This window comes from Solimonas flava DSM 18980 (assembly GCF_000426685.1).
Taxonomy (GTDB): domain Bacteria; phylum Pseudomonadota; class Gammaproteobacteria; order Nevskiales; family Nevskiaceae; genus Solimonas; species Solimonas flava.
This window is the reverse complement of the sequence record NZ_AUFV01000001.1, coordinates 568,816-611,956: the sequence shown is the minus strand read 5'-3', so window position 1 is coordinate 611,956 and position 43,141 is coordinate 568,816. Positions and strand designations below refer to the sequence as shown.

The window sequence follows — 43,141 nt, the reverse complement described above, 5'->3', positions numbered from 1 at the left end:
GCCCGGCTGTGGGCGATGCTGAAGACAGCTCGCTGACGGAACGACGGCAAGGGCCGGCAGGTCCGGCCGCGACAGGAAACACGCGACAGAAAACAAAGGGCCGCCGCAGGGCGGCCTTTTTGCGTCCGCAGGCCCGATGGCTCCGGCGCGAACGGCGACACTCGCAGGCAAGCCAGCGCCGGCGCGATGCGGCGCTCGTTGATCGTGCCGCGTCCGGCCGGCTTGTACGGGCCGGAAAATGCAACGCCGAAAACGAAAGCCCCCGCAGAGCGGGGGCTTTCTTTCAGCAGCTTTGCAGCAGACCGCGGCGTCGCGCTTAGGCGAGAGCCTTGATCTTGGCGGCGAGGCGCGACTTGTGGCGCGCGGCCTTGTTCTTGTGGATCTGGCCCTTCGTCGCGTAACGGTCGACGACCGGAACCATTTCCGCGTACGCGGTTTCGGCGGCCTTCTTGTCCTTGGCTTCGACAGCCTTGACGACTTTCTTGATGAAGGTGCGGATCATCGAGCGCTGCGCGACGTTGTGCGCACGACGCTTCTCGGACTGGCGGGCGCGCTTCTTCGCGCTGGCAATGTTGGCCAAGGTGAAACTCCTGAAAACTCGAAACCGAAAAACTCGGGGTCTATTCGAAAGGTCGCGGAGTATGGGCAGCGAACCTTTCTTTGTCAACCGGATCGGGCTGGCGAAACGGCTGAAATAATGAGGAAAAACCGGCCCCTGTCGCGAGTGGCCGGACACCCGGCCGCAACTGCCGCCGGCGACCGTGCCGGACGTCGCCGCGGGGCGGGGTGGCCGACGGAAGAATTGCCGTGCGGCGCCGGCTCGAACAGCCGCAAAACGGCCGCTTGCCGCTACACTGCGCGCCCTATGTCGAAATCCCTGTTCCGCGCCTCCGGTGTCGTCGGACTGATGACGCTGCTGTCGCGTCTGCTCGGCTTCGTCCGCGAGATCATGCTCGCCGCCAAGTTCGGCGCCGGCGGCGGCATGGACGCCTTCCTCGTCGCGTTGATGATTCCGAACTTCGGCCGCCGCATGTTCGCCGAAGGCGCATTCTCGCAGGCTTTCGTGCCGGTGTTCACCGAAACCAAGACGACGCGGTCGCACGAAGAGGCGCGCGATCTGGTCGCGGTGACGATGGGCACGCTCGGCGGCGTGCTGTCGGTCATCACGATCATCGGCTGCGCGGCGGCGCCGCTGCTGGTGTGGGCGTTCGCGTCCGGCTTTCACGACGATCCGGCGAAGGCCGAGCTGTCGGCCGGTCTGCTGCGCTGGACCTTCCCGTACCTGATGTTCATCTCGCTGACCTCGATGGCCGGCGGTGTGCTCAATGCATACGGCAACTTCGCGATCCCGGCCTTTACGCCGGTGATCCTGAACCTGTGCCTGATCGCCTCGGCGTTCATCGACTCCGGCTCGGTGCAGGCGCTGGCCTGGGCGGTGTTCGCGGCCGGCATCCTGCAGTTCCTGTTTCAGCTGCCGGCGCTGTGGAAGCTGCGGCTGCTGCCGCGGCCGCGCTGGGGCTGGCGCGATCTGCGCGTGCGCCGCATCGTCGGCCTGATGATTCCGGTGATGATCGGCTCCTCGGTCGCGCAGATCAGTCTGCTGCTGAACTCGAATCTGTCGACGCATCTCGGCGACGGTCCGGTGAGCTGGCTGTACTACGCCAACCGCCTGATGGAGTTTCCGCTCGGCATCTTCAGCATCGCGATCGGCACCGCGATCCTGCCGACGCTGTCGGCGCAGCACGCGACCCGCTCCGCCGGGCAGTTCGCGGCGACGCTGGACTGGAGCCTGCGGCTGATGCTGGTGATCGGCCTGCCGGCCGCGGTCGGCATGGTGCTGCTGGCCGGTCCGCTGGTCGCGACCGTTTACGGCCACGGCCGCTTCGCGGCCGACGACGTGGCGATGACGACCTACGCGCTGTGGGCCTACGGGCTCGGCTTCATCGGCTTTTCGCTGATCAAGGTGCTGACGCCCGGCTTCTACGCCCGCCAGGAGACGCGCCTGCCGGTGCGCTTCGCGATCATCGGCCTGTGCGTCGGCATGGCGGTGAGCCTGCTGCTGTTCGCGCTGGCCCGCCATTACCACTTCGCGGCCGCGCATGTCGGCCTCGCGGCCTCGACCTCGATCACCGCCTGGGTCAACGCCCTGCTGCTGTTCCACCGTTTGCGCCGCGACGGCATCTACACGGCCGGCGCCGGCTGGGGCCTGTTCGCGCTGCGTCTGCTGCTGGCCTGTGCGGCGCTCGCCGCGGTCGTGTTGTGGATGGCCGGTCCGCTCGACTGGTGGACGGCGGCGCGCGCGCGCGACAAGGCCTTGCAGACGGCGCTCATCGTCGCGGCAGCGATCGTGGTCTATTTCGGCGTGCTCGCGGCGAGCGGGCTGCGCCTGCGCCATTTCCGGCGGAGCCTGGCCTGATGCGCCTCGTTCACGGCCTGCACAACCTGCCGCGCGACTGGCGCGGTTGCGCGCTGACGATCGGCAACTTCGACGGCTTTCATCTCGGCCATCGCGCGCTGGTCGCGCGCACCGCGGAGCGGGCAAGGGCGCTCGGCCTGCCGCTGACGGTGCTGACCTTCGAGCCGACGCCGCGCGAATACTTCACGCCGGAGCGCGCGCCCGGCCGTATCAGCAATCTGCGCAGCAAGCTCTGCGATCTGCAGGAAGCCGGCGTCGACGTCGTCGTCGTGCAGCGCTTCGGCCGTCCGTTCTGCGGGCTCAGCGGCCTGGAATTCGTCGAGCGGGTGATCCGCGAGCAGCTGCGCGCGCGCGCCGTGGTCGTCGGCGACGACTTCAATTTCGGCGCTTCGCGCTCCGGCGACATGGCGCTGCTGCGTGCGCAGGGCGATCTGCACGGTTTCAGCGCCGAGAGCGTCGGCAGCGTTTGCGTCGACGGTCTGCGCTGCAGCTCGACGGCGGTGCGCGAGGCGCTCGCCGAACCGGACCTGGGCCGGGCCGCGGCGCTGCTCGGCCGGCCGTACCGGCTGATCGGCCATGTGCGCCACGGCCTCAAGCTCGGCCGCGAGCTGGGCATGCCGACCGCGAACATCTACCTGTTCCGGCCGCCGGCGCTGCGTCTGGGCATTTATGCGGTGAGCGCCCGTATCGGCGGCGGCGCACGCGCGTGGCACGGCGTCGCCGCGCTCGGCGTGCGGCCGACGCTGGGCCTCACGCACTGCCTGCTCGAAACGCATTTGTTCGAGCCGCCGGGCGATATCTACGGGCAGCGGCTCGAGGTCGAGTTCCGCCACTTCCTGCGTCCCGAACTGCGCTTCGATTCGCTCGACGCGCTGAAGCTGCAGATGCACCAGGACAAGCTCGATGCGATGGCCTTTTTGGGGTTCGCATCCGATAATTGAACGCTGATCGAATACCGATTCTCCGATTCTTCCCACGCGCCCGGTGCTTTCGCGCCGGCGCCGCCGCCGCGCTCCGCGCCACCGACCGTGACTGATTCGCACGACTACAAAGCCACCATCAATCTGCCGGAAACCGCGTTTCCGATGCAGGCCAATCTCGCCAAGCGCGAGCCGGAGATGCTCGAGCGCTGGGTGTCGCAGGACATTTACGGGCAGATCCAGAAGGCGACCGCCGGCCGTCCGAAGTTCTGGTTCGTCGACGGCCCGCCGTATGCCAATGGCGATATCCATCTCGGCCATGCCGTCAACAAGACGCTCAAGGACATGATCGTCAAGGCCGCGCGCCTCGACGGTTACGATGCCGCGTTCGTGCCGGGCTGGGATTGCCACGGCCTGCCGATCGAACTGCAGGTCGAGAAGAAGTTCGGCAAGGTCGGCCCGAAAGACGAAGGCAAGATTGATGCGAAGACCTTCCGCGAGAAGTGCCGCGAGTACGCGAACGAGCAGGTCGCGCGGCAGCGCGAAGGCTTCAAGCGCCTTGGCGTGCTCGCCGATTGGGAGCGCCCGTATCTGACGATGCGGCCGTCCTACGAGGCCGAGCAGCTGCGCGTGCTGGCCCGGATCATCGACAACGGCCACGTCGTGCGCGGCTTCAAGCCGGTGCACTGGTGTCTCGATTGCGGCTCGTCGCTGGCCGAGGCCGAGGTCGAGTACCAGGACAAGACGTCGAGCGCGATCGACGTGAAGTTCGCCGCCGCCGATGCCGCCGATCTCGCCGCGCGCTTCGGCGTCGCCGATGCGACGGGCGCCGCCTTCGTGATCTGGACGACGACGCCGTGGACGCTGCCGGCGAACCAGGCGATCGCCGCCAATGCCGAGCTCGACTACGCGCTGGTCGATTTCGCGAACGCCGGCCGCGTTGTCATCGCCGCCGAGCTGGTCGAGGCGACCGCCAAGCGCTGGGGCGACACCGGCCAGGTGCTGGCGACCGTGAAGGGCGCCGCCCTCGAAGGTGCCAGGGCGCAGCATCCGTTCGCCGGGCGCGTCGTGCCGCTGGTGCTCGGCGAGCACGTCACGCTCGAGGCCGGCACCGGCCTCGTGCACACGGCGCCGGCGCACGGCGTCGAGGACTACGCGGTCGGCCGCCACTACCACCTGCCGGTCGACAATCCGGTCGGCGGCAACGGCGTGTTCATTGCCGGCACGCCGCTGGTCGCGGGCCTGCACGTGCGCAAGGCGGAGGCGCCGATCATCGAGGCGCTGCGCGAGCGCGGCGCGCTCGTGCATCTGGCGACGATCAAGCACAGCTATCCGCATTGCTGGCGCCACAAGACGCCGCTGATCTTCCGCGCCACGCCGCAGTGGTTCATCTCGATGGACAAGGAAGGTCTGCGCCAGGGCGCGCTCGATGCGATCGCCAAGACCGACTGGATCCCGGACTGGGGCGAAAGCCGCATTCACGACATGATCGCCAGCCGTCCCGACTGGTGCATCTCGCGCCAGCGCTACTGGGGCGTGCCGCTGGCGATCTTCATCGACCGCGACACGCAGGAGCTGCATCCGCAGGCGGCGGAACTGCTGCGCAAGATCGCCGACAAGGTCGAGACCGAAGGCCTCGAAGCCTGGTTCGGTTCCACGCCGGCCGACTGGGGCGTCGACGCAGCGAAGTACGAGAAGGGCACCGACACGCTCGACGTCTGGTTCGACTCCGGCGTCGCGCACCAGTGCGTGTTCAAGTCGATGCTTCCGGAAGCGCTCGACGCCGACGGACTGGCGCCGCAGGCCGATATCTATCTCGAAGGCTCGGACCAGCATCGCGGCTGGTTCCATTCGTCGCTGCTGACCTCGGTGGCGATGCGCGGCCGCTCGCCGTACAAGCAGGTGCTGACGCACGGCTTCACCGTCGACGAGCAGGGCCGCAAGATGTCGAAGTCGCTCGGCAACGGCATCGAGCCGCAGGAGATCATGAAGACGCTGGGCGCCGACGTGCTGCGCCTGTGGGTGGCGTCGAGCGATTACTCCGGCGAGATCGTGCTGTCGAAGACGCTGCTGCAGCGCATCGCCGAGGCCTACCGGCGCATTCGCAACACCGCGCGCTACCTGCTCGGCAGCTTCAAGGACTTCGATCCGGCGACCGATCTGGTCGCGCCGGAGGAGCTCGTCGCCGTCGACGCCTGGGCGGTCGCGCAGGCCGCGGCGCTGCAGGCCGAGCTGAAGGACGCCTACGGCCGTCGCGAGTTCCATCTCGTCTATCACAAGCTGCACAACTACTGCGTCAACGATCTCGGCGGTCTGTACCTCGACATCCTCAAGGACCGGCTCTACACGCTGCCGAAGCGCTCGGCGGCGCGGCGCTCGGCGCAGACCGCGCTGCTGCACATCGCCGAGGGCATGGTGCGCTGGATCGCGCCGATCCTGTCGTATACCGCCGACGAGATCTGGCGGATGCTGCCGGGCGATCGCACGGTCACCGTGTTCGCGCAGCCCTGGTACGTGTTCCCCGACGTGCCGGCCGCGACGGTCGACTGGGCGGTGCTGAAGGCCGTGCGCGAACCGGTGAAGAAGGTGCTCGAAGAGCTGCGCGTCGGCGGCAAGATCGGCTCCGGCCTCAATGCCGAAGTCAGTCTGTACGCCGAAGGCGCGCCGGCCGCGGCGCTCGGCGCGGTCGGTGGCGAGCTGCGCTTCTGGTTCATCACTTCCGGCGCGCGCATTGCGCCTGTCTGCGACAAGCCGGACGACGCGGTCGCCGCCGAGCTCGGCGAAGGCCAGACCGTCTACATCGCCGCGCAGGCCTCGCCGCATCCGAAGTGCGAGCGCTGCTGGCACCAGCGTGCCGACGTCGGCATCGACCCCGCGCATCCGACACTGTGTGCGCGCTGCGTCGACAATGTGTTCGGCAGCGGCGAGTCGCGGAGCTTCATCTGATGTTGCGTCGTCTGTCGCTGGCCTACGCGGCCGGTCTGGCCGCGGCGCTGGCCGCCAGCGTTGCGCTGTGGGCGGCCGGGCATTTCGGTCTGCTGGCGAAGCTGCATGTGGCGATCGCGCCGGCGCTCGGCCTGTACTGGCTGTATCCGCGCCTGATCGTCGGCGGGCTCTGGGGCCTTCAACTGCTGCTGCCGGTCACGCAGCAGCCGTTCCTGCGCGGCGTCGTCATCAGCCTGGCACCGACCCTGCTCACGCTGCTGTGGATCTTTCCGTTCCAGACCGGGCAGGGCTGGCTCGGCATCGAGCTGGGCCTGCTGACGCCGCTGGTGATCTGGGCGACGAATCTCGTCTGGGGCTGGACTGCGGTAATCTGGTCGCGCACGACGGGGCTTTGAGCGCTCCGCGCCCTCCACGCATGAACCGAAGCTGACGATGTCCTTTCAGTACAAGAACGTTTACTGGCTGTGGGCGACCGCGCTCGTGATCCTCATCGACCAGATCACCAAGCAGCTGGTCGTGCGGCATCTGAACTGGTTCGACGTGATTCCGGTCGTGCCGCATCTGAATCTGGTGCACATGAAGAACACCGGCGCCGCATTCTCGATGATGTCGGACGCCTCGCCGGTGGTCTTCGTGCTGCTCGGCGTCGCCGTCAGCATCGGCATCCTGATCTGGCTGCGCCGGCATCCGCGCGACCAGCAGCTGGTCGCCGTGGCCCTGTCGCTGATCATGGGCGGCGCGCTCGGCAACGTGATCGATCGCGTCACGCGCGGCCATGTCGTCGACTTCGTCGATTTCTACGTCGGCAGCTGGCACTTCGCGGCGTTCAACGTCGCCGACATGGCGATCAGCTGCGGCGCCGGCCTGCTGATCCTCGACATGCTGCTCGACAGCTTCCGCCGCAAGCCGGCGAAGGCGCCGGGCTGAGGGAGGAACGATGGAGATCCTGCTCGCCAATCCGCGCGGTTTCTGTGCCGGCGTCGATCGCGCGATCGAGATCGTCGAGCGCGCGCTCGAGGTGCTGGGCGCGCCGATCTACGTGCGCCACGAAGTCGTGCATAACCGCTTCGTGGTCGAGAACCTGCGCGCCAAGGGCGCCGTCTTCGTCGAGGAAGTCGACGAGGTGCCGATCGGGGCGACCTGCATCTTCTCCGCGCACGGCGTCTCGCAGGCGGTGCGTGATGCCGCGGCACGACGCGGCCTGACGATCTTCGACGCGACCTGTCCGCTGGTGACCAAGGTCCACATCGAGGTCAAGCGCTACTCGCGCGAGGGCCGCGAGGTCGTTCTGATCGGCCACGCCGGCCATCCGGAAGTCGAGGGCACGATGGGGCAGTTCGACGCCAGCCAGGGCGGCGCGATCCATCTGGTCGAGACGCCCGAGGACGTCGCCGAGCTGCCGATCCGCGAGCCCGAGCGCATCGCCTTCGTGACGCAGACGACGCTGTCGATGGACGATACCGCCAAGGTCATCGACGCGCTGCGCGCGCGCTTTCCGCAGGTGCACGGTCCGCGCAAGGACGACATCTGTTACGCGACGCAGAACCGCCAGGACGCGGTCAAGGATCTGGCGGCGCGCTGCGATGTGCTGCTGGTGGTCGGTTCGCGCAACAGCTCCAACTCCAACCGGCTGCGCGAGCTCGCCGAGAGCCGCGGCACGCCGGCCTATCTGATCGACGGTGCGCAGGACATTCGCGCCGAGTGGCTCGCCGGCAAGGCGCGCGTCGGCGTGACCGCCGGCGCTTCGGCGCCCGAGGTCCTGGTGCGCGAGGTGATCGAGCGCCTCAAAGGTCTCGGCGGCACGCAGGCCCAGGAACTGGCGGGCCGCGAGGAGCACGTCGTGTTCTCGCTGCCGCAGGCGCTGCGCCGCGCTACGCAGGGCACCGCCGCGCCGCCGCGCTGAGCGCGGCGCGCGCCCGAGTTTTACGGTCCCCCGCGAACCCTGATGAACCTGCCCGAGCGGGTCGACGTCGCCATCGCCGGCGGCGGCGTGATCGGCCTGGCCTGCGCCGAAGCGCTGTCGCGGCGCGGTTTCACGGTCGCCGTGTTCGAGCGCGCCGAGTTCGGCCGCGCCGCGTCATGGGCCGGCGGCGGCATGCTGTGTCCGCTGCCGCCCGACCACTGTCCGCCGGCGCTGCGCCCGCTGCTCGACGAGAGCCTCGCCCTGTATCCGGCCTGGTGCGAGCGCCTGCAGCGCGAGTCCGGCATCGATCCCGAGTACTGGGCATGCGGCGCCGACTATTTCCCCGGCGACGGACGCCATCTCGAATATCCGGCGATGGCGCAGGTGCGCAACCCGCGGCTGCTGCGCGCGCTGGCCGAAACGCTGCGACGCCGCGGCGTCGTGCTCGCGGCGCAGACCGAGGTACAGGGCTGGATCGAGTCGGACGGCGTACTGCGCGGTGTGCGCACCGCACGCGGCGACGTCGCCTGCCGCGCGGCGGTGCTGGCGGCCGGCGCCTGGTCGGCGCCGCTCGGCGCGCCGGGCGTCGGCCCGGCCAAGGGCCAGATGCTGCTCGCGGCCGGTGCACCCGGCCAGCTGCTGCGCCTGCGCATCGGCGCCGATGTCTACCTGATCCCGCGTCGCGACGGTCACATCCTGATCGGCAGCACGGTCGAGGATGCCGGCTTCGACACGACGCCGACGCCTGAGGCGCGCGAGCGGCTGCTGATGCGCGCCACGAAACTGTGGCCGCCGCTCGCCGGGCTGCCGATCGTCGGCCACTGGGCCGGCCTGCGGCCGCGCTTCGACGCCGACCTGCCGCTGCTCGGCCCGGCACCGGATCGTCCGGGCCTGTACCTCGCGACCGGTCACTTCCGCATCGGTCTCACGCTCGCACCAGCCAGCGCGGAGCGGGTGGCGGCCCGCATTCTTTGCGATCTGGGCGCCACGGTCGTGTGGCCGAACTGAGAACTGCTCGGCATCCGGCAGCGCCGCTTTCCTCCTAGCATCGGCCGAAACAGGCTTCAGGCGCGTCTGGTCGATCAAGTGGAGATCGTGCTTCGCCACGATCGCGACGAGTGGGGTGCCGATGGAAGATCCGCACCGCGATCACGGTGTTCCCAGTCGCCGTCGGCCGGGACCGGCATGTCGACGGGTGTGCCAGCTCGGTCTGACGATCGCCGAACTGCTGACCGTGGTCGCGGTTTCAGCGGTCCTGCTGGGCCTCGGCGTTCCGGCCTTCAGCCATGCGCTGGTGGTGACCCGGCTCGCTTCGACGACGAATCAACTGCTGCTGGCGGCAGTGACGGCGCGCCAGACCGCGGCGAGCTTGAACGTGCCGGTGACCTTTTGCGCGGGCAATGCCGCGGAAGGCTGTCATGGTCAATGGCCGGCGCTCGAATGGATCGTGTTCATCGATCGTGATCACGACGGTCGCGTCGATCCGGAGGACAGCATACGGCTGAGCGAACGCCTGCCGGACTCGGACGACGTGCTGCTGTCGGGCAACGGCCCTTTCAAGAAAGCCGTCGTTTTTCATCCGAGCGGCGCGGCGCAGACCGTGAACGGGGCGTTCGCGGCGGGGCGTCTGCGGATCTGCACGACCCGGCTCGGTACCGGCAACGCCACCGATCTGGTGCTGATCGGCAGCGGGCGCTTCGAACCCGAGGCGCACGATTTCGCCGGGGAATGTCCGCCGGCGGGTTGATTCCGCCTACCAGCACTCGGCGACGCCCGCCGAACCGCTCGCGCCGCGCGTGCCGGTATGGTCGAGCGTCAGGGTGCCGCAGCGCGTATCGCGGTCCGCCTGGGCGTCGATCGGGACTGCTTTGAGCGTGTAGGCCGCAGCCGCGACCGAGTCGAAGGCGTAGCTGTAGTCCTTGCCGGTGTTCTGATCGGATGCGCAATCGAGCCCGAGTGCCTGCAGCGCGGCACTGTTCATGGCGTTTCCGGCGAGATCCTGGTCGTAGCGCAGGTTGGTCGTGTAGAAGCGCTCCATGAACGTGGCGTAGCTCGACAAGCACACCTCGGCGGCCCGGCGCTTGGTCTTGGTGATCGAATTGATGTACGACGGGTAGGCGATCGCGGCGAGAATGCCGACGATCGCCACCGCGACGACCAGCTCGATCAGTGTGAAGCCGGTCTGGCGGCTGGAGCCGGTCGGTTGGCGATGGCGTTCTGACATGGCCTTCAGGTCCTCGTTCATTGTCGGATCAACTCGCGCCAGGACAGGCGCTGCAGCCCGCCCGGTGTGCCGGCAGTGTTGACCTTGCCGGTCGATGCGTCGTCGAAGCTGATCAGCATGGTATTGCCGACGAAGATCGGATTATTGGGAATCGAGCTGAAGCCGACGCCGGCGACGATGTAAGTCGTGCCTCCTGACGTGATCTTGTCGCTGTCGTTGAACTGGTTGTCGCCATTGATATCGAAGAAGGTCGAGCCCGGCGGCGCGCCGCTGAACGGATTGATCGCCATGATCCAGCCGCGACCGGTCGGATTGCACGGATCCGAGGATTCCGGGATACGCGTCGTGCCGAGCAGCAGATTGCCCTGGAACTGGTTGGGCGTGACCATGCGTTCGCCGTTCGCCGTGCCGGATGGCGGGACCAGATCGATGTACCAGCCGGACTTGCCGGCCATGTCGCCGTCCGATGGGTTGGAGATCGCGCGCGCGGCCAGTGACGACGAAGTCGCTGCCTGCTCGGCGACGATCTCGCGCTGGGTGAGGTAGGTGCGTCCCTGGCTCAGGTGAGGGACGAGTGTGCTCGACTGACCCGCTCCCGCCTGGGCAATGATGCCGTACCAGGTCTGCACGCTGTCGTCGGCGAGATCGGTCTGCGTCAGGTAGCGGCCGGTGCCGAAGAACAGCCACAGATTGCCGGTCGACGGATCCTTGCCGGCGAGCATGCCGCCGGTGATGGATTGCGCGCCGCTGTTGGCGTCCTGGGCCTGGAAGATCGCCGAGCTGGTGTTGGCAGCCAGATCGAAGGCCCAGACATTGCCCAGCAGGTCGCCGGCGTAGGCAGTAGTGCTGATGCCGTTCGTCGCATTTGCCATCCAGACCGCGGGTGCCGCCAGGCCATTGCCGGTCGTCGAGTTCGTCGCATGGACCGTCAACGCGCCGTTGGCGACGGAGAACTGCAGCAGCGCCGCGGTGCCGGTGCTGCTGTTGTAGCCGTTGCCGAGCAGGACCGACCACGCGCCGTCGGCGGTCTGGGCGACGACCGGCTTGCCGATGCTTTGACCAATGTACTGGCTGTTGGCCTGACCGTCGCCCGCCGAGCGCTCCCACAGTAGGGTCGGTGTGGCGGGATCCGTCACGTCGAAGGCATAGACTGCCTTGGCCGTTCCGCGGCCAGTGGTGCCGACGAGGACCGTGTGCCAGGCCGACGAGTAGTAGACGTCGGCAACGGTCAGTTCTCCGTCGTTGAAGAACTGATGCGGAACGCCGTTGCTGCCGTAGCTCGGATTGCTCAGATCCTTGACCCCGTTGAGGATCACGGCGTTGGGCAGGTAGGCGAAGATTTCCGCGCCGTTGGTGGCGTTGAAGGAGTGCAGCAGGCCGTCGTTGGCCGCGACCCACAGGCGGGGGCTGCGGTTCACCTTGCTCGCGGCGAACGTCGAATAGCTGGACGATCCGGTGAAGGTCTTGCCGAAGAACAGATTGGCGTCCGGAGCGCCGACATAGACCGGCTGCGAGCTGATGATGTCGCCGAGTGCCGTGTCACGATTGCGGTAGGTCCCGCCGTTCTTCTGCTCGCGGCTGGCGTCGCCGCGCAGGTAGCCGACGACGGCGTTCTGCACTGCAGAGGTCGATCCGAGCGCGGTTTTCTGCGCGCTCGAGAGATTCGGCGGTGCAGTCGTGTCCGACGACCCGGCCGTGAAGTCGACGAACTGCGAGCCGCTCGTGGCGCTCGGGTTGTAGGTCTTGATCGTACGGCTGGCTGCGGCTGGCAGCTGGTTGGACGCAACCCAGAACGGGGTCGAGGCGATGGCGCCGGTGCTCGGGTTGACGGTGAAGGCCTTGAGGTCACCTTTCCATTTGCCCGTCGAGTAGACGGCCTGGTAGGTGACGGTGCCGGTCTCCAGCTTGGTGCTGTTCGCCGCGAGACTGGCGCCGGAACCGTTGCGCTCGGAGACGCGCTTGAGCGCATCGCTGAGCGCGTTGGAGAAATCTTCCGGGCTGGTTGCCGAATAGAAGCCGCCGTGGCCGTTGACCGCGGCGTGCGCCATGTCGGCGATGTTGTTGATGTTGTCGCCGCTCGGTTGCGGCCAGCTGAAGCCGCTGATCGGGCTGCCGCCGTTCGCCCAGTTGAAGATCTGGCTGACGGTGGTGCCGGCCGGGGCGATGTTCGTCGGCGTGAAGCCAAGGCCGAGCGTGAACGTCGTCATATGCTGCCAGAATGCTTCGTCTTCGGTGCTCGTCGGCACTTCGTTGCTGGTATCCGGGCGCAGATCCGACAACCAGTAATACATGGCGACGTCGGCGAGCGTGTTCGAGTAGGTGTCGGCGTAGGGTTTCAGCGGCAGGCCGGCACTGTTTGTCGCCGTCGCGTCATAGGTGTAGGACTGGCCGTTCGGACCGGTGTTCGTGACGGTCGCTTGCGTCGTCGTGGTGGTCGTGGTGACGGAGCAGGTCGAGCCGCTCAGCGTTCCGCCGTTCGGGCAGCTCCATGTGCCGTTGTTGTAATAGCTGTTGGTGCCGTCCTTCTTGCACTGGCCCTTGCGATTGCCGCTGGTGATCGGCGTGTAGCCGACCGGACAGCTGAGCGTGGCGTTGTAGGTGGACGTCGTCGTGGTGGTGGTCGAGCTGCCCGGCGCGCCGTCGACGTTGGTGGTGTACGGCGAGGACGGCAGTCCGGTGCTGCTTTCGTTCCAGAAACCGTCCGTCGTCAGAATCGTGTAGGACTGCCGGCAGGCGAGTTCGACGGTCGAGCCGTCGGCAGTGGACTGCCACGGCTGCGCGGTCTGGTAGTAGCGGCCGACGGCATTCAGAGCCTGCCGCAGCGGTGTGCCGCCGCTGGCAGTGGCAGCGGCCAGCCAGGTCCAGAACTGGCTCTTCTGCGACGAGCTGCTGGAGCCGCTGCCGAAGGGCTGGACCTGGGCGATGTAGTTGCTGCCGCCGTTGTAGTTGTCCGTGTAGGTGTAACGCGACGTCGGCAGATTCGTGTAGTTGTTGTTGCCGGAATCGCCGCCATCGATCGAGCCGAAGCCATAGCGGATCGTCGGATCGAGGTTGGCGAAGGCGTTCATCAGGCCGCTCTTCGCCATCAGGATGCGCGTGTGGTAGTACGAATACCAGTTCGCGACGTTCTGGCGCGTGGCCTCGCTGTCGTCGCAGACGGAACTCGAAATCTGCGATGAGACCGCGGTACAGGAACCGCTGGTGCCGACGTAGTAGCGCGTATAGGTGCTGCCGCTCTTGACGGTGTAGGTAAACAAGCTCGTTGTCGTGGTCGTCGTCCCCGAGCAGGTCGAGCCGCTGCGGGTTCCTCCGTCCGGGCAACTCCATGTGCCGTTGTATGTCCCGTAATACGAGCCTGTGCATTTACCGGTGGAGAGGTTGGGCGTGCCCCCGTACGGACAGCTGAGCGTCGCCGTATAGCTGAACGGGGTCGAGATAGAGACCGAGGTGGTGTAGTCGACATCGCTCGAACTGCGTCCGGATCGGCTCGTGTCGCTGGAGCCGTCATAAGAGCTCAGGTTCACGGTTCCCTGTGACTGCCTGAACCCGTTCTTCCAGGCGGCCGTGAAGCTCGCGTCCGGATAGCGCGTCGTGCCGTCAGAGGTATAGGGCGGCGTGTAGGTGACGCTGGGGTTGTAGTACAGCCCGTTGACGCTCGAACTGACCAGCGCATCGGCGCTTGTGCTGCTCAGATAGCCGTAGTCGGGCATGACGTCCCAGGCCATCGAGCCCGAATCGTCGAGCATCAGCACGATATTCGGCGGCAGCGACTGCCTGACTGTGAGCGGCGACTGATCGATCGTCACGGCCTCGGCGGCGGGCAGCGCGAATGCCATCACGAGGCCGATGAGCCAAGTGGCTCCGCGACCCGCGTTGCGCCGTATGTACGCTCCTGCGTTCATGCTCCGCTCCCTCATTGCTTGTACATCGCCTGCAGGGTCACAACCGCGCGATCACCGATCTGCGACGGATTGCCGCTGCGCGCGGTGATGCGATAGAAGATCGCCGTCGTTGTCACGCCCTGTGCGCCGTACTGGGCTCCGTTGGCGCTCTGGCCGAAGCCGGTGCTCGAATTCGGGTCCGCATAGGTGCCCATGTTCTCGATTACGAACTGCGGCTGGCCGGTGGTGTTGTTGCCGGCGGTGTAGGAGCTGACGGTCTGGATGCTGCTGGCCGCGAGGTTCGGATCCTCGAACGGATTGGCGCGGCAGGCGTCGCCGCCCTGCCCACAGTTGCGGATGTTGGTGGTGCCGGCAGCCAGCGCCTGCGCCGCCGCGGCGAGGCCGGCTTCCGCGTTCTGGAAGGCGAGCTCCCGATCGTAGAAGTTGGCGGTCATCTTCTGCTGGGTCGTCACCCCGCGGACCGCCGCAAGGCCGATCAGCGTGACCAGGATCAGCAGGATCAGCGCGACTGCCAAGGCGACGCCTCGCTGGCGCGCATGCGCCGAAGCTGCGGGCGCTGCGACTCGCTGCCGGACAGCCTGAATGTCTCGCGGGATCGACGTGACGCGCATGCTCAGTTCGTCCGGTTGCGCAGCGTGACCGACGCGGTCATCTGACGGGTGATCGGCGCGCCGTCTGTTCCTGCGTAGCGATCCGAGCTGCGGAAGCTGAGGGTGACCCGCACGGCGTCGACACTCTGCCAGGCGGCGGCGGCGAGCGCGCCGGCGTCCTGGAACGATGCGGACCCCGGCACGTGATACTGGATCTGCATGTCGGTGACGTTGCGGACCATCTCCTGCGCCGTCGGCGTCGGAATACCCGCGCTGTTGACGAGTGTCATCCGGTAGAGCGAACGGCTGCCTTGCGGGTTGTTGCCGATGAACCAGTCGGCTGCCATCAGTTTGGAGAGCTGTGAATTCACGGCGAACTGGTAGTCGTTGGCGCCCGAGCAGGTCGACGGAAAACCGAGGCCCACAGAACAGTTGCCCGGGGTGCCCGTATCCTCAGCAAGGGTCAGGACCGTCCCGGCGAGGCCTGTAATCTGCGCGATGGCGGCATGATCGGGATCGCAGACCACGACCAGGTCGCCGGCCTCGAGACCGGCATTGGGCTCATGGATCGTCAATTGCGAAGTGCTCAGACTGTGCGCGGCGAGGCTTGCGCCGGATTCGCCGACGCCGATCAGCATCAGCGAGTCGGTGCCGGCGATTCGCTGTGCCGAACCCGTACCGGTTGCGACGGCGACATCGGTGGCGTTGCCGTCGAAGCCGCGAATCGCGTTGACGGCGAAATCAGCGTACCAAGCCGGTGTGGCCGATGTCGGCCCGTTACTGAGGATGTTGGCGACACGGCCGAGGTTTCCGCATCCCGTCAGACCGGCTTGACGGATGTCGCGCGACATCATCTCGAACGCGATGCGCGAGTTTTCCTGGATCTGCCCGAGCGCGAGATTCGAGCGGTATGACTGCTTGTTCGACAGGAACACGGCGGTGGCGCCGCCGATCACGACCAGGCCGAGCACCAGCGCGATCATGAGCTCGATCAGGCTGAAGCCGGATTGCGCGGGCAGGGGCTGCGGGACCGGCGGTAGCGGGGAGCGGGAGGTCATAGCATCGCCTTGGTGACGACGGTCTGTTCGCTGTCGCCGGACGCTCCGACGCGGCTGTCGTCGAACTGGATGGTCACCGTGCAGGTGCCGCCTGCGTCGCAATCGATGGTGCCGGTCGTGGTGGCGGCGCCGCCGAGCGAAGCGCTCAGCTCGCTGCACCAGTTGCTGATCTGCGTCTCGGCCAGGGTTCCGGACGCCGGGCAATTGTCGGCGACGACCGTCGTGTCGTAGGCGCCGGATAGTGCGTTCGCGCGATCGGCACGCATCGCTTCCAGGATCGAATAGCTCGCGACGATCGCCATCGAACGTCCCATTGAACTGTTGTTCTGGGACAGCGCGCGTGTCTGTACCAGGGCGATGCCGAGGAACCCGATCGACAGGATCAGTACGGCAACGAGTACCTCGATCAGGCCGGCGCCGCGCGCGCCGACGCGCCGACCGCACCGGCGCGCGGCGCTACTGGCAGGATGCGGGTTCATCGGCGGGACATCCTTCGCTGGCGCTGGTGTAGGTGCAGCTGCTGACCAGGCTGCCGGTGGTGAGATAGACGCAGCGATGATTGCTGTCGCTCAGCTCGCTGGTATAGATGTCGGCGACCAGGCCGGTGTACGGGCCGCTACCGCCGACCGCTTGCGCAAGACCCTGGCCGGTGAAGCGCAGCGCCGTGACGCCGGCGCCGCTGGCGCTCAAGCTCAGATCGGCGGGAACGTTCGGAGCGGTGTAGATCTTGGTGCGGGTGCCGTCGCTGTTGAGTACGTAGACCGCACCGGCGGAGGTGCCGCAGCTCGCGCCGAGGTCGTCGGCGCCATTGGTGTCGGCCACATTGCTGCAGAACTGGGTCGGCGCATTGCGGCGCACGGCCTCTGCCTGGGCCTGCCGGATGCCCACGACGAAATCGTTGGCCGTCGACGCCAAGCGATTCGTCACGAGGATGAATTTGTAGCTCGGGATGGCAATGCCGAGCAGAACGGCAGCGACCGTGAGCGTCACGAGCAGCTCGATCAAGGTCAGTCCCGATGAATGGCGCCTGGCGTTCACGCCTTCTCTCCCCCAGAGTGCATCGTCAGCCGGCCGCCGCCGATGGCCATGAATGAACACGGATCGGTCGCAGCAGCCTATCCGGCAGGCGTGCGAATGGTGATCCCGGGCCGACAAAAGGCAGGCCCGAGGCGGTCGTCCGAATGCCCACCCCGTCTCCCAATTTCTTTCGTATAAACAACAGGACCAAAGCGATCCATCCCCTTGTTTCGAGGTTAGCACAGCTCGCTTGCGAACCGAGAACGGGGCGCCGCCGATTGGCGCGACGGCCTGCCTGGGAATGAGGCTGGAAATACCGCTCTGCCTGGGGCGGTGGGCGCGAGCGAGCGGGGTCCACATGGCCGACACGCCCGCCGAGCGGCACCGGCCTGCGGACGGGCGGCGGCATGCGCGAGCTGCGCCACCCCGGTTTAATGCACTACGTCAAACGCCCCATACACGGCCGGGCGGTGCTTTCTTAGCCTGTTCCCGGTACTGCACGCATGCGCGGCATGACAAGCCTGGAGAAGCTCAGGGTATGAAACGCGAGTTCACGTTCCGCTCGCTGGCCCTGGCCCTGGCCGCGCCGTTGCTGCTGGCCACCGCTGGTGTGGTGCAGGCCGGCGACACGATCGATGCCGACCCGGTGATCCGCCGGCAGGCCGTCGAGGAAATCCTGCGCACGCTCGACGACGCGGCGGTGGCGGCGCTGCGCGCGCAGCTGTCGCAGGAGACCGATGCCGGCGTGCGCGGCATGGGCAAGACCACGCTGCTGCGCGCGCTGCTGGGTCTGGTGCCGGCGGCCAGCGGCGCGATCGTCTATGACGGCCATGAGCTGCGCGGGCTGCCGGCCGAGGTGCGCGCGCGGCTGCGCATCGGCTATGTGCCGCAGGGGCGCGAGATCTTTTCGCAGCTGAGCGTCGAGGAGAACCTGCGCATCGGCCTTGGTGCGCGCGCCACGCCGGGCCGTGCCGCCGACGTCTTCGAGCGCGTCTACGCGATCTTCCCGGCGCTCAGGCAGATGGGCCGGCGCCGTGGCGGCGAGCTGTCCGGCGGCCAGCAGCAGCTGGCGATCGGCCGCGCGCTGGTGCTCGATCCGCAGCTGCTGATCCTCGACGAGCCCTGCGAGGGCATCCAGCCGAACATCGTCGCCGAGATCGGCGAACTGCTGCTGCGCCTCAACCGCGAACTCGGCCTGACGCTGCTGCTCGTCGAACAGAAGCTGCCGTTCGCGCGCCGGGTCGCCAGTGAGTTCCGCAGTCTCGACAAGGGCCGGCTGGTTGCCGGCGGACCGATCGCCGAACTCGGCGACGATATCGTCCATCGTCACCTGACCGTCTGAGACCGCCGATGCGCGCGCTCCATCCGGGCGTGATCCTGCGCAGGGACTATCTGATCCCGCTCGGCATGAGCGCCAATGCGCTGGCGACCGCGCTGGGCGTGCCGGCGCCGCGCATCAACGACATCGTCCGCGAGCGTTGCGGCATCAGCGCCGAGACGGCGCTGCGCCTTGCGCGTTACTTCGGGACCGCGCCCGAGTACTGGATGAATATTCAGGCGCAGTAGCTGCTGAGCCTGGCCGAGCGCGATGCCGGTCCCCGCATCCGGCGTGACAGCCTGCCGCGGCAGGGCGAACCGGCAGCGTAGGCCGCCCCGTCATTCGTGATTCGCGCCGGCCGGCACGGGCGAGGGCGGGCGCCCGGCAAACTGTGCGCTTCGTTCATGTTCTGTTCGGACGGAGGGGCTACTCTGGCTGCGAGTCACTCCCAAGGGCTCTCTCAACCGCTACCCGCGGCTCGGACACGAGACGCGGGTTTTTCTTTGCCCGGCCAAACAAAAAGACCCCTTCGCCGATGCGCGAAGGGGTCAGGGATTGGTGGAGCTGGCGGGAATTGAACCCGCGTCCGCCAGATCGTAGCCCTCAGATCTACATGCTTAGCCCGGTCTTTGGTTTTCGTCGCAGGCTGCCGGACGGGCACGGAACGCCTGCGCTTATCCCCTTAGGGTTTTAGCAGTTCGGCCAAGGGCGGACGTCACTGCGATCCGATAAGAGTCGACGGCCGCACCAACCGGTATCGGAACCAGAAGGGCAACCGCTCACCGGGATTTAGGCGGCGAGGGCGTAGTTGGAGTCGTTCGCAACTAGCTTGGTTGTCACAGGTTTTACGAGGACATGACACCTCGGCATGCACTTCGGATTCCGTTACCAGCGTCGAAACCGGTCAGCCCCGTGTGCGATCACAGTGTAACAGTGATAGGTCCGCTCTGCGTGAATTCAAGTCCTGTGACACGAACTCGCCCGGGCGCCCGGGCCGAACGGCACTTGATGCAGTCCTTGCCGGCGCTGCCAGCATCGACGCGAGCCGCCACGCCGCGAAGCAGCGCCGGCGAGTCGGCGAAAGGGACTGGCGGGATGGGTTCGCTCGGGCGTCTCAGGCCGAATGGCGCATGATGCGTTCTTTCTGGCGCTGCCAGTATCGACGCGAGCCGCTGCGCCGCGAAGCAGCGCCGGCGAGTCGGCGAAAGGGACTGGCGGGATGGGTTCGCTCGGGCGTCTCAGGCCGAATGGCGCATGATGCGTTCTTTCTGGCGCTGCCAGTCCCGCTCCTTGATATCGGCGCGCTTGTCGTGCTGCTTCTTGCCCTTGGCGAGGCCGACTTCGAGCTTGGCGCGGCCTTTTTCCCAATGCAGGTCCAGCGGAACCAACGTGAAGCCGGCGCGCTCGACCTTGCCGATCAGCGTCGCCAGCTCGCGGGCATGCAGCAAGAGTTTGCGGGTGCGGGTCGCGTCGGCGATCTCGTGCGTCGAGGTTTGCTTGAGCGGGGTGAAATGGGCGCCGATCAGCCAGGCTTCTCCGTTCTTCAGCGTTACATAGGCTTCGGCGATCTGCGCGCGGCCGGCGCGCAGGCTCTTGACCTCCCAGCCCTTGAGGACGAGACCGGCCTCGTAGCGCTCCTCGATGAAGTACTCGTGCCGCGCCCGGCGGTTGACGGCGATCGTACGCTCCGTCGCTGCCTCTTCGTTTTTGCTCATTTGTCAATTATATAGACGCCCCGTCCGGCGGCTAGACTACGCGAATGCACATTCGAGAGAGCAGCTACGGCTACTGGAGTTCGCACCGCGCCTTCCTCTGGGTCGCGGTCGGCGCGATGCTCGGCGTCGGCAACGCGGTGCGCCTGCCGGCGTTGATGGCCGAGTACGGCGGCGTGCTGTTCCTGCTGGTTTATCTTGCCGGCCTGCTGCTGGTCGGCATGCCGCTGCTGATCGCCGAATGGATGCTCGGGCGCTGGATGCGCGACGATCTGGTGGCCGGTTTTGCGCGTCTTGCCGAGACGGCCAAGGCAAGCCGCATCTGGATCGTCGCCGGCGGGCTGGCGCTGCTGACGGCGGGACTGATCCTGTCGTACTACAGCGTCATCGCCGGCTGGAGCCTCGCTTACGCGTTTCGCGCCGCGAGCGGGGCGTTCGGCCAGCTGACGGCCGACGGCGCGAGCCAGGTCTTCCTCAATCTCGCGCAGGACCCCGAGCGCAGCCTGTCGTGGCACACGCTGTTCATCCTGGCCGCCTGCATCGTCGTCTCGCACGGCTTCCGCGAAGGCGTCGAGCGCGCGTCGCGCGGGCTGGTGCCATTCGCGCTGCTGATCGTCGTCGCGATGTGCTGGTACGCGATCGAGCGTGGCGATGCCGCGGCCGCGGTCGAGACGATCTTCGCGCCGCATCCCGAGCGCCTCGGCTGGCGCGGCGTGATGGAGGCGCTGCACCACGCGTTCTTCACGCTGGGGCTCGGCATGGGCGTGATGATGGGCGTCGGCAGCTACCTGCCGGTCGATGCGCCGCTGCGTCGCACGGCGCTGGCGGTGATCGGCATCGACACCCTGTTCAGCCTGCTCGTCGGCTTCGCGGTGATGGCGGTGGTGCTCGGCGCCGGGCTGCAGCCGACGTCCGGGATCACGCTCATGTTCCAGACACTGCCGCGCGCGATCAGCGCCGATCTCGGCGGCTCGCTGTTCGCAGCCGGCCTGTTCCTGATGAGTTTCATCGTGACGATGACGTCGGCGACGGCGATGCTCGAGCCGCTGAGCCGCTACTTCATGGATCGTCAGCGCTGGACGCGCGTGTTCGCGGCCACCTGCGCGGCGTTGCTGGTCTGGACGATCGGGCTCGGCACACTGCTGTCGTTCAGCGTGCTGCAGGACCTGCGCCTGTTCGGCCGCAACTTCTTCGAGTGGGTGCAGTGGCTGACGGCCAGCTGGTTCGCTCCGGTCGACGGACTGTTGATTTGCGTGTTCGTGGTCAGCATGATGCCGCGCGACCTAGTCCGCGGCCTGTGGGGCGAGTCGCGGCCATGGCTGTTCCCGGTCTGGTTCGCGCTGCTGCGTTATCCGGCGCGCATCGGCCTGATTGCGGTCCTGATCTACTCGACCGGCCTGCTCGACTGGCTGGTCTCGCTCTGGAGAGTCTGAAGTTGCGTGTGCTGGAACGCTCGAGCCTGCTCAAGTACGCAGCGCAGGACATGTATGTATTGGTCGGTGACGTCGAGGCTTATCCGCAGTTCCTGCCCGGCTGCGTGTCGGCCAGGGTCGAGCATGCCGAAGGGCAGCAGGTACGGGCCCGGCTCGGGTTTCGTGTGAAGGGCCTCAGTGACAGCTTCGCGACCGAGAACCTGCTCGACGGCGGCCGGCTGATCCATATGCGCCTGCTTGACGGGCCGTTTCGCATGCTGCAGGGCCAATGGAGCTTCCAGCCGCTCAGCGAGGCGGCCTGCAAGGTTTCGCTGCAGCTGCAGCTCGAGTTCGGCAATCGCCTGATGGATGCGACGCTCGGCCCGTGGATCGACCGCGCGGTCGGTTCCGTGATGGACGCGTTCCGCCTGCGCGCCGAAGCGCTGTACGGCAAGGTTTGAACCGCGTGCGCGTCGAGATCGCATACGCGCTGCCGGATCAGCAGGTGCTGCTGGCGCTGGATCTGGCGCCCGGCACGACGGCCGCCGAGGCGCTGAGGCTGTCCGGACTGCCGCAGCGTTTCGCCGACATCGACGATGCCGCGGCGCTTGGCATTTTCGGGCGTCGCGTCGAGGCGACGCAGATACTGCAGGCCGGCGATCGGCTCGAGGTGTACCGGCCGCTACGGGCCGATCCCAAGGAAGCGCGCCGCGAGCGCGTCCGGCGGACGCGCGCACAGCGCGACCGCCGCTGAGGCGCGCGGCTCGCGCTTTTTAGGGCTGCGAGCCCGGCGGCGTGATGACGACCCCGCTCGGCCGGTCGCTGGCCGCGCGCGAAGCGTCGCGGGCATCCTTCTTCTCTTCCTTGAGGATGGTCTGCACGTCCGGATTGTCGATCGCCTTCGACGAGCCGCTCGCTTCGATGCCTTCCATGCGGGCCAGCACGTCGCCGTCGAAGTAAAGGCTGACGACGCGTTCGGTGACCTCGCCGCGCGGGGACTTGTAATAGCCGACGTAGTCCCAGCGGTTCGGGCGGAACGCGCTGGCGGCGACCGGGGTGCCCATCAGGTAGTGGACCTGATCGTGCGTCATGCCGATCTTCAACTGGTCCAGCTGCTTCTGCTCGATGACGTTGCCCTGACGGGTCGGCAGCTTGTAAATGATCGAACAGGCCGACAGCGCGAGGGCTGCCACGGCAAGAAGAAGAAAACGCATCGGGTCGCCGGGTTGCTGCGGGAAGAAGAGCAGGGATAATAGCGGAAACCCCGCCGACCAGCGCCAGAGTCCGCATGGAATCCTCCGACCTCCGCAACGCCGGCCTCAAGGTGACGCTGCCTCGCCTGAAGATTCTCGAGATGCTCGAGAACAGCGACGCTCGCCACCTGTCCGCCGAAGACATCTACCGACGCCTGATCGACCTCAACGAGGATGTCGGCCTGGCCACCGTGTACCGCGTCCTGACGCAGTTCGAGGCTGCCGGCCTCGTGCGGCGGCACAATTTCGAAGGCGGGCATGCGGTGTTCGAGCTTGAGCGCGGTCCGCATCACGACCACATGGTGCGTATCGATACCGGCGAAGTGATCGAGTTCTTCAGCGAAGACATCGAAAAGCTCCAGCAGCAGATCGCCGAGAAGCACGGCTTCGTCGTCGAGGAGCACAGTCTCGTGCTCTACGTGCGGCCGAAGCGCCAGGAGCGCAAGGAATGAGCAGGGCCCGCGCGACAGGCAGGCCCGCCTTGCCTACGGCGCCCTTGCTGTCCGCCCTGGCGTTGGCCGCCGCCGTCGCGTTGCCGGCCCACGCGCGGCAGGAGGACGAGGCCGCCTCCGGCTCGCTCGGCGCGGAACTGAAGGAGGCGGCGCGCGACGTCGGTCATGCCACGCGCGACGCTGCCAAGAGCGTCGGCCACGCCGCCCGCGACGCCGGCAAGGCGGTCGGCCACGCGACGCGCGATACCACCAGGGCCGTCGGCCATGCCTCGCGCGACGCGGCGAAGAGCGCCGGTCACGCCAGCCGCGACGCGGCGCGCGAGGCCGGACACGCGGTGCACGACGGCGTCGAGGACGCCGGTGCGGCGATCAAGGACGCGCACCCGGCCGACTCGCGCTGAGGGGCCGCACCGGGCCGAACGCCTCCGACGTCGCGTTGCGCGACGGCGCGTCCGCGGCGGGCCTCAGCCCGTGCGCGCCGCGCGCTGCAGCAGGTCGCGCGCATGCTCGAGCGCGGCCTGTGAAATCTCGACCCCGCCCTGCATGCGCGCCAGCTCCTGGATCCGGGCGTCGGCCGACAGCGGCGAGACCCGCGTGTAGGTCTGCTGTTTCTGCACTTCCTTGCGGATCGCGAAATGCGCGTGGCCCTGGGCAGCGACCTGGGCCAGATGCGTGACGCTCATGACCTGACGCTGCGCGCCGAGCACCCGCAACTGCTGGCCGACGATCTCGGCGACGCCGCCGCTGATGCCGGCATCCACTTCGTCGAAGATCATCGTTGCCGCGCCGTGCCGGGCGAGCGCCGCGACCTGGATCGCCAGCGACACGCGTGACAGCTCGCCGCCGGACGCGACTTTGGCGAGCGGTCGCGGCGGCTGGCCCGGGTTGGCCGAGAAATCGAAACGCACGCTGTCGGCGCCGCTGGCGCGCGGCGCGGCCTGCGCGTCGGTCTCGACGCCGACCAGGAACTGCGCGTTCGGCATGCCCAGCGTGCGCACGATCGCGGTCACCGCTTCGCCGAAGCGTTTGGCGGCGCGGCGCCGCTCGGCGCCGAGCCTGGCGGCGGCCTCGTCGTAGCGGCGCCGCGCGCCGTTGCGCTCGCGCTCCAGCGCTTCGACGCGGCCGGCGGCGTTGGCGGCTTCGTCGTGCTGGGCGCGCAGCGCCTGCAGATGGGCCGGCAGTTCGGCCGGCTTGAGGCGATGCTTGCGCGCCAGATCGTGGATCGCGCCGAGACGGCTCTCGACTTCGGCCAGGCGCTCGGGATCGAGGTCGAGCTTGTCGAGCACGCGGCGCGCGCTGTCGGCCGCGTCGCGGACCAGCGCGAGCGCCGACTCGGTCGCCTCGCGCGCGGCGCGAAAGCCTTCGTGCAGCGGTTCCAGCCCGGTGAGCAGGACCTGGGCGCTGCCGAGCTGGTCGTAGATGCTGTTCTCGCCGCCGTACAGCAGCTCCTGCACCTGCGCGCCTTCCCCGAGCAGGCGGCCGGCGTGGGCGAGCTGGCGGTGCTCGGCCTCCAGCGTTTCGAGCTCGTCGTCGCCGAGCGCCAGCGCGTCGAGTTCGGTGATCTGGAATTTCAGGAAATCCAGCTGAGCCGGGTCGCGGCTGCCGGCGCTGCGCAGGCGTTCGAGTGCGCGCTCGGCGTCGGCATGGGCGGCGGCGGCGGTGGCGACCGCCTGCAGCGTCGCCGCGCTGCTGCCGTAGTCGTCGAGCGCCTGGCGCTGCACGTCGGCGCGCAGCAAGGTCTGGCTTTCGGACTGGCCGAAGACTTCGATCAGCATCTCGCCGAGCTCGCGCAGCGGGCCGGCGTTGACCGGGTTGCCGTTGACGAAGGCGCGCGTGCGGCCTTTGGCGTAGACGATGCGGCGGATCACCAGCAGCGCCGGGTCGTCGGCATCGGTGAGTTCGTGGTTGGCGAGCCAGCGCCGCGCCGGGCTGTCGGATTCCAGCTCGAAAGTGGCGCTGATCTCCGCTTTTTCCTGGCCGGCGCGGACCAGCGCGGCGTCGGCGCGCAGGCCGATCGCGAGGCCGATCGCGTCGATCAGGATCGACTTGCCGGCGCCGGTCTCGCCGGTCAGCACGGTGAAGCCACCGCCGACATCGAGGTCTACCGCATCAATGATCGCGAGATTGCGGATTGATAAATTTTTCAGCATCTTGACGTGCTTATTTAATGTTGTTTCGCAGTTCGCCGCCGGCGGCTGGGCCGCGTCCCCAATGCAGCTTGTTGCGCAGGATGTTGAAGTACGAATAGTTCTTCGGATGCACGAGCGTGAGGCGGAAATCCGCTTCGCGCACCTCGAACGATTCGCCGGCGCGCAGCGTCTCGGCGGTCTGGCCGTCGCAGGTGTACATCGCCACGGTGTCCGGATCGCCGCGCAGGGTGATCCGGACCGTCTGCCGGCTGCTGACGACGATCGGACGGTCCGACAGCGTGTGCGGGCAGATCGGCACCAGCGTCAGCGCGTCGAGGCCGGGGTGCACGACTGGTCCGCCGCCGGACAGCGCGTACGCGGTCGAGCCGGTCGGGCTGGCGACGATGAAGCCGTCGGCGCGGTGCTGGGAGATGAACTCGCCGTCGAGCCAGGTCTCGAACTCCAGCATGCGGATCGCCGCCTGATTGCGGATGACGACGTCGTTGACGGCCAGCCGCGCCGCGCCGCGCCCCTGATCACGGATCAGCCGCGTCTGCAGCAGCAGCCGCTGTTCGCGCAGGTAGTCGCCGGCGAAGATCGCCGCGAGCGCCTCCTGCATCTCGCCGGGCTGCACGTCGACCATGAAGCCGACGCGCCCCTGATTGATGCCGAGCAGCGGCACGCCGGCCGGGGCGAGGTCGCGCGCCGCCGACAGCAGGGTGCCGTCGCCGCCGACGACGATGACCAGATCGCAGCGCACCAGCTCGTGGCGCGGCAGGCGCTCGACGTCTGCAGGCAGCTCGAGGCCCGGCAGCGTCAGCTCGTCGAGGCGGATACGACGGCCGTGCGCGCGCAGGACCTCGATCAGCTGGCGCAGCGTCGGAATGACCTGCGGGTCGCGCCGCTTGCCGATGACGCCGACGATCTCGAAGGGGTGCATGGAGAAGAACCGGAAATTTGCCGCGGACGTTAGCATGAATGACCCCCGCCGCCATCGGAAATCGTCCTTCAGGCTATTGAAAATGCGCCGGAAAAACCCCATTTTTATGACATGTCAAAAGCCCTAGACGATCGCGCCGCCGAGCTCCTCAAGTTGCTCGTCGAGCGCTACATCCGCGATGGGCAGCCGGTCGGCTCGCGCACCCTGTCGCGAATGGCGGGCCTGGGCCTGTCGTCGGCGACGATTCGCAACGTGATGGCCGACCTCGACGAGCTGGGCTTCGTCGCCTCGCCGCACACCTCGGCCGGGCGCATCCCGACCACACGCGGCTATCGCTATTTCGTCGATGCGCTGCTGTCGCCGGAATCGCTCAGCAGCGGCGAGAAGGAGCTGATCGCCAGCGAGCTGCTGCCGCGCGATCGCTCGCCGGCCGATCTGGTGCAGGCGGCTTCGAACCTGCTGTCCGAGATGTCGCGGATGGCCGGCGTCGTCACCGTGCCGCGGCGCAATCTGGCGGTGCTGCGGCGCATCGAGTTCCTGCCGCTGTCCGGCAATCGCGTGCTGACGATCCTGGTCGTCAACCAGCACGAAGTGCAGAACCGCATCATCTACACGGAGCGTCCGTACGGCGCCGACGAGCTGGAGCGCTACGCCAACCTGCTCAACGAACATTTCGCTGGCCGCGACCTCGTCAGCCTGCGTCAGGCCCTGGTCGAGGAAGCCGCCGACGCGCAGGCGCATGTCAATCTGCTCCTGCGCGAGGCGGCGACCATGGCCGAACAGGCGCTGCGTCCGCAGAGCGGCGGCGATTACATCGTCGCCGGGCGGCCGAACCTGATGGGTTTTCAGGAGCTGGCCGACGTGCAGCGCCTGCGCGGACTGTTCGAGGCCTTCGACACCAAGCGCGATCTGCTCAACCTGTTCGATCAGTGCCTCAACGCCGACCGCGTGCAATTGTTCATCGGCGACGAGTCCGGCTATCGCGTGCTCGACGAATGCAGCGTGGTGACCGCGCCGTACTACGTCGACGGCAAGATCGCCGGTACGCTCGGCGTGATCGGGCCGACGCGCATGGCTTACCACCGCATCATTCCGATCGTGCGCGAGACGGCGCGACTGCTGTCCGCCGGCTTGAAAGGCGAGGGCTGAGGCCGCAGATAACGGCCGGGGCGTTCGGCTTTGCTAGATGCTGGCCGTTCGGCTGGCTATCATGCGCCCCTCTTTCCGCGGCCGGCGCCCTGCGCGCCCGCCTTACTTCCTGACGACCAGACAGACCGAACAGCGATATGACGGATACTCCCGAGCAGGCGGCCGCCGGCGCCGGCGGCCAGAACGAGCTGGAGGCGCTGCGTGCCCGCCTCGATGAGGCCGAGGCCCGTGCCGCCGCCGCCAAGGACGCGCAGCTGCGTGCTGCCGCGGACCTCGAAAACACCCGCCGCCGCCTCGAGCGCGATGCCTCCAACAATCTCAAGTACGCCGCCGAGAAGCTGCTCGGCGAGCTGCTCGCCGTCGCCGACAGTCTTGAACTGGGACTGAGGGCCGCCGAGGTTGCCGAAGGTCCGGCACGGGCGATGGGCGAGGGCATGCAGCTGACCTACCGGCAGCTGATGAGCGTGCTCGAGAAGAACGGCGTCAAGCAGATCGACCCGCAGGGCCAGCCTTTCAACCCGGATTTCCATCAGGCGATGTCGATGGTGCCGAGCGCCGAGGTGCCGGCCAACCACGTGCTGAACGTGATGCAGAAGGGTTACCGCCTGCACGAGCGCCTGCTGCGTCCGGCGATGGTGGTCGTGGCGCGCGCACCTGACTGAAGAAAACGCGAAAAAGCGGAAAAATCGCGCGAAAACCCCTTGAAACCCTGCATCCAGCCTTCAGTTAGGCGGCAGGAACGAAACCAATTTCGGAGTCACCCATGGCAAAAATCATCGGCATCGACCTCGGTACGACCAACAGCTGCGTCGCGATCCTCGAGGGCGGCAACGTCAAGGTCATCGAGAACAGCGAGGGCGAACGCACCACGCCGTCGATCGTCGCCTACACCGACGACGGCCAGACGCTGGTCGGCCGCTCGGCCAAGCGCCAGGCGGTGACCAATCCGTACAACACCCTGTATGCGGTCAAGCGCCTGATCGGCCGTCGCTTCGAGGACGCCGAGGTGCAGAAGGCGATCAAGCATTCGCCGTTCAAGATCGTCAAGGCCGACAACGGCGACGCCTGGGTCGAGGCCAAGGGCAAGAAGCTCGCGCCGCAGCAGGTGTCGGCCGAAGTGCTGCTGAAGATGAAGAAGACCGCCGAGGATTACCTGGGCGAGAAGGTCACCGAAGCGGTCATCACCGTGCCGGCCTACTTCAATGATTCGCAGCGCCAGGCAACCAAGGATGCCGGCCGCATCGCCGGTCTCGAGGTCAAGCGCATCATCAACGAGCCGACCGCGGCGGCTCTGGCCTTCGGCCTCGACAAGGGCGGCAAGAAGGACCAGAAGATCGCCGTGTACGATCTCGGCGGCGGCACCTTCGACATCTCGGTCATCGAGATCGCCGACGTCGAAGGCGAGAAGCAGTTCGAGGTGCTGGCGACCAATGGCGACACCTTCCTCGGCGGTGAGGACTTCGACCAGCGCGTGATCGAGTACATCGCGGCCGAATTCCAGAAGGAGCAGGGCATCGACCTGCACAAGGACCCGCTCGCGCTGCAGCGCCTCAAGGAAGCGGCCGAGAAGGCCAAGATCGAGCTGTCGAGCTCGACGCAGACCGACATCAACCTGCCGTACATCACGGCCGATGCGAGCGGTCCGAAGCATCTCACCATGAAGCTGACGCGCGCCAAGCTGGAGGCGCTGGTCGACGACCTCATCACCAAGTCGATGGAGCCGTGCAAGACCGCGCTGAAGGACGCCGGCCTGAAGCCGTCGGACATCGATGAGGTCATCCTCGTCGGCGGCCAGACGCGCATGCCGAAGGTGCAGGAAGCGGTCAAGGCTTTCTTCGGCAAGGAGCCGCGCAAGGACGTCAACCCGGACGAGGCGGTCGCCGTCGGCGCCGCGGTGCAGGGCGCGGTGCTGACCGGCGAGCGCAAGGACGTGCTGCTGCTCGACGTCACGCCGCTGTCGTTGGGCATCGAAACCCTCGGCGGCAAGATGACGAAGCTGATCGAGAAGAACACCACGATTCCGACCAAGAAGTCGGAGACCTTCACCACCGCCGACGACAATCAGACCGCGGTGACGATCCAGGTCTACCAGGGCGAGCGCGAGATCGCTTCGGCGAACAAGTCGCTCGGCCGCTTCGATCTGACCGGCATCGCGCCGGCGCCGCGCGGCATGCCGCAGGTCGAGGTGATCTTCGACATCGACGCCAACGGCATCCTGCACGTCACTGCCAAGGACAAGGCGACCGGCAAGGAGCAGAGCATCCGCATCACCGCCAATTCGGGTCTGACGGAAGACGAGATCCAGAAGATGGTGAAGGACGCCGAGGCGCATGCCGAGGACGACAAGAAGTTCAACGAGCTGATCTCGGCGCGCAACCAGGCCGACCAGATGATCCATGCGGTCGAGAAGTCGCTGAAGGATCTCGGCGACAAGGTCGAGGCCGACGAGAAGAAGTCGATCGAGGATGCGCTGTCGGCGGCCCGCGAAGCGGTGAAGGGCGACGACAAGGACGCCATCACGGCCAAGACCGAGGCGCTGGCGCAGGCGTCGGCCAAGCTGATGGAGCGCGTCTACGCCGAGCAGGGCGCGGCGGCCGGCGGCGAAGGTGCCGGTGCGGCACCGGGCGGCGCCGGTGGCGCGCAGGCCGAGGGCGATGTCGTCGATGCCGAGTTCACCGAGGTCAAGGACAAGAAGTAAGCGGCACGCAGTACCGCGAGCGCCCGGCGTCGAGCCGGGCGCTCTTCTTTAAGGGGCCTGCTGGGAACCGCGATGGGCAAGGGAAGGCTCGAAGCATTCAGCGACGGCGTGATCGCGATCATCATCACGATCATGGTGCTGGAGCTCAAGGTGCCGCACGCGCCGACGCTGGAGGCACTGCGCGAGCTGTGGCCGACGTTCATCAGCTACGTGCTCAGCTTCGTCTACGTCGGCATCTACTGGAACAATCATCATCACCTGCTGCACGCCTGTCGTTCGATCAATGGCGGCGTGATGTGGGCGAACCTGCATCTGCTGTTCTGGCTGTCGTTGTTCCCGTTCGTGACCGCGTGGATGGGCGAGAATCACTTCGAAAGCCTGCCGACCGCGCTTTACGGCGCCGTGCTGCTGATGGCGGCGCTGGCCTGGTCGGTGCTGCAGTACACCATCGTCCGCCACGACGGCCAGCACTCGGTGCTCAAGGCGGCGATCGGGCGTGACTTCAAGGGCAAGATCGCACTGCTGCTGTATCTGGCCGCGATCGTGCTGTCGTTCTACCAGCGCGTGATCGCCGATCTGATCTACGTGGCCGTGGCATTGATGTGGCTCGTTCCGGACCGCCGGATCGAGTCGAGACTGGAAGCATGAGCAAGCGCGACTACTACGAAGTGCTCATGGTCGAAAAGACCGTGAGCGAGGATGGGCTCAAGAAGGCCTATCGCAAGTTGGCGATGAAGTACCATCCGGACCGCAATCCGGGCGACAAGTCGGCCGAAGAGCAGTTCAAGGAGATCAGCGAGGCTTACGAAATCCTCTCGGACGAGAAGAAGCGCGCGATCTACGATCAGTACGGTCATGAAGGCCTGAGCCGCGGCGGTGGTGGCGGCGGCGCCGGCGGCTTCGCCGATATCTTCGGCGATGTATTCGCCGACATCTTCGGTGGCGGCGGCGGCGGGCGCGGCGGTCCGCGTCGCGGCGCGGACCTGCGCTACATGATGGAGCTGACGCTCGAACAGGCGGTGTTCGGCTCGACCGAGAATATCCGCATTCCGAGCTGGGACGAATGCGAGGCCTGCCACGGCCACGGTACCGCCGACGGCAAGAAGCCGCCGACCTGCACGACCTGCCGGGGCTCCGGTCAGGTGCGCGTGCAGCAGGGCTTCTTCGTGCTGCAGCAGACCTGCCCGAACTGCCGCGGTCGCGGCACCACGGTCACCGATCCGTGCAAGAGCTGCCGTGGCGCCGGCAAGCTGCGCCGCGAGAAAACGCTGGAGGTCAAGATTCCCCCGGGCGTCGATACCGGCGACCGCATCAGGCTGTCCGGCGAGGGCGAGCCCGGCGAAGCCGGCGCGCCGAGTGGCGATCTCTATGTGCAGATCAACGTCAAGCCGCACGAGATCTTCGAGCGCGACGGCAACGATCTGCATTGCTCGATGCCGATCTCGGTCGTCACCGCCGCGCTCGGCGGCACGCTCGAAGTACCGACGCTGGAAGGCAAGATCGAGATCGACGTGCCGGAGGGCTCGCAGAGCGGCAAGCAGTTCCGGCTGCGTGGCCGCGGCGTGCGTTCGGTGCGCACCGCTGGCCCGGGCGATCTTTACTGCACGGTTTTCGTCGAGACGCCGGTGCGTCTCAACAAGCAGCAGAAGGAACTGCTCCGCCAGTTCGGCGAGACGCTCGATAAGGAAGGCGCCAAGCACCATCCGGAAACGTCGAGCTGGCTGGGCAAGGCCAAGAAGTTCTTCGACGACCTGACGACCTGAGCGCCGCCGCCGGCCTGTGCCGGCACGACCCCGCGGCCGCATTCCCCCGGCGCCCGCTGCGTTCGCCGCGTTGCCCGCGCGTGCCGGCGGCGCGGTGCTGCCGCAGGCGATTCAGGCCAGCCGGTTCAGGCCGTTGTGCGCGGCGACGCGGTAGGCCTCGGCCATCGTCGGGTAGTTGAACGTGGTTTCGATGAAATAGCGCAGGTTGTTGAGATCGCGGCTCGCCATCACGGTCTGGCCGATGTGGACGATCTCCGAGGCGCGGTCGCCGAAGCAGTGCACGCCGAGCACCTGCAGCGTCTCGGTGTGGAACAGCAGCTTGAGCATGCCGCTGGTCTCGTGCGTCATCTGCGCGCGGGCCAGGCTTTTGAACTGCGCGTAACCGACCTCGTACGGAATCTTCGCCTCGCGCAGCTGGCGCTCGGTCTGGCCGACCGACGAAATCTCCGGCAGCGTGTAGATGCCGCTCGGGATCAGGTCGAGGCGCTGCGGACCGTCGAGTCCGCCGATCAGGTGCTGCACCGCGAACTGGCCCTGCACGTAGCCGGCGCTGGCCAGCGCCGGCGGGCCGATCACGTCGCCGACCGCGTAGATGTTCGGCACTGACGTCTGGTAATGGGCGTCGACCGCGATCTGGCCGCGCGAGTTGATCTGGATCCCGAGCGCCTCGATGCCGAGACCGTCGGTATTGCCGGTGCGGCCGTTCGCCCACAGCAGCACGTCGGACTTGATCTTGCGGCCGGATTTCAGGTGCAGCAGCACGTCGTGCTCGCGCGCCTCGACGTGGTCGTACTGCTCGTTGTGGCGGATCATGCAGCCCTGCTCGCGCAGGTGGTACGAGAGCGCCTCGGCGATTTCGTCGTCGAGGAAGGACAGCAGGCGGTCCTGGGTATTGACCAGCGTGACCTTGGCGCCGAGGTTGACGAAGATCGACGCGTACTCGCAGCCGATCACGCCGGCGCCGTAGATCGTGATCGAGAACGGGTGGTCCGGATAGCTGAGGATGCTGTCGCTGTCGCGGATGCGCGGATGCGTGAAATCCAGCTCCGGTGGATGGTAGGGCCGCGAGCCGGTGGCGATCACGAAGTGATCGGCGCGCAGCGTCACGGCGGCGCCCTCGCGGTCGACCGATAGGGTATTGGCGTCGACGAAGCGCGCGTCGCCGCGGAACACCGGCACCTTGTTGCGCTCGTAGAAGCGTTCCCGGCTGGCAACCTGGGCGTCGACCACCTGGTCCTTGGCGCGCAGCAGCTGCGGATAGCTGACGCGCAGGTCGGCGGCGACCTCGCGCAGCAGCGGGTCGCGGCGGATCGCGGTCAATCGGGTGACGGCCTGGCGCAAGGCCTTGCTCGGGATCGTGCCCCAGTGCGTGCAGCCGCCGCCGACCTCGCGGTGGCGCTCGACCAGGGCGACGCGCCGATGGTTCTTCGCGGCCATCATCGCCGCGCCTTCGCCGGCAGGGCCGGAACCGATCACCACCACATCGTAAGCGTGCATCTCGCGTCCTGTTCTGGTCGCGGATGCCGGTCCACCCCGAACGTCAGCCGCGATGCAGCGAATTGTAAAGCGCGACGTACTCCTGCGTAACGCGGTGGCCGCGGTCGAGGTAGATCATCGGCTTGTGCTGCTCGTGCGATTCCTTGACGCGTATCGAGGACGACAGCGTCTGTTCGAGCACCGGCTTGCCTTCGGCGCGCAGCTCGTCGATCAGCCGCGTCGGCAGCTTCGAGCGTGCCGAGAACTGGTTGGCGACGATACCCTCGACGCGCAGTTCCTCGTTGTGGTCGGCGCGGATTTCATCGATGTTGTCGAGCAGGGTGTAGAGCGCCTGGCGCGCGAACTCGTCGCAGTCGAACGGGATCAGCACGCTGTCGGCGGCGATCAGCGCCGAGCGCGCGTAGAAGTTCAGCGCCGGCGGCGTGTCGATGAAGACGGCGTCATAGCCTTTGAGCTTGCGTAGCGCGTCGCGCAGCTTGTAGATCTTCTGCTTGGCTTCGAGCTTGAGGGCGAGCTCGTCGAGGCGCGGATCGGCGGCGACGATGTCGAGGTTCTCGAACGGCGTGTTGGTGACGTAGGTCACGAACGGCGCCGGCGCCAGCGAGAACGACAGTGTCGATTCGAAGAAATCGGCGATCGTGCGGTCGACCGTCGCGGCGCGCGCGCCGAGCAGGTATTGCGTGGCGTTGCCCTGGGTATCGAGATCGATGACCAGCGTGCGCAGACCGTGGGCCGCAGCGATCGCGGCGAGATTGCAGACGATCGTGGTCTTGCCGACGCCGCCTTTCTGATTGAAAACCACGCGTTTCATGAAAGCTCCGTTCCCCGCGGACATCCCCGTGCCGGATCTCGCATCGATCGTGCCGGGCGCGACAGTGGCAGAATGCTAGCCCAAGCCCGGGCGTCGCGGACTGGCCGAATCGCCAGCCGCTGCCGCAGCGCCTCCGCCCGGCCATAGCCCCCGCCACGTCCATCACCATGAAATCCGAATTGAACGTCTTCGTGACCGGCGCCTCGTCCGGTTTCGGCGCGGCCATCGCGCGCCGCTTCATCGACGAGGGCCACCGCGTGATCGCCACCGGCCGCCGCACCGAGCGCCTCGCCGAACTGGCCGCCGCGTGCGGCGAACGCCTGCTGCCGCTGACGCTGGACGTGCGCGACCACGCCGCGGTCGAGGCGGCGGTTGCCGGCCTGCCGGCGCCGTTCGCCGCCGTCGACGTGCTGGTCAACAACGCCGGCCTCGCGCTCGGCCTGAAACCGGCCGACCAGGCCGATATGGCCGACTGGGAGCAGATGGTCGACACCAACATCAAGGGCCTGCTCTATGTGACGCGGGCGCTGACGCCGGGCATGGTCGAGCGTGGCCGCGGCCACGTCATCAACCTCGGTTCGGTGGCCGGCGAGTGGCCGTATCCGGGCGGCAACGTCTACGGCGGCACCAAGGCCTTCGTCCGCCAGTTCTCGCTGAACCTGCGCGCCGACCTCGTCGGTCGCGGCGTGCGCGTCAGCAACATCGAGCCGGGCATGGCGGAGACGGAGTTCTCGCTGGTGCGCTATCACGGCGATGCCGAAAAGGCCAAGGCGGTCTATGCCGGCACCCAGCCGCTGACGGCCGAGGACATTGCCGACACCGTCTACTGGATCGCGACACGGCCGGCGCACGTCAATATCAACACGATCTCGCTGATGCCGGAATGCCAGGCGTTCTCGTCGTTCGCGGTGAAGCGGCAATCCTGAGCCCCGCAGCGGCCGACCGGCCTACAGCGGGCCGGGCGAATGCCTGACGGGTAGCGGCGCAGCGCTGCTTATCCTCCTCGCACAAGGCGCCTGGAGGAGAGAACATGCGCTCGATCGCAGCCAAGTGCGGATGCGCCGGCGTGCTGCTGGCGCTGGGCGCCGGCGTCGCCGGTGCGGCGGTGACGCCGGACGAGAACGTCGTCGTGTTCCGCCGCACGATCATCGACCAGGGCGTCAGCCGCAGCATCGTCTACCTGCGCCCGCGCCAGCCCCCGGCGACGGCGCCGCCGGCCTTGTTCCTGCTGCCGTATCGCAACGGCAGCGCCGACGACATGGCCGACCTCACGCGCGCCGGCCGGCTGGCGCGCGACTACGGCGCCTGGGTCATCGTGCCGGAGGCCTTCACCGGCCTGTGGAACTACAAGATGCTGTTCGGGCCGCTGACGACGCCGAACGACCTGCTGTTCCTCGATCGCATCATCGACGCGGCCGTCGCCGACTACGGTCTCGATGCGCACCGCCTCTACATGGGCGGCTATTCCGGCGGGGCGATGATGACGCTGCGCTATGTCTGCGAGCGCCCCGGCCGGATTGCCGCGGCGGCGCTGGTCGGCGGCCAGATGATCCGCACGCTGGCCGACAAGTGCGCGACCGCGCCGGCGCCGGCGCTGGCTTTCGTCAACGGCCGCGAGGACCCGGTCGGCCCCTACGACGGCGACCTGACGCTGATGTCCTCGCCCGAGAGTGCGGCGTTCTGGGCGGGCGCCAACGGCTGTGCGCCGGTGCCGCTGCGCGAGACGCTGCCCGATCTCGTCGACGACGGCACCACGGTCGTCGTCGACCGCTACCGCGGCTGCACGCACGGCGAGGCGGTGCGGCTCTACACCGTCGAGGGCGGCGGCCACACTTGGCCGGGTGCGGTCGACTTCACGCCGTCGCTGGGCGAGACCACGCAGGACTTCGACGCGACGACGACTTTCATGCAGTTCCTGCTGCCGTTCTCGACCGCGGAGGGTACGCCATGACCCGGACCTTGTTCGTGTTCGCCGCGGCGTTCGGCGCGGCGATGGCGCAGGCCGCGGCGCCGCAGGGCGCCGAGTTCCGCGTCAACGGCGCGACGGCCTTCGACCAGCAGCGACCGGCGCTGGCGCGCGCCGGCGACGGCCGCTTCGTCATCGCCTGGGACGGCAGCGAGGCGGGCGGGGTGGCGGGCGACGTCTACGCACGCCGCTACGCCGCCGACGGCGCCGCGCTCGGTGCCGGTTTCGTCGTCAACGACACCACGCGCAACCGCCAGTACGCGCCGCGCGTCGCCGCCGATGCCGACGGCGGCTTCGTCGTTGCCTGGCTCAGCAACGCGCAGCACGGCGTCGGCCTGTCGCTGTACGCGCGCCGCTACGGCGCGGACGGCGTGCCGCTCGGGCCGGAGTTCCGCGTCGACGGGACCGGCCGTGCGACCTCGGCGCAGTTCGACGTGGCGATGGCGCCGAACGGCGCGTTCGTCGTTGTCTGGGTCGACCGCGATGCGATCGTCGGCGCCAGCCTGCAGTCGCGCTACGTCAACGCCCAGCGCTATACGCGCGACGGTCTTGCCGACGGCGCGCCGATCACGATCTACAACAGCGCGCTGTTTCAGGTGCGCGTGCCGAGCGTGGCCAGCGACGCGACCGGCAACTTCGTGGTCGCCTGGTTCGTCGGCGCCAACAGCATCTGGGCGCGGCGCTACGGCGCCGACGGCCGGCCGCGCGGGCCGGGCTTTCGCGTCAGCCGTGCCGGCGGCGGCGATGTCGACCGGCCGCAGGTGGCGATGAACGCCGATGGCCGTTTCGCGATCGCCTGGGAAACCGGTGACGACGGCTTCCAGGACACCGGCGTCTATCTGCGTGCCTACGACGCCGGCGGTAGCGCGCAGATGGAGCCGGTGCGTGTCGACCCGCGCCTGCTGCGTTTTCCCGAGCTGGCCTATGCGGACGGCCGCATCGTCGTCGCCGCGCATGGCGACGCGATCTACGCGCAGTGCTGGAGCGTGGCGGGCCGGCCGCTCGGCGGTGCCTTCCGCGTCGATGCGGCGCCTGGCCCGTACACGACGCTGTTCGCCAGCGTCGGCGCCGATCCGGCCGGGCGCCTGGCCTTCGCCTGGCAGGCCTATGCGCCCGCCACCGGGCGCGACGTCTACGCGCGCCGCTTCGGCGGCTGCTGAGCGCTGCGCCGGATCCGGCCGGCCGGGCACGAACACGAAAAAAGGCGGGAGGCGTCGATGCGCCTCCCGCCTTGCGTCGTGCCATCCGCGCCGGCTTGCGCCGCCATCCGGCGTAACCCGTCGCAGCCTCAGGCTGCCATCTGACGCAGCATGTACTGCAGCACGCCGCCGTTCTCGTAGTACTCCCACTCCTTCGGCGTGTTGATGCGCACCCTGGCCTTGAACTTCACGGTCGAACCGTCGGCCTTGCGGGCGCTGACGCTGACTTCGCGGGCGCCGTTGACGAGGTCGTCGATGTCGTACACCTCGCTGCCGTCCAGCCCCAGGCTCTGGGCGTTCTGGCCGTCGACGAAGTTCAGCGGCAGCACGCCCATGCCGACGAGATTCGAACGGTGGATGCGCTCGAAGCTCTCCGAAAGGACCGCCTTGACGCCGAGCAGGATCGTGCCCTTGGCCGCCCAGTCGCGCGACGAGCCGGTGCCGTATTCCTTGCCGGCGAGCACCACGAGCGGCGTGCCGTCGGCCTGGTACTTCATCGCCACGTCGTAGATCGCCTCGACCTCGCCGGCCTTGCCGTCCTTGCCGATGTAGCGGGAGACGCCGCCCTCGACGCCGGGTGTCATCGCGTTCTTGATGCGCGTATTGGCGAAGGTGCCGCGCATCATGATCTCGTGATTGCCGCGCCGCGAGCCGAAGCTGTTGAAGTCGGCCTTCTTGACGCCGTGCGCTTCCAGATACTTGCCGGCCGGGCCGTCCTTCTTGATGTCGCCGGCCGGCGAGATGTGGTCGGTGGTGATCGAGTCGCCGAGCACGGCGAGCACGCGTGCGCCGCGGATGACGGGAATGCCCGGCGCGGTCTTGGTCATGCCGACGAAGTACGGCGGGTTCTGGATGTACGTCGACTTCGGATCCCAGTGATAGGTCTCCGACTTGTGCACCTGGATCGACTGCCAGCGCTCGTCGCCCTTCAGCACGTTCGCATAGCTCTTTTTGAACAGCTCGCTGGTGACGGCCTTGGCGACGACCTCCTGGATTTCGGCGTTCGACGGCCAGATGTCCTTCAGGTAGAAGTCCTGGCCGTCCTTGCCCTTGCCGATCGGCTCGCGGGTCAGGTCGATGTCGGTGGTGCCGGCGAGCGCGTGCGCGACGACCAGCGGCGGCGAGGCGAGGTAGTTCATGCGCACGTCCTGGTGGACGCGGCCCTCGAAGTTGCGGTTGCCCGACAGCACCGCCGAGACGCTCAAGGTGTTGTCCTGGATGGCCTTGCCGATCGGCTCGTCGAGCGGGCCGGAGTTGCCGATGCAGGTCGTGCAGCCGTAGGCCGAGACGAAGAAGCCGAGCGCTTCGAGATCTTCGAGCAGGCCGGCCTTCTTCAGATACTCGGTGACGGCTAGCGAGCCCGGCGCCAGCGACGTCTTCACCCAGGGCTGCGTGCGCAGGCCGGCGGCGCGCGCCTTGCGCGCGAGCAGGCCGGCGCCGATCAGTACCGACGGATTCGAGGTGTTGGTGCACGAGGTGATCGCGGCGATGACGACCGCACCGTCCTTGAGCTCGAAGGTTTCGCCCTTGTGCGTGACCTTGGCCGGCCCCTTCGACGGACGCAGCTTCTGTTCGCCCTCGAAGGCCTTGCGGAAGTTGGCCTTGACGTCGGACAGCAGCACGCGGTCCTGCGGACGCTTCGGACCGGCCATCGACGGCTTGATGCTGCTGAGGTCGAGATGCAGCACGTCGGTGTACTCCGCTTCGGGCGCATCCGGCGTCCACCACAGGCCCTGCGCCTGCGCGTAGGCCTTGACGACGGCGATGTGCTCCTCGCTGCGGCCGGTCAGGCGCAGATAGTTCAGCGTTTCCTCGTCGATCGGGAAGATGCCGCAGGTCGCGCCGTATTCCGGCGCCATGTTGCCGATCGTGTTGCGGTCGGACGCCGACAGGTTGGCGATCGCCGGGCCGAAGAACTCGACGAACTTCTCGACGACGCCGCGCTTGCGCAGCATCTCGGTGACGGTGAGCACGAGGTCGGTCGCGGTCGCGCCTTCGGCGAGCTTGCCGGTGACGCGCACGCCAATCACTTCCGGAATCAGCATCGACGACGGCTGGCCGAGCATCGCCGCTTCCGCCTCGATGCCGCCGACGCCCCAGCCGAGCACGCCGATGCCGTTGACCATCGTCGTGTGCGAGTCGGTGCCGAAGCACGAGTCGGGGTAGAGCACGCCGTCGCTGTTCTCGAAGACGACGCGCGCGAGATATTCGATGTTGACCTGATGGACGATGCCGGTATCGGGCGGCACCGCCTTGAAGTTCTTGAGCGCTTCCTGGCCCCAGCGCAGGAAGGTGTAGCGCTCCTGGTTGCGCTGGAATTCGACCTTGGCGTTGAGTTCGAGCGCGTCGCGGCTGCCGTAGTAGTCGATCATCACCGAGTGGTCGATGACCAGTTCGACCGGGCACAGCGGATTGACCTTGGCCATGTCGCCGCCGAGGTTCTTCATCGCGTCGCGCATCGCCGCGAGGTCGACCACGCAGGGGACGCCGGTGAAGTCCTGCAGGATCACGCGCGCCGGCGTGAAGTTGATGTCTTTGTTAGGCAGCTGCTTCAGGTCCGCGCCGGCGAGGGCTTCGATGTCGTCCTTCGTGGTATTGACGCCGTCCTCCCAGCGCAGGAGGTTTTCGAGCAGGATCTTGTGCGAGTAGGGGATGCGCGAGAGCTTGTACTTCGGCTCCAGCGCCTTGAGATTGAAATACGTGTAGGTCTTCGACCCGACCGTCAGGCTGGCTTTACTCTTGAAACTGTCCGTCATGGCGCGTTTCTCGGTATGGCTGCCGGGATGCCGCAAAGGCAGCGGTGGCTGGACATGAAGGTCTCGCGAGGCGAGCTTCGGATGCACTGATCGTCGCCATTATCGCGCAGCCTGCGCGGCGGCGGTAAAAAAATGAGCCCGCCGGTTTGCACTGGCGGGCTCATTCAACCGCTTGGGTACTGCATTTCGCACCGGCGTCCCACATCGACGCCGCACGGAGACGGCGTCGATGCGCGACGGGCGGAGCTTTAGGCTACTTCCACCGACTTGGCCGTCTCCGCGTACTCTTCGATCTTGTCGAAGTTCAGGTACTGGTAGATCTTGTCGGCGTTCTTGTCGACGATGCCCATCTCGGCGAGGTACTCCTCGCGCGTCGGCAGCTTGCCCATCTTCGAGGCGATCGCCGCGAGTTCCGCCGAGCCGAGGAACACGTTGGTGTTCTTGCCCAGGCGGTTCGGGAAGTTGCGGGTCGAGGTCGAGATCGCCGTGGCGCCTTCCTTCATCTGCGCCTGGTTGCCCATGCACAGCGAGCAGCCCGGCATTTCGGTGCGCGCACCGGCGGTGCCGAAGGTGTTGTAGACGCCTTCCTGGGTGAGCTTCGCCGCATCCATCTTGGTCGGCGGGGCCACCCACAGGCGCACCGGGATGTCCTTCTTGCCTTCGAGCAGACGGCCGGCGGCGCGGAAGTGGCCGATGTTGGTCATGCACGAGCCGATGAAGGCCTCGTCGATCTTGGTGCCGGCCACTTCGGACAGGAACTTGGCGTCGTCCGGATCGTTCGGGCAGCAGACGATCGGCTCCTTGATGTCGGCGAGGTCGATGTCGATGACGGCCGCGTACTCGGCGTCCTTGTCGGCTTCGAGCAGCTGCGGATTGGCGAGCCAGGCTTCCATCGCCTTGATGCGGCGTTCCAGCGTGCGCGCATCCTTGTAGCCGTCGGCGATCATGTTCTTCATCAGCACGATGTTCGAGTTCATGTACTCGATGATCGGCGCCTGGTTGAGCTTGATCGTGCAACCGGCGGCCGAGCGTTCGGCCGAGGCGTCGGAGAGCTCGAACGCCTGTTCGACCTTGAGGTCCGGCAGACCTTCGATCTCGAGCACGCGGCCCGAGAAGATGTTCTTCTTGCCGGCCTTGGCGACGGTCAGCAGGCCCGCCTTGATCGCGTACAGCGGGATCGCGTGCACGAGGTCGCGCAGCGTCACGCCCGGCTGCATCTCACCCTTGAAGCGGACCAGCACCGATTCCGGCATATCGAGCGGCATCACGCCGGTCGCGGCCGCAAAGGCGACCAGGCCCGAGCCGGCCGGGAACGAGATGCCGATCGGGAAGCGGGTGTGCGAGTCACCGCCGGTACCGACGGTGTCCGGCAGCAGCAGGCGGTTCAGCCAGGAGTGGATGACGCCGTCGCCCGGGCGCAGTGCCACGCCGCCGCGGTTCGAGATGAACGCCGGCAGTTCGCGATGGGTCTTGACGTCGACCGGCTTCGGATAGGCGGCGGTGTGGCAGAAGGACTGCATGACCAGATCGGCGGAGAAGCCGAGGCAGGCGAGGTCCTTGAGTTCGTCGCGCGTCATCGGACCGGTGGTGTCCTGCGAGCCGACCGTGGTCATCTTCGGTTCGCAGTAGGTGCCCGGGCGGATGCCCTGGCCTTCCGGCAGGCCGCAGGCGCGGCCGACCATCTTCTGCGCCAGCGTGTAGCCCTTGCCAGTGTCCTTCGGCGAAGCGGGCAGGCGGAACAGGGTCGAAGCGGGCAGGCCGAGGTACTCGCGGGCCTTGGCGGTCAGCGAGCGGCCGATGATGAGGTTGATGCGGCCGCCGGCGCGCACTTCATCAAGCAGCACCGGGCTCTTGAGTTCGAAGTTGGCGGCAACCGCGCCGTTCTTCTCGATCTTGCCTTCGTACGGGAAGATGTCGAGGACATCGCCCATTTCAAACTTGGAAACGTCGACTTCGATCGGCAGCGAGCCCGAGTCTTCCTGCGTGTTGAAGAAGATCGGCGCGATCTTGCCGCCGAGCGTCACGCCGCCGAAGCGCTTGTTCGGCACGAACGGGATGTCTTCGCCGGTCGCCCAGATCACGCTGTTGGTTGCCGACTTGCGCGACGAGCCGGTGCCGACCACGTCGCCGACGTAGGCAACGACGTTGCCCTTCTTCTTGAGGTCTTCGATGAACTGGATCGGGCCGCGCTTGCCTTCTTCTTCCGGCTTGAAGGCGGCGTCCGGGCGGACCATCTTCAGCATCGCGAGGTAGTGCAGCGGGATGTCCGGGCGGCTCCAGGCATCGGGCGCCGGCGACAGGTCATCGGTATTGGTTTCGCCCGGCACCTTGAACACGGTGACGGTGATCTTCTTGGCAACTTCCGGGCGGCTGGTGAACCACTCGGCGTCGGCCCAGGACTGGATCACAGCCTTGGCGTTGGCATTGCCGGCCTTGGCGAGTTCGGCCACATCGTGGAAGAAGTCGAACATCAGCAGCGTCTTCTTCAGCGCCTCGGCGGCGACGGTGCCGACTTCGGCATCGGTCAGCAGGTCGATCAGGGGCTTGACGTTGTAGCCGCCGACCATCGTGCCGAGCAGCTCGGTGGCCTTGGCGCGCGAGATCAGGCCGACCTTGAGGTCGCCGTGGGCGACGGCGGCGAGGAACGAGGCCTTGACCTTGGCGGCGTCATCGACGCCCGGCGGCACGCGGTGCGTCAGCAGGTCCAGCAGGAAAGCCTCTTCGCCCGCCGGCGGGTTCTTGATCAGCTCGATCAGGTCGGCGGTCTGCTGCGCGGTCAGCGGCAGCGGCGGAATGCCGAGAGCGGCGCGCTCGGCAGCGTGTTGGCGATAGGCTTGCAGCATGGTGTTTGGCGGTCCGGTTTCGAAAGAACGGGGATCTGCGGCCGCGCCATCACCCTGGAATCCGCAACGCTGGGGCTCACGGGGCGCTGCGCGCCGCGACCGCCATTGTAGCATCGGACGCTTTCGCGGAGCGCGGTTTGAAGCGCACGGGCGGCGGCGGATGCGCTGCCGCCACGGCCGTTTCAGCCCGCCGCGCGGCGTTCGAGCAGCGCGCGGACGATGTCGCGGTGCGCCTGGCGATCGAGCCGGTAGCCCCACAGCGCGACC

The 43,141-nt window shown here is 67.4% G+C and carries 38 protein-coding genes, 1 other RNA gene and 1 pseudogene (1 of these 40 cut by a window edge); 23 read left to right on the top strand and 17 right to left on the bottom strand.

Going from position 1 to position 43,141, the window contains the following annotated elements:
- Positions 1 to 316 precede the first annotated feature (316 nt).
- Entirely contained in the window at positions 317 to 580 is a 264-nt protein-coding gene (gene rpsT, locus K343_RS0102685) for a 30S ribosomal protein S20 (RefSeq protein ID WP_028006743.1), read from the bottom strand.
- A gap of 285 nt (positions 581 to 865) precedes the next feature.
- Here rpsT and murJ point away from each other — a divergent pair, with 285 nt between their 5' ends.
- The 8 genes from murJ to K343_RS20675 all read left to right on the top strand — a co-directional run bounded on the left by murJ (position 866) and on the right by K343_RS20675 (position 9,932).
- On the top strand, positions 866 to 2,416 hold the full coding sequence (murJ, locus tag K343_RS0102680) for a murein biosynthesis integral membrane protein MurJ (protein ID WP_028006742.1): 1,551 nt from the start codon (positions 866 to 868) through the stop codon (positions 2,414 to 2,416).
- Positions 2,416 to 3,357, top strand: coding sequence for a bifunctional riboflavin kinase/FAD synthetase (locus K343_RS0102675; RefSeq protein WP_028006741.1), 942 nt, complete (start codon positions 2,416 to 2,418; stop codon positions 3,355 to 3,357). The genes murJ and K343_RS0102675 overlap by 1 nt, the downstream gene beginning before the upstream one ends.
- A 144-nt stretch (positions 3,358 to 3,501) precedes the next feature.
- On the top strand, positions 3,502 to 6,282 hold the full coding sequence (ileS, locus tag K343_RS0102670; RefSeq protein WP_051277887.1) for an isoleucine--tRNA ligase: 2,781 nt from the start codon (positions 3,502 to 3,504) through the stop codon (positions 6,280 to 6,282).
- Positions 6,282 to 6,677 carry a hypothetical protein gene (locus K343_RS0102665; RefSeq protein ID WP_043111879.1) on the top strand — a complete coding sequence of 132 codons (396 nt, stop codon included), beginning with the start codon at positions 6,282 to 6,284 and terminating at the stop codon, positions 6,675 to 6,677. The genes ileS and K343_RS0102665 overlap by 1 nt, the downstream gene beginning before the upstream one ends.
- Positions 6,678 to 6,714: 37 nt before the next feature.
- Entirely contained in the window at positions 6,715 to 7,209 is a 495-nt protein-coding gene (gene lspA, locus K343_RS0102660) for a signal peptidase II (RefSeq protein ID WP_028006738.1), read from the top strand.
- A gap of 10 nt (positions 7,210 to 7,219) precedes the next feature.
- On the top strand, positions 7,220 to 8,185 hold the full coding sequence (ispH, locus tag K343_RS0102655) for a 4-hydroxy-3-methylbut-2-enyl diphosphate reductase (RefSeq protein WP_028006737.1): 966 nt from the start codon (positions 7,220 to 7,222) through the stop codon (positions 8,183 to 8,185).
- A gap of 42 nt (positions 8,186 to 8,227) precedes the next feature.
- Positions 8,228 to 9,193: an NAD(P)/FAD-dependent oxidoreductase gene (locus K343_RS20680; RefSeq protein WP_043112039.1), complete on the top strand. Its 966-nt coding sequence runs from the start codon at positions 8,228 to 8,230 to the stop codon at positions 9,191 to 9,193.
- A gap of 121 nt (positions 9,194 to 9,314) precedes the next feature.
- A complete protein-coding gene (locus K343_RS20675) occupies positions 9,315 to 9,932 on the top strand; it encodes a GspH/FimT family pseudopilin (protein WP_084615617.1) in 618 nt (205 codons plus the stop codon).
- Positions 9,933 to 9,938: 6 nt separating this feature from the next.
- Here the strand turns inward: K343_RS20675 and K343_RS24975 are convergent, their stop codons facing one another.
- Genes K343_RS24975 through K343_RS25130 form a run of 6 tightly spaced genes read right to left on the bottom strand, consistent with a single transcriptional unit; the run spans position 9,939 to position 17,336 of the window.
- The gene (locus K343_RS24975) at positions 9,939 to 10,409 is read right to left on the bottom strand and encodes a type IV pilin protein (protein WP_043112037.1); all 471 of its coding nucleotides are present in this window, start codon (positions 10,407 to 10,409) and stop codon (positions 9,939 to 9,941) included.
- 17 nt (positions 10,410 to 10,426) lie between these two features.
- Entirely contained in the window at positions 10,427 to 14,311 is a 3,885-nt protein-coding gene (locus K343_RS0102635) for a pilus assembly protein (RefSeq protein WP_211226140.1), read from the bottom strand.
- A gap of 11 nt (positions 14,312 to 14,322) precedes the next feature.
- Positions 14,323 to 14,922, bottom strand: a complete 600-nt coding sequence (locus tag K343_RS0102630) for a pilus assembly PilX family protein (protein ID WP_245585098.1) — start codon at positions 14,920 to 14,922, stop codon at positions 14,323 to 14,325.
- Between the two features lie 2 nt (positions 14,923 to 14,924).
- Positions 14,925 to 15,959, bottom strand: a complete 1,035-nt coding sequence (locus K343_RS0102625) for a prepilin-type N-terminal cleavage/methylation domain-containing protein (RefSeq protein ID WP_084615615.1) — start codon at positions 15,957 to 15,959, stop codon at positions 14,925 to 14,927.
- A complete protein-coding gene (gene pilV / locus K343_RS0102620) occupies positions 15,956 to 16,438 on the bottom strand; it encodes a type IV pilus modification protein PilV (protein WP_028006732.1) in 483 nt (160 codons plus the stop codon). Before pilV ends, K343_RS0102625 begins: the two co-directional genes overlap by 4 nt.
- Complete coding sequence (locus tag K343_RS25130; RefSeq protein WP_084615614.1) at positions 16,416 to 17,336, bottom strand: GspH/FimT family pseudopilin; 921 nt, start codon at positions 17,334 to 17,336, stop codon at positions 16,416 to 16,418. Before K343_RS25130 ends, pilV begins: the two co-directional genes overlap by 23 nt.
- A 178-nt stretch (positions 17,337 to 17,514) precedes the next feature.
- Between K343_RS25130 and K343_RS20665 the strand changes: the two genes are divergently transcribed.
- Both K343_RS20665 and K343_RS20660 read left to right on the top strand, forming a co-directional pair.
- On the top strand, positions 17,515 to 18,318 hold the full coding sequence (locus tag K343_RS20665; protein ID WP_169716638.1) for an ATP-binding cassette domain-containing protein: 804 nt from the start codon (positions 17,515 to 17,517) through the stop codon (positions 18,316 to 18,318).
- Between the two features lie 8 nt (positions 18,319 to 18,326).
- Positions 18,327 to 18,623, top strand: a pseudogene (locus K343_RS20660) (HigA family addiction module antitoxin).
- Positions 18,624 to 18,850: 227 nt separating this feature from the next.
- Here the strand turns inward: K343_RS20660 and ssrA are convergent.
- Together ssrA and smpB are read right to left on the bottom strand one after the other, a co-directional pair.
- Positions 18,851 to 19,206, bottom strand: a transfer-messenger RNA (tmRNA) gene (gene ssrA, locus K343_RS23805).
- Positions 19,207 to 19,532: 326 nt separating this feature from the next.
- Positions 19,533 to 20,009, bottom strand: a complete 477-nt coding sequence (smpB, locus tag K343_RS0102600) for an SsrA-binding protein SmpB (protein ID WP_028006731.1) — start codon at positions 20,007 to 20,009, stop codon at positions 19,533 to 19,535.
- Between the two features lie 44 nt (positions 20,010 to 20,053).
- Between smpB and K343_RS0102595 the strand changes: the two genes are divergently transcribed.
- From K343_RS0102595 to K343_RS0102585, 3 genes are read left to right on the top strand one after another with little or no spacing between them, the layout of a single operon-like run.
- A complete protein-coding gene (locus K343_RS0102595) occupies positions 20,054 to 21,439 on the top strand; it encodes a sodium-dependent transporter (protein ID WP_028006730.1) in 1,386 nt (461 codons plus the stop codon).
- 8 nt (positions 21,440 to 21,447) lie between these two features.
- The gene (locus K343_RS0102590) at positions 21,448 to 21,879 is read left to right on the top strand and encodes a type II toxin-antitoxin system RatA family toxin (protein ID WP_028006729.1); all 432 of its coding nucleotides are present in this window, start codon (positions 21,448 to 21,450) and stop codon (positions 21,877 to 21,879) included.
- A 5-nt stretch (positions 21,880 to 21,884) separates the two neighbouring features.
- Positions 21,885 to 22,172, top strand: a complete 288-nt coding sequence (locus tag K343_RS0102585; RefSeq protein ID WP_028006728.1) for an RnfH family protein — start codon at positions 21,885 to 21,887, stop codon at positions 22,170 to 22,172.
- 19 nt (positions 22,173 to 22,191) lie between these two features.
- Here K343_RS0102585 and K343_RS0102580 read toward each other — a convergent pair whose 3' ends face one another.
- The gene (locus tag K343_RS0102580; RefSeq protein WP_028006727.1) at positions 22,192 to 22,632 is read right to left on the bottom strand and encodes an outer membrane protein assembly factor BamE; all 441 of its coding nucleotides are present in this window, start codon (positions 22,630 to 22,632) and stop codon (positions 22,192 to 22,194) included.
- 74 nt (positions 22,633 to 22,706) lie between these two features.
- Between K343_RS0102580 and fur the strand changes: the two genes are divergently transcribed.
- Complete coding sequence (fur, locus tag K343_RS0102575; protein ID WP_028006726.1) at positions 22,707 to 23,123, top strand: ferric iron uptake transcriptional regulator; 417 nt, start codon at positions 22,707 to 22,709, stop codon at positions 23,121 to 23,123.
- 29 nt (positions 23,124 to 23,152) lie between these two features.
- Positions 23,153 to 23,524, top strand: coding sequence for a hypothetical protein (locus K343_RS24880; RefSeq protein ID WP_211226139.1), 372 nt, complete (start codon positions 23,153 to 23,155; stop codon positions 23,522 to 23,524).
- A gap of 63 nt (positions 23,525 to 23,587) precedes the next feature.
- Here K343_RS24880 and recN read toward each other — a convergent pair whose 3' ends face one another.
- Together recN and K343_RS20650 are read right to left on the bottom strand one after the other, a co-directional pair.
- Positions 23,588 to 25,273 carry a DNA repair protein RecN gene (recN, locus tag K343_RS0102565; RefSeq protein WP_028006725.1) on the bottom strand — a complete coding sequence of 562 codons (1,686 nt, stop codon included), beginning with the start codon at positions 25,271 to 25,273 and terminating at the stop codon, positions 23,588 to 23,590.
- Positions 25,274 to 25,283: 10 nt separating this feature from the next.
- Positions 25,284 to 26,192, bottom strand: coding sequence for an NAD(+) kinase (locus K343_RS20650; RefSeq protein ID WP_043111872.1), 909 nt, complete (start codon positions 26,190 to 26,192; stop codon positions 25,284 to 25,286).
- A gap of 111 nt (positions 26,193 to 26,303) precedes the next feature.
- On the opposite strand from K343_RS20650, the gene hrcA reads away from it, so the two are divergent.
- The 5 genes from hrcA to dnaJ all read left to right on the top strand — a co-directional run bounded on the left by hrcA (position 26,304) and on the right by dnaJ (position 31,802).
- The gene (hrcA, locus tag K343_RS0102555) at positions 26,304 to 27,341 is read left to right on the top strand and encodes a heat-inducible transcriptional repressor HrcA (protein WP_028006724.1); all 1,038 of its coding nucleotides are present in this window, start codon (positions 26,304 to 26,306) and stop codon (positions 27,339 to 27,341) included.
- A gap of 137 nt (positions 27,342 to 27,478) precedes the next feature.
- On the top strand, positions 27,479 to 28,003 hold the full coding sequence (gene grpE, locus K343_RS0102550; RefSeq protein ID WP_028006723.1) for a nucleotide exchange factor GrpE: 525 nt from the start codon (positions 27,479 to 27,481) through the stop codon (positions 28,001 to 28,003).
- 101 nt (positions 28,004 to 28,104) lie between these two features.
- The gene (gene dnaK, locus K343_RS0102545; protein WP_028006722.1) at positions 28,105 to 30,039 is read left to right on the top strand and encodes a molecular chaperone DnaK; all 1,935 of its coding nucleotides are present in this window, start codon (positions 28,105 to 28,107) and stop codon (positions 30,037 to 30,039) included.
- 72 nt (positions 30,040 to 30,111) lie between these two features.
- Entirely contained in the window at positions 30,112 to 30,687 is a 576-nt protein-coding gene (locus tag K343_RS0102540) for a TMEM175 family protein (protein ID WP_028006721.1), read from the top strand.
- On the top strand, positions 30,684 to 31,802 hold the full coding sequence (dnaJ, locus tag K343_RS0102535) for a molecular chaperone DnaJ (RefSeq protein WP_028006720.1): 1,119 nt from the start codon (positions 30,684 to 30,686) through the stop codon (positions 31,800 to 31,802). Before K343_RS0102540 ends, dnaJ begins: the two co-directional genes overlap by 4 nt.
- A 111-nt stretch (positions 31,803 to 31,913) precedes the next feature.
- Here dnaJ and sthA read toward each other — a convergent pair whose 3' ends face one another.
- Together sthA and K343_RS0102525 are read right to left on the bottom strand one after the other, a co-directional pair.
- A complete protein-coding gene (gene sthA, locus K343_RS0102530; RefSeq protein WP_028006719.1) occupies positions 31,914 to 33,299 on the bottom strand; it encodes a Si-specific NAD(P)(+) transhydrogenase in 1,386 nt (461 codons plus the stop codon).
- 43 nt (positions 33,300 to 33,342) lie between these two features.
- Positions 33,343 to 34,110 (bottom strand): ParA family protein, encoded by a 768-nt coding sequence (locus K343_RS0102525; protein ID WP_028006718.1) that lies wholly within the window; start codon positions 34,108 to 34,110, stop codon positions 33,343 to 33,345.
- A gap of 167 nt (positions 34,111 to 34,277) precedes the next feature.
- Between K343_RS0102525 and K343_RS0102520 the strand changes: the two genes are divergently transcribed.
- The 3 genes from K343_RS0102520 to K343_RS0102510 all read left to right on the top strand — a co-directional run bounded on the left by K343_RS0102520 (position 34,278) and on the right by K343_RS0102510 (position 37,236).
- Complete coding sequence (locus tag K343_RS0102520; RefSeq protein ID WP_245585097.1) at positions 34,278 to 35,036, top strand: SDR family oxidoreductase; 759 nt, start codon at positions 34,278 to 34,280, stop codon at positions 35,034 to 35,036.
- A 104-nt stretch (positions 35,037 to 35,140) separates the two neighbouring features.
- Positions 35,141 to 36,061, top strand: coding sequence for a CE1 family esterase (locus tag K343_RS0102515; protein ID WP_028006716.1), 921 nt, complete (start codon positions 35,141 to 35,143; stop codon positions 36,059 to 36,061).
- The gene (locus K343_RS0102510) at positions 36,058 to 37,236 is read left to right on the top strand and encodes a hypothetical protein (RefSeq protein ID WP_028006715.1); all 1,179 of its coding nucleotides are present in this window, start codon (positions 36,058 to 36,060) and stop codon (positions 37,234 to 37,236) included. The genes K343_RS0102515 and K343_RS0102510 overlap by 4 nt, the downstream gene beginning before the upstream one ends.
- Before the next feature lie 128 nt (positions 37,237 to 37,364).
- Here the strand turns inward: K343_RS0102510 and acnA are convergent, their stop codons facing one another.
- The 3 genes from acnA to K343_RS23155 all read right to left on the bottom strand — a co-directional run.
- The gene (gene acnA, locus K343_RS0102505) at positions 37,365 to 40,031 is read right to left on the bottom strand and encodes an aconitate hydratase AcnA (protein ID WP_028006714.1); all 2,667 of its coding nucleotides are present in this window, start codon (positions 40,029 to 40,031) and stop codon (positions 37,365 to 37,367) included.
- 248 nt (positions 40,032 to 40,279) lie between these two features.
- Positions 40,280 to 42,874, bottom strand: coding sequence for a bifunctional aconitate hydratase 2/2-methylisocitrate dehydratase (gene acnB, locus K343_RS0102500; protein ID WP_028006713.1), 2,595 nt, complete (start codon positions 42,872 to 42,874; stop codon positions 40,280 to 40,282).
- Between the two features lie 182 nt (positions 42,875 to 43,056).
- Positions 43,057 to 43,141, bottom strand: partial view of an MFS transporter gene (locus tag K343_RS23155; RefSeq protein ID WP_028006712.1) — the end only. The gene runs 1,301 nt beyond the window's last position; 85 of the gene's 1,386 nt are visible here — the last part of the coding sequence; the start codon falls outside the window, past its right edge; it ends in the stop codon at positions 43,057 to 43,059.

Bases quoted from the DNA above. Each gene is read 5' to 3' on its own strand.
- murJ (WP_028006742.1), top strand. From the start codon at position 866: ATGTCGAAATCCCTGTTCCGCGCCTCCGGTGTCGTCGGACTGATGACG.
- K343_RS0102675 (WP_028006741.1), top strand. From the start codon at position 2,416: ATGCGCCTCGTTCACGGCCTGCACAACCTGCCGCGCGACTGGCGCGGT.
- ileS (WP_051277887.1), top strand. From the start codon at position 3,502: ATGCAGGCCAATCTCGCCAAGCGCGAGCCGGAGATGCTCGAGCGCTGG.
- K343_RS0102665 (WP_043111879.1), top strand. From the start codon at position 6,282: ATGTTGCGTCGTCTGTCGCTGGCCTACGCGGCCGGTCTGGCCGCGGCG.
- lspA (WP_028006738.1), top strand. From the start codon at position 6,715: ATGTCCTTTCAGTACAAGAACGTTTACTGGCTGTGGGCGACCGCGCTC.
- ispH (WP_028006737.1), top strand. From the start codon at position 7,220: ATGGAGATCCTGCTCGCCAATCCGCGCGGTTTCTGTGCCGGCGTCGAT.
- K343_RS20680 (WP_043112039.1), top strand. From the start codon at position 8,228: ATGAACCTGCCCGAGCGGGTCGACGTCGCCATCGCCGGCGGCGGCGTG.
- K343_RS20675 (WP_084615617.1), top strand. From the start codon at position 9,315: ATGGAAGATCCGCACCGCGATCACGGTGTTCCCAGTCGCCGTCGGCCG.
- K343_RS24975 (WP_043112037.1), bottom strand. From the start codon at position 10,409: ATGTCAGAACGCCATCGCCAACCGACCGGCTCCAGCCGCCAGACCGGC.
- K343_RS0102635 (WP_211226140.1), bottom strand. From the start codon at position 14,311: ATGAACGCAGGAGCGTACATACGGCGCAACGCGGGTCGCGGAGCCACT.
- K343_RS0102630 (WP_245585098.1), bottom strand. From the start codon at position 14,922: ATGCGCGTCACGTCGATCCCGCGAGACATTCAGGCTGTCCGGCAGCGA.
- K343_RS0102625 (WP_084615615.1), bottom strand. From the start codon at position 15,959: ATGACCTCCCGCTCCCCGCTACCGCCGGTCCCGCAGCCCCTGCCCGCG.
- pilV (WP_028006732.1), bottom strand. From the start codon at position 16,438: ATGAACCCGCATCCTGCCAGTAGCGCCGCGCGCCGGTGCGGTCGGCGC.
- K343_RS25130 (WP_084615614.1), bottom strand. From the start codon at position 17,336: ATGTGGACCCCGCTCGCTCGCGCCCACCGCCCCAGGCAGAGCGGTATT.
- K343_RS20665 (WP_169716638.1), top strand. From the start codon at position 17,515: ATGAAACGCGAGTTCACGTTCCGCTCGCTGGCCCTGGCCCTGGCCGCG.
- smpB (WP_028006731.1), bottom strand. From the start codon at position 20,009: ATGAGCAAAAACGAAGAGGCAGCGACGGAGCGTACGATCGCCGTCAAC.
- K343_RS0102595 (WP_028006730.1), top strand. From the start codon at position 20,054: ATGCACATTCGAGAGAGCAGCTACGGCTACTGGAGTTCGCACCGCGCC.
- K343_RS0102580 (WP_028006727.1), bottom strand. From the start codon at position 22,632: ATGCGTTTTCTTCTTCTTGCCGTGGCAGCCCTCGCGCTGTCGGCCTGT.
- fur (WP_028006726.1), top strand. From the start codon at position 22,707: ATGGAATCCTCCGACCTCCGCAACGCCGGCCTCAAGGTGACGCTGCCT.
- recN (WP_028006725.1), bottom strand. From the start codon at position 25,273: ATGCTGAAAAATTTATCAATCCGCAATCTCGCGATCATTGATGCGGTA.
- K343_RS20650 (WP_043111872.1), bottom strand. From the start codon at position 26,192: ATGCACCCCTTCGAGATCGTCGGCGTCATCGGCAAGCGGCGCGACCCG.
- hrcA (WP_028006724.1), top strand. From the start codon at position 26,304: ATGTCAAAAGCCCTAGACGATCGCGCCGCCGAGCTCCTCAAGTTGCTC.
- grpE (WP_028006723.1), top strand. From the start codon at position 27,479: ATGACGGATACTCCCGAGCAGGCGGCCGCCGGCGCCGGCGGCCAGAAC.
- dnaK (WP_028006722.1), top strand. From the start codon at position 28,105: ATGGCAAAAATCATCGGCATCGACCTCGGTACGACCAACAGCTGCGTC.
- K343_RS0102540 (WP_028006721.1), top strand. From the start codon at position 30,112: ATGGGCAAGGGAAGGCTCGAAGCATTCAGCGACGGCGTGATCGCGATC.
- dnaJ (WP_028006720.1), top strand. From the start codon at position 30,684: ATGAGCAAGCGCGACTACTACGAAGTGCTCATGGTCGAAAAGACCGTG.
- sthA (WP_028006719.1), bottom strand. From the start codon at position 33,299: ATGCACGCTTACGATGTGGTGGTGATCGGTTCCGGCCCTGCCGGCGAA.
- K343_RS0102525 (WP_028006718.1), bottom strand. From the start codon at position 34,110: ATGAAACGCGTGGTTTTCAATCAGAAAGGCGGCGTCGGCAAGACCACG.
- K343_RS0102520 (WP_245585097.1), top strand. From the start codon at position 34,278: ATGAAATCCGAATTGAACGTCTTCGTGACCGGCGCCTCGTCCGGTTTC.
- K343_RS0102515 (WP_028006716.1), top strand. From the start codon at position 35,141: ATGCGCTCGATCGCAGCCAAGTGCGGATGCGCCGGCGTGCTGCTGGCG.
- K343_RS0102510 (WP_028006715.1), top strand. From the start codon at position 36,058: ATGACCCGGACCTTGTTCGTGTTCGCCGCGGCGTTCGGCGCGGCGATG.
- acnA (WP_028006714.1), bottom strand. From the start codon at position 40,031: ATGACGGACAGTTTCAAGAGTAAAGCCAGCCTGACGGTCGGGTCGAAG.
- acnB (WP_028006713.1), bottom strand. From the start codon at position 42,874: ATGCTGCAAGCCTATCGCCAACACGCTGCCGAGCGCGCCGCTCTCGGC.